The 57,671-nt window shown below is 65.0% G+C and carries 47 protein-coding genes (2 of these 47 running past the window's edge); 19 read left to right on the top strand and 28 right to left on the bottom strand.

The genetic code is table 11. The features are described from left to right. Window positions 1–686, top strand: the 3' portion of a protein-coding gene (gene phaZ, locus K2Y56_RS04770) for a polyhydroxyalkanoate depolymerase (RefSeq protein WP_292505648.1). 601 nt of this gene lie to the left of the window's left edge; the window shows 686 of its 1,287 coding nt (coding positions 602–1,287); its start codon lies off the left edge, out of view; the stop codon is at window positions 684–686. Window positions 687–722: 36 nt separating this feature from the next. Here the strand turns inward: phaZ and K2Y56_RS04765 are convergent, their stop codons facing one another. Both K2Y56_RS04765 and ycaC read right to left on the bottom strand, forming a co-directional pair. Next, window positions 723–1,553, bottom strand: coding sequence for an alpha/beta hydrolase (locus K2Y56_RS04765; RefSeq protein WP_292505646.1), 831 nt, complete (start codon window positions 1,551–1,553; stop codon window positions 723–725). Between the two features lie 80 nt (window positions 1,554–1,633). Continuing rightward, the gene (ycaC, locus tag K2Y56_RS04760) at window positions 1,634–2,281 is read right to left on the bottom strand and encodes an isochorismate family cysteine hydrolase YcaC (RefSeq protein WP_292505644.1); all 648 of its coding nucleotides are present in this window, start codon (window positions 2,279–2,281) and stop codon (window positions 1,634–1,636) included. A 243-nt stretch (window positions 2,282–2,524) separates the two neighbouring features. Here ycaC and K2Y56_RS04755 point away from each other — a divergent pair, with 243 nt between their 5' ends. The 5 genes from K2Y56_RS04755 to K2Y56_RS04735 all read left to right on the top strand — a co-directional run bounded on the left by K2Y56_RS04755 (window position 2,525) and on the right by K2Y56_RS04735 (window position 8,522). Continuing rightward, window positions 2,525–3,940, top strand: a complete 1,416-nt coding sequence (locus K2Y56_RS04755; protein WP_292505641.1) for a HAMP domain-containing sensor histidine kinase — start codon at window positions 2,525–2,527, stop codon at window positions 3,938–3,940. Between the two features lie 408 nt (window positions 3,941–4,348). Next, on the top strand, window positions 4,349–5,347 hold the full coding sequence (locus K2Y56_RS04750) for a GNAT family N-acetyltransferase (RefSeq protein ID WP_292505639.1): 999 nt from the start codon (window positions 4,349–4,351) through the stop codon (window positions 5,345–5,347). Window positions 5,348–5,842: 495 nt separating this feature from the next. After that, window positions 5,843–7,102 (top strand): pilus assembly protein TadG-related protein, encoded by a 1,260-nt coding sequence (locus K2Y56_RS04745; protein WP_292505637.1) that lies wholly within the window; start codon window positions 5,843–5,845, stop codon window positions 7,100–7,102. Between the two features lie 188 nt (window positions 7,103–7,290). Next, window positions 7,291–7,878 (top strand): TadE/TadG family type IV pilus assembly protein, encoded by a 588-nt coding sequence (locus K2Y56_RS04740; RefSeq protein ID WP_292505635.1) that lies wholly within the window; start codon window positions 7,291–7,293, stop codon window positions 7,876–7,878. Next, window positions 7,875–8,522 carry a TadE/TadG family type IV pilus assembly protein gene (locus K2Y56_RS04735; RefSeq protein ID WP_292505633.1) on the top strand — a complete coding sequence of 216 codons (648 nt, stop codon included), beginning with the start codon at window positions 7,875–7,877 and terminating at the stop codon, window positions 8,520–8,522. Before K2Y56_RS04740 ends, K2Y56_RS04735 begins: the two co-directional genes overlap by 4 nt. Window positions 8,523–8,625: 103 nt before the next feature. On the opposite strand, the gene K2Y56_RS04730 is transcribed toward K2Y56_RS04735, so the two are convergent. The 4 genes from K2Y56_RS04730 to K2Y56_RS04715 are packed head-to-tail and all read right to left on the bottom strand — an operon-like array spanning window position 8,626 to window position 13,231. Then, a complete protein-coding gene (locus tag K2Y56_RS04730; RefSeq protein ID WP_292505631.1) occupies window positions 8,626–8,964 on the bottom strand; it encodes a DUF3325 domain-containing protein in 339 nt (112 codons plus the stop codon). Further along, entirely contained in the window at window positions 8,961–10,547 is a 1,587-nt protein-coding gene (locus K2Y56_RS04725) for a PepSY-associated TM helix domain-containing protein (RefSeq protein WP_292505629.1), read from the bottom strand. Before K2Y56_RS04725 ends, K2Y56_RS04730 begins: the two co-directional genes overlap by 4 nt. Next, a complete protein-coding gene (locus K2Y56_RS04720; protein ID WP_292505627.1) occupies window positions 10,544–10,864 on the bottom strand; it encodes an iron transporter in 321 nt (106 codons plus the stop codon). Before K2Y56_RS04720 ends, K2Y56_RS04725 begins: the two co-directional genes overlap by 4 nt. A gap of 9 nt (window positions 10,865–10,873) precedes the next feature. Next, a complete protein-coding gene (locus K2Y56_RS04715) occupies window positions 10,874–13,231 on the bottom strand; it encodes a TonB-dependent siderophore receptor (protein WP_292505625.1) in 2,358 nt (785 codons plus the stop codon). A 972-nt stretch (window positions 13,232–14,203) separates the two neighbouring features. Between K2Y56_RS04715 and K2Y56_RS04710 the strand changes: the two genes are divergently transcribed. Further along, the gene (locus K2Y56_RS04710; protein ID WP_292505623.1) at window positions 14,204–15,121 is read left to right on the top strand and encodes a class I SAM-dependent methyltransferase; all 918 of its coding nucleotides are present in this window, start codon (window positions 14,204–14,206) and stop codon (window positions 15,119–15,121) included. Window positions 15,122–15,348: 227 nt separating this feature from the next. Here the strand turns inward: K2Y56_RS04710 and K2Y56_RS04705 are convergent, their stop codons facing one another. Both K2Y56_RS04705 and K2Y56_RS04700 read right to left on the bottom strand, forming a co-directional pair. After that, entirely contained in the window at window positions 15,349–16,272 is a 924-nt protein-coding gene (locus K2Y56_RS04705) for a BLUF domain-containing protein (protein ID WP_292505621.1), read from the bottom strand. Window positions 16,273–16,295: 23 nt separating this feature from the next. Further along, on the bottom strand, window positions 16,296–17,996 hold the full coding sequence (locus K2Y56_RS04700; protein ID WP_292505707.1) for an EAL domain-containing protein: 1,701 nt from the start codon (window positions 17,994–17,996) through the stop codon (window positions 16,296–16,298). A gap of 1,242 nt (window positions 17,997–19,238) precedes the next feature. Between K2Y56_RS04700 and K2Y56_RS04695 the strand changes: the two genes are divergently transcribed. Beyond that, on the top strand, window positions 19,239–22,571 hold the full coding sequence (locus tag K2Y56_RS04695; protein WP_292505620.1) for a PAS domain S-box protein: 3,333 nt from the start codon (window positions 19,239–19,241) through the stop codon (window positions 22,569–22,571). Between the two features lie 293 nt (window positions 22,572–22,864). On the opposite strand, the gene K2Y56_RS04690 is transcribed toward K2Y56_RS04695, so the two are convergent. Then, a complete protein-coding gene (locus K2Y56_RS04690; RefSeq protein WP_292505618.1) occupies window positions 22,865–23,053 on the bottom strand; it encodes a hypothetical protein in 189 nt (62 codons plus the stop codon). 245 nt (window positions 23,054–23,298) lie between these two features. Between K2Y56_RS04690 and K2Y56_RS04685 the strand changes: the two genes are divergently transcribed. The 7 genes from K2Y56_RS04685 (at window position 23,299) to K2Y56_RS04655 (ending at window position 31,601) form a co-directional block, all read left to right on the top strand. Further along, window positions 23,299–23,508, top strand: a complete 210-nt coding sequence (locus tag K2Y56_RS04685) for a hypothetical protein (protein ID WP_292505617.1) — start codon at window positions 23,299–23,301, stop codon at window positions 23,506–23,508. Between the two features lies 1 nt (window position 23,509). Next, window positions 23,510–23,776: a hypothetical protein gene (locus tag K2Y56_RS04680; protein WP_292505615.1), complete on the top strand. Its 267-nt coding sequence runs from the start codon at window positions 23,510–23,512 to the stop codon at window positions 23,774–23,776. A gap of 168 nt (window positions 23,777–23,944) precedes the next feature. Continuing rightward, on the top strand, window positions 23,945–24,442 hold the full coding sequence (locus K2Y56_RS04675; RefSeq protein WP_292505612.1) for a MarR family transcriptional regulator: 498 nt from the start codon (window positions 23,945–23,947) through the stop codon (window positions 24,440–24,442). Next, the gene (locus K2Y56_RS04670) at window positions 24,439–26,121 is read left to right on the top strand and encodes an FAD-dependent monooxygenase (protein WP_292505610.1); all 1,683 of its coding nucleotides are present in this window, start codon (window positions 24,439–24,441) and stop codon (window positions 26,119–26,121) included. The genes K2Y56_RS04675 and K2Y56_RS04670 overlap by 4 nt, the downstream gene beginning before the upstream one ends. 27 nt (window positions 26,122–26,148) lie before the next feature. Further along, complete coding sequence (locus K2Y56_RS04665) at window positions 26,149–28,320, top strand: carboxypeptidase regulatory-like domain-containing protein (protein WP_292505608.1); 2,172 nt, start codon at window positions 26,149–26,151, stop codon at window positions 28,318–28,320. Window positions 28,321–28,611: 291 nt separating this feature from the next. Beyond that, window positions 28,612–29,184: a hypothetical protein gene (locus K2Y56_RS04660; protein ID WP_292505606.1), complete on the top strand. Its 573-nt coding sequence runs from the start codon at window positions 28,612–28,614 to the stop codon at window positions 29,182–29,184. Between the two features lie 26 nt (window positions 29,185–29,210). Beyond that, entirely contained in the window at window positions 29,211–31,601 is a 2,391-nt protein-coding gene (locus K2Y56_RS04655) for a DUF3772 domain-containing protein (protein ID WP_292505604.1), read from the top strand. 232 nt (window positions 31,602–31,833) lie between these two features. Here K2Y56_RS04655 and K2Y56_RS04650 read toward each other — a convergent pair whose 3' ends face one another. Continuing rightward, window positions 31,834–33,429 (bottom strand): GGDEF and EAL domain-containing protein, encoded by a 1,596-nt coding sequence (locus tag K2Y56_RS04650; RefSeq protein WP_292505603.1) that lies wholly within the window; start codon window positions 33,427–33,429, stop codon window positions 31,834–31,836. A gap of 105 nt (window positions 33,430–33,534) precedes the next feature. Between K2Y56_RS04650 and K2Y56_RS04645 the strand changes: the two genes are divergently transcribed. Both K2Y56_RS04645 and K2Y56_RS04640 read left to right on the top strand, forming a co-directional pair. After that, on the top strand, window positions 33,535–33,876 hold the full coding sequence (locus tag K2Y56_RS04645) for a hypothetical protein (protein ID WP_292505601.1): 342 nt from the start codon (window positions 33,535–33,537) through the stop codon (window positions 33,874–33,876). 424 nt (window positions 33,877–34,300) lie between these two features. Then, window positions 34,301–35,041, top strand: a complete 741-nt coding sequence (locus K2Y56_RS04640) for a SprT family zinc-dependent metalloprotease (RefSeq protein ID WP_292505598.1) — start codon at window positions 34,301–34,303, stop codon at window positions 35,039–35,041. A gap of 84 nt (window positions 35,042–35,125) precedes the next feature. Here the strand turns inward: K2Y56_RS04640 and K2Y56_RS04635 are convergent, their stop codons facing one another. From K2Y56_RS04635 to K2Y56_RS04605, 7 genes are all read right to left on the bottom strand, one after another. After that, complete coding sequence (locus tag K2Y56_RS04635) at window positions 35,126–36,259, bottom strand: SAM-dependent methyltransferase (RefSeq protein WP_292505597.1); 1,134 nt, start codon at window positions 36,257–36,259, stop codon at window positions 35,126–35,128. Continuing rightward, complete coding sequence (lgt, locus tag K2Y56_RS04630) at window positions 36,256–37,140, bottom strand: prolipoprotein diacylglyceryl transferase (RefSeq protein WP_292505596.1); 885 nt, start codon at window positions 37,138–37,140, stop codon at window positions 36,256–36,258. The genes K2Y56_RS04635 and lgt overlap by 4 nt, the downstream gene beginning before the upstream one ends. A gap of 72 nt (window positions 37,141–37,212) precedes the next feature. Continuing rightward, window positions 37,213–39,363: a methyl-accepting chemotaxis protein gene (locus K2Y56_RS04625; RefSeq protein WP_292505594.1), complete on the bottom strand. Its 2,151-nt coding sequence runs from the start codon at window positions 39,361–39,363 to the stop codon at window positions 37,213–37,215. Window positions 39,364–39,588: 225 nt separating this feature from the next. Beyond that, window positions 39,589–41,145, bottom strand: coding sequence for a threonine ammonia-lyase, biosynthetic (gene ilvA / locus K2Y56_RS04620; protein WP_292505705.1), 1,557 nt, complete (start codon window positions 41,143–41,145; stop codon window positions 39,589–39,591). A gap of 61 nt (window positions 41,146–41,206) precedes the next feature. Then, on the bottom strand, window positions 41,207–41,560 hold the full coding sequence (locus tag K2Y56_RS04615; protein ID WP_292505593.1) for a diacylglycerol kinase: 354 nt from the start codon (window positions 41,558–41,560) through the stop codon (window positions 41,207–41,209). Window positions 41,561–41,566: 6 nt separating this feature from the next. Continuing rightward, a complete protein-coding gene (locus tag K2Y56_RS04610) occupies window positions 41,567–42,631 on the bottom strand; it encodes an AbrB family transcriptional regulator (RefSeq protein WP_292505592.1) in 1,065 nt (354 codons plus the stop codon). Window positions 42,632–42,682: 51 nt separating this feature from the next. Then, complete coding sequence (locus K2Y56_RS04605; RefSeq protein WP_292505590.1) at window positions 42,683–43,657, bottom strand: LysR substrate-binding domain-containing protein; 975 nt, start codon at window positions 43,655–43,657, stop codon at window positions 42,683–42,685. 123 nt (window positions 43,658–43,780) lie between these two features. On the opposite strand from K2Y56_RS04605, the gene K2Y56_RS04600 reads away from it, so the two are divergent. Both K2Y56_RS04600 and K2Y56_RS04595 read left to right on the top strand, forming a co-directional pair. Then, window positions 43,781–45,370 carry a catalase gene (locus K2Y56_RS04600; RefSeq protein WP_292505589.1) on the top strand — a complete coding sequence of 530 codons (1,590 nt, stop codon included), beginning with the start codon at window positions 43,781–43,783 and terminating at the stop codon, window positions 45,368–45,370. 180 nt (window positions 45,371–45,550) lie between these two features. Beyond that, on the top strand, window positions 45,551–46,825 hold the full coding sequence (locus tag K2Y56_RS04595) for an FAD-binding oxidoreductase (RefSeq protein ID WP_292505587.1): 1,275 nt from the start codon (window positions 45,551–45,553) through the stop codon (window positions 46,823–46,825). Here the strand turns inward: K2Y56_RS04595 and K2Y56_RS04590 are convergent. The 11 genes from K2Y56_RS04590 to K2Y56_RS04540 form a co-directional block, all read right to left on the bottom strand. Beyond that, a complete protein-coding gene (locus K2Y56_RS04590) occupies window positions 46,805–48,049 on the bottom strand; it encodes an MFS transporter (RefSeq protein ID WP_292505585.1) in 1,245 nt (414 codons plus the stop codon). The genes K2Y56_RS04595 and K2Y56_RS04590 overlap by 21 nt on opposite strands. Continuing rightward, window positions 48,046–49,695, bottom strand: coding sequence for an apolipoprotein N-acyltransferase (gene lnt, locus K2Y56_RS04585; protein WP_292505704.1), 1,650 nt, complete (start codon window positions 49,693–49,695; stop codon window positions 48,046–48,048). The genes K2Y56_RS04590 and lnt overlap by 4 nt, the downstream gene beginning before the upstream one ends. Before the next feature lie 67 nt (window positions 49,696–49,762). Continuing rightward, window positions 49,763–50,890 (bottom strand): hemolysin family protein, encoded by a 1,128-nt coding sequence (locus tag K2Y56_RS04580; protein WP_292505583.1) that lies wholly within the window; start codon window positions 50,888–50,890, stop codon window positions 49,763–49,765. Between the two features lie 45 nt (window positions 50,891–50,935). Continuing rightward, window positions 50,936–51,433, bottom strand: coding sequence for an rRNA maturation RNase YbeY (ybeY, locus tag K2Y56_RS04575; protein WP_292505582.1), 498 nt, complete (start codon window positions 51,431–51,433; stop codon window positions 50,936–50,938). Window positions 51,434–51,440: 7 nt separating this feature from the next. Then, window positions 51,441–52,430: an alpha/beta fold hydrolase gene (locus K2Y56_RS04570; RefSeq protein ID WP_292505580.1), complete on the bottom strand. Its 990-nt coding sequence runs from the start codon at window positions 52,428–52,430 to the stop codon at window positions 51,441–51,443. A gap of 7 nt (window positions 52,431–52,437) precedes the next feature. Further along, window positions 52,438–53,520 (bottom strand): PhoH family protein, encoded by a 1,083-nt coding sequence (locus K2Y56_RS04565; RefSeq protein WP_292505578.1) that lies wholly within the window; start codon window positions 53,518–53,520, stop codon window positions 52,438–52,440. Next, a complete protein-coding gene (miaB, locus tag K2Y56_RS04560; protein ID WP_292505577.1) occupies window positions 53,517–54,857 on the bottom strand; it encodes a tRNA (N6-isopentenyl adenosine(37)-C2)-methylthiotransferase MiaB in 1,341 nt (446 codons plus the stop codon). The genes K2Y56_RS04565 and miaB overlap by 4 nt, the downstream gene beginning before the upstream one ends. A gap of 116 nt (window positions 54,858–54,973) precedes the next feature. Then, a complete protein-coding gene (locus K2Y56_RS04555) occupies window positions 54,974–55,843 on the bottom strand; it encodes a lysophospholipid acyltransferase family protein (protein ID WP_292505574.1) in 870 nt (289 codons plus the stop codon). Window positions 55,844–55,862: 19 nt separating this feature from the next. Next, on the bottom strand, window positions 55,863–56,384 hold the full coding sequence (locus K2Y56_RS04550) for a GNAT family N-acetyltransferase (protein WP_292505572.1): 522 nt from the start codon (window positions 56,382–56,384) through the stop codon (window positions 55,863–55,865). Beyond that, window positions 56,381–57,058: a tRNA (adenosine(37)-N6)-threonylcarbamoyltransferase complex dimerization subunit type 1 TsaB gene (tsaB, locus tag K2Y56_RS04545; protein ID WP_292505701.1), complete on the bottom strand. Its 678-nt coding sequence runs from the start codon at window positions 57,056–57,058 to the stop codon at window positions 56,381–56,383. Before tsaB ends, K2Y56_RS04550 begins: the two co-directional genes overlap by 4 nt. Window positions 57,059–57,215: 157 nt before the next feature. After that, window positions 57,216–57,671 carry the 3' portion of a NifU family protein gene (locus K2Y56_RS04540; protein ID WP_292505569.1) on the bottom strand. The gene runs 111 nt beyond the window's last position, so 456 of the gene's 567 nt are visible here — the last part of the coding sequence; the start codon falls outside the window, past its right edge; the stop codon is at window positions 57,216–57,218.

Genomic DNA, 57,671 nt, shown 5'->3' with positions numbered 1-57,671 from the left:
AGCCCGCCCCCGGCGTGCCGGTCTCGATGACCCTGATGGGCGGCCCGATCGACACACGCCGCTCGCCCACCGCCGTCAACTGCCTCGCCCAGGAGCGAGGCACCAAGTGGTTCGAGGCGAACTGCATCACGGTGGTGCCGGTCGGCTATCCGGGTGCTTGGCGCAGCGTCTATCCTGGCTTCTTTCAGCTCTCCGGCTTCATGGCGATGAATCTCGACCGCCACGTCGACGCCCATGCCGAGATGTTCGACCACCTGGTCACTGGCGACGGCGATTCCGCCGAGAAGCACCGCGATTTCTACGATGAATACCTCGCGGTGATGGACCTCACCGCCGAGTATTATCTGCAGACGGTAAAGACCGTTTTCGTCGACCATGCCCTGCCCAAGGGCGAGATGCGCCACCGGGGCGAGCCCGTGGACCTCAAGGCCATCCGCACCTGTGCGATTCTCGCCATCGAGGGCGAGAACGACGACATCTCCGGCGTCGGCCAGACAAAGGCGGCCCTCGATCTGACCCCGAACCTGCCCGAGAGCCGCAAGGCCTACCACCTGCAGGACAGCGTCGGCCATTACGGCGTCTTCAACGGCTCCCGCTACCGCACGATCATCGCGCCCCGAATCGCGAGCTTCGTGCGGGAGATGCAGGCAGAGACGGAAGTGGCCGAGTTCCGGCAGGTTGGGTGAAGCAGGCCGGAGGAGTCCCAGCCTGCTCCGGCTTTCTCAGCCTCGGATGAAAGCGAGGAGGTCCGGGTTTATCACGTCCGGATGCGTCGTGCACATGCCGTGCGGTAGGCCCTCATAGGTCTTCAGCGTGCCGTGCTTGAGGAGCGGATGGGCGAGGAGGGCTGAATCCGCGATCGGAACGATCTGGTCGTCGGTGCCGTGCATTACCAGCACCGGCACGTCGATCGCCTTCAGGTCCTCGGTGAAGTCGGTTTCCGAGAACGCCTTGATGCATTCGTAGTGGGCGTTGGCGGCACCCATCATTCCCTGGCGCCACCAATTGTCGATCGCACCCTGCGAGACCTCTGCGCCCTCGCGGTTGAAGCCGAAGAACGGTCCCGACGGGATGTCACGGTAGAACTGCGCCCGGTTGGCAACGAGTGCCACGCGGAAACCGTCGAAGACCTCGATCGGCAGGCCGCCGGGATTCTTGTCCGATTTGACCATCACGGGCGGCACCGCGCCGATCAGCACCGCCTTTGCTACACGGCCGGTCTCGGCGCGGGCCACGTAGCGGGCGACCTCGCCCCCGCCCGTGGAATGGCCGATATGGATCGCATTCTTGAGGTCGAGGGCCTTTGCCAAAGCGATCACGTCGGCCGCGTAGGTATCCATTTCGTGCCCGATAGCGGTCTGGGACGAGCGGCCGTGGCCGCGTCGGTCATGGGCGATCACGCGAAAGCCTTCGCCGAGGAAGAAGAGCATCTGGTTGTCCCAGTCGTCGCCGCTCAGCGGCCAGCCATGGTGGAACACGATCGGCTGCGCGTCGCGCGGGCCCCAATCCTTGTAGAAAATCTCGGCGCCGTCTGCGGTGGTGATGCTTGGCATGGTGGAGCTCCATTCGGCAGAGAGGCGCGACCCGCCGGTCGCGCCGTCGTGTATGCGCTGCGTTCTAAGGGGGCTTCGTCTCAGGCAGCCTTGCCGGCGGCCTGATTCGGCCCCCTGAATGCATCGTAGCTGGTCATGAGATTGCGGTAGTCAGGAATGTGGTCGGCGAGCAGGGTCGCCAATCCCTCGACATCGCGGCGCCAATCGCGGTGCAACTCGCAGGCGACGCCGAACCAGTTGATCAACTGGACGCCGGCCGAGGACATCCGAACCCAGGCGGCATCGCGAACGCCCTCGTTGAAGGTGCCGGAGGCGTCGGTCACGGCGAAGACCTCGTAGCCTTCCGCGATCGCCGACAAGGCGACGAAGGCGACGCAGACCTCTGTGACCACTCCGGCGATGATGATCTGCTTGCGGCCCGTCGCCTTGATGGCGGCGACGAATTCAGGGTTGTCCCAGGCGTTGATCTGGCCGGGACGCGCGATGTAGGGCGCGTCCGGAAATTTCGCCTTCAGCTCCGGCATCAGGGGACCGTTGGGGCCCTCCTCGAAGCTCGTGGTCAGGATGGTCGGCAGCTTGAAGTAGGCAGCGAGGTCGGCCACCGCGAGCACGTTGTTCTTGAACTGGTCCGGCTGATAGTCCCTCACCAGGGACAGGAGCCCGGCCTGGTGATCCACCAGAAGGACCACGGCCTGATCGATGTCGAGGCGGTTATAGGGCTTGCTCATCGTCGTCTCCATCAGTTCGGCGCGCTGCGCTGCCGATGGATTGATTATGCAATTTGCTTATCTGCTGGATATGGAAACGATGGAAACTCATTGTTTCCATTTTATAGCTTAGGCGCTGAAGGCCGTCGCCGTCACCGAACGCGCGTCCGACAAAGCAGAACGCGCATTATCCGCACAAAAACGGTGGAAGCGGAGGCGTTTCGGGCTTGGGCACCGAGAATTCCAGCGTGTAGTGGGGAGGGCATGCACAAGCTGCTGCTCAAGCTCGGTCTCCGCTTCGACGATCCGCAGGTCGAGAAGCAGTTCGTTCGACAATTCACGCTCGACGATCCCGGTCGTACCCAGGCGGCGATGGTGCTCGGCGCCTTCGTCTACTGTTCCTTCTCGGCCATGGACTGGATCCTCAGCCCGGATGCCTGGGCCGCTGCCACCTCGATCAGGCTCGCCGTCGCAATCTTGGTCCTGCTGCCGGCGACTCTCCTGCTCACCCGGCCGTTCGCCCGCCCCTGGGCGGAACAGATCTACCTCGTCTACTGCATTGTGCCGGGCTGCATGCTCAGCGTGATCTACGTCTTTCTCAGGCCGAGCTTCGATCATGGCGCTGCGGGCATGATCATCGTGATCCTCTTCGTGGCGACGCTGCTGCCCCTTCGGATGATCTCGTTCGCGATCTTCGCCATTTCGACCTGGACGTGCTTCGCCGTCTTCGAGACCTTCGCGACGCACGAGAATTCCGGCTTGGCTCTCGTGAACAATGCTGAGATCGGGGCGGCCTATGCGCTCACGCTCTACGGCGTCGGCGCCCGGGAATTCCGCGCAAGGCGCCAGTTCCGAACCACGCAGGAGCTGCAGGTCGAGAAAGAGCGCTCGGAGGCAACGCTCGCCGAGTTGCGCGCGGCGCAGGCGCATCTGGTCCAGGCCGAAAAGCTCGCCGCCCTGGGCGAACTCGTCGCGGGCGTCGCGCACGAGATCAATACGCCCATCGGTCTCGCGCTCACGACCTCGACGGCGTTCGACCACCACCTCGCACTGCTCCGCGGCAGCGTCGCCTCGGGACGAGTCAGTCGCTCGCAACTGGCGGACTGCGTCGACCGGCTCAGCGAGGGTACGACGCTGATCTTCTCCAACCTGACACGCGCCGCCGATCTCATTCACAACTTCAAGCAGGTCGCGGTCGATCAGGCCGCGGGGGACCGGCGCAGCTTCGATGTCCGCGAGTGGCTCGTCGAATTGCTGAGTACCCTCGGCCCGCTCCTCCGACGCAAAGGCCACGAAGTCCGCCTCGCCTGCGCTGATGGGATCGTCCTCGATTCCTATCCGGGCGCCCTCGCGCAGGTCGTCAGCAACCTCGCGCTGAATGCCGTGATCCATGCCTTTCCCGAGGGACGCGCGGGTACGATCGACATCGATGTGGTCCGGCTCGACGAGGCGCGGATCAGGATCGTGTTTCGCGACGACGGCCGGGGCATTCCGAACGAGAATGTCGCGCGGATCTTCGATCCATTCTTCACGACGAGGCGCGATGCTGGCAGTACCGGCCTAGGCCTGCACATCGTCTACAATCTCGTCACCTCGACCTTGCGCGGACGGATCGACCTCGAGAGCAGCGAAGATATCGGAACCAAAGTCACGATCGAACTTCCCGCCGCCCTTCCATAGCGTTGGCCGTCGATGGGCGGGCCGGAGGTCGTCTCAGACTGCTTCGGAAGTCGGCTGCGTCATCTTTCTTCGTATCGGCGAAGACTGACGATCGCCCCGACTAGCGAGCAGGCTATGACATCGACGATATGGTGCGAGGCGCGCGCGCGGAACACGGGTTCGCCATACCGGCGCATTCCTGACGCAGTGCGTCCCTCACCATGGCTAAGTTGCCACCGACGCCCGGCGCCCGAGGGCGTCTATCCCACCGCGAAGCTCAAACCGCCAACGCGAGGACGGCTAAGTGTGTGGGGAAATCTCAAGTCTCGCCCGCGGTCGACGATCCGGTGATCAAATATTTAATGCGAACGTTTCAAGTTGCTGCCGCAGGCGAGACGATCGCCGAGCGTCCCTGGGATAAGGAGCGACATGGCGTCTAGGGTTGAAGTCGAGGAGGTTGCGGACTCTTCGGACTGGGATCGGCGAGTCTGGGCTTGCCCGGGGGCCAACATCTACTGCGGAAGTGCCTGGGGTGCTTACAAGACTCGGCGTGGCCTGAAGGTGCGGCGCGGGGTCGTCACGGCCGACGGCGAGGTACTCGCCTTCGTCCAATGGCAGGAGCACCGCAAGGGACCGGCCCGTTTCGTCTACGTCCAGGGCGGCCCGCTGCTGACGGAGACCGGTGCACGTCGTGCCGAGGCGGCGTTCGCCGCGTTCATCGCGCATCTCGATCTCGGCCGGTTCGACCTTCTGGGCATCAACTACGAGCGCTTCGAGACCCGGGATGCAACGCTTGCGCTCCTCATGCACGGCTTCGCGCCGATCGTTCAGGCGCGCGACCACACCCTCGAACTCGACCTGACTCCGGACCTCGCGGTGATCCAGACGGAAATGGAGCAGCGTTGGCGCAAGGCTCTGCGCAAGGCTGAGGGGAACACCGCGTTGACGACGCACTTCCTCGAGGACCGCGACGAGCGCCTGTCGGCCTTCGACGATTTCACGGCGATGTACGCGGCCCTTCGCGCGCGCAAAGGTTTCGCGAGCTCCCTGAGGACGGATGCCTTCCGCGAGATCGCGGCCGACGACGAGCACCTCTTGTTCCTCGATGTGAGCGAGAACGGAAAGCGCGTTCTCGTGCGCATCGCCCACCTGTCGGCCGAGCGTTGCACGGATTTCTACACGGCCTCGAACGACCGCGCCCGCGCCACCGGTGCCGCCACCCTCGCGGTCTGGCGCATCGTCGAGCGGGCGAAGGCGGAAGGATGCCGGATCTTCGACTTGGGCGGGATCGACCCGGCCGCGAACCGTGCCGTCTTCGAATTCAAGCGCGGTCTCTCCCGCAACGTCGTCCAGAACGATCCGCTCTGGCTCTACGGCAAGTCGCCGACGGCCCGGAAACTGGGCACTCTGCTGTTCTCGCTGCGCTGACGGTTGCGTCCTCGTCGTGATGGAGGCGGATGCAGCGATCTTCCTCGCCGGTCTTGAAGGCACACGGGCCGCTCTCGTCCAGTAGCCGCCATCAGCAGCGCCGATGCCGTGATGTCGCCGATCATTTCGCTGGACCCCCGATCCGGCCACGACGATGGATTGCCGAGGCGAGAAACGAGCGGCCGGCTTCCCTGGGCTGCTTCTGGTCGTCGATTGATGAGCGAATTTTGCGAGCGGCTTAAGGACGAGACGAGGCAAGAGTTTCGGGATTTCGATTATACTATAATATTTTACCGTAAAATCTGCATATCTATAATATAATGCGGAATAATTTCTGTGGACATAGTCAAATATCGAAATCTTGTAAGGATTTTTCCCCATGCGTGGCTTAAAGGAAGATTCATAAAACCTTAGCAGCTTTGCGGGCCTGATCGGATTCTACGTTTCGTCTCCGACATTCTTTCGAGCAACCGACGCCCCTCGCAGATGCAGCTCATGTCTCGGTTTCGCGCCTTTGCGGACTCCCATTCGGGAGGCGCGCTCCTCATTTTCGCCTTTGCCATGCCCGCGCTTCTCGGCGTCGTGGGTGCCGCCGTGGATTATGGGACGTGGGTGAAGGAGCGGTCTCACCTCCAGTCGGCAGCCGATGCGGCGGCGATGGCGGCAGCGCGCGAACTTTCGGTCAGCGCCTTCGAGCAGACCCGAATGCAGGCTGTCGCCGAAGCCTGGGCAAGGAAGACCTTTGCCGCCGACAAGATCCCACAGGGCCTGACCGTCGCGGTCGCATCGCAGAACAACGGATCCGCCGTCGAGGTCAGGCTGCAGCATGATCGCAAGCAATACCTCTCGGGTGTCCTCGCGGTCGTGCCGGGACACCTTGCGGCCCGGTCGGTGGCGACCCTGCGGGGCATGCGCAAGCTCTGCGTCGTCGCCCTCGACCCCGCCAGCAGCCAGACGATCTACCTGAAGTCCAATTCGTGGCTGACGGCCAAGGAGTGCGATGTCCACTCCAATTCCGCGAGCGGCAGCGGCATCGCCTCGGATAGCGGCATCCAGGTCACGGCAGCACGCGTCTGCTCGGGTGGAGGCTTTTCGGGCAGTGGTTCGTTCTTCGGAAGCCGGCTCAGCGATTGCGTGAAGGTCGATGATCCGATCGCGGACCGCGTGCCGCCTTCGATCGGCTCCTGCACGGCGACGAGGGCATCGATCATCGACAAGGGCAGCGCCGGGGGGCGCCACCTTCTGTTCCCAGGCACCTATTGCGGCGGTCTATTCATCGGCGGCAATTCCTACGTCTCCTTCTCGCCCGGCGAATACGTGATCAAGGACGGACCGTTCACGATCGATTCCAATGCCGATGTTCGCGGGGACGGCGTCGGCTTCTATCTCACGGGCAACGGCAGCATCTTCGAGTTCCTCAGCAATGCGCGCGTCAACCTCGATGCGCCGCGCAGCGGTCCGCTGGCCGGACTTCTCGTCTTCGAGGACCGCGCCGCGCCACTTCTGCGGGATCATTCGATCAAGACGAACTATGCCTCGAACATGACCGGGACGGTCTATCTGCCACGTGGCAGGTTCGTCGTGGACGCGACCAACGAGGTCGCCCAGCAATCGGCCTTCACCGTTATCGTGACCAGGCAATTGCTGCTCACCGCCAATCCCAAGCTTACCTTGAACACGAATTACGGCTCTACGACCGTGCCTGTGCCGGAGGGTCTCGGGCAGACAGATGGCGATGTTTATCTCATGCGTTAATACGTAGTGGTTTCTAACAACATGCCTTAGTCATGTCTTGCGTGAGATCTGCCATAACGTTTGCATAACGTCCCCGTGCTAACGAACAGTCTGAGCTCGCTGTCAGGATATGCTTCCAATCCTAGATGCGACGCGTGGCGTGAGCGATGGCATTCGACCTCTGCAACCGAACGGCGCGCTGGAGCCCGATGAGAGACCTGCGCGCCCGGACGCGTAGGATCCTGATCGACGACAACGGAGCAAGTGCCGTCGAGTTTGGCCTGGTCGCCCTTCCGCTGTTTGCCCTCATCCTCGTCGTCTTCGAAATCGCGCTGATGTTCTGGATGGGGCAGGTTCTCGACAATGCCGTCGAGATCGGGGCGCGCAGGATTTCCACCAACACGCTGCCCCCGGTCTCCGCGTCCGACCCCTCGCGGGACGCTCAGCGCTCGCCGGCCGACGCCTTGCGTCAGGAAATCTGTTCCCAGATCGGAGGTCTCTTCCGCTGCGACCTTGTCAGGGTCAATCTGCGCAGCTTCAGCAGCCTGGGTGGAGCGTCGCTCTCTCAACCGATCGATCCGCGCACCGGCGAATGGGCCAGCGGTTTCGGGAACACCTTCGAGTGCCCGCGCAGTGGAGCCGTCGTCGTTCTCCAGGCCGCCTTTGAATTCATCGGCTTCTCAGGTCTGAGCCTCGGGCACTCGGAGCACGCCAACGGCAACCGGGTCATCCAATCGGCCTTCACCTTCCGGATGGAGAATGGTCAAGGCTCTTCGGCGACCTGCCCCACGCCATGACGCGGGCGGTTCAAGATCCGTCCCGGCGCGCCGGCAGCATCGCCCGGCGCTTCCTCACGCTGCCGTCTCGGTTCGTCGCCGCACGGTCGGGAGTTGCCGGGGTCGAATTCGCATTGATCGCCCCGTTGCTCGTCTTCCTGTTCATCGGATGCGTGGAGATCTCGCATTTCGCCAACAACGTGCGGAAGGTCGGCTATCTGGCTCGCGCCGTGGGCGAGGTCGTGAGCCAAGCGGAAACCATCGACGCGAGGGAGGCTCAGGAGGTCTTCCAGGCTGCGGCGCTGATCATGCCTCCCTTCGACGGCTCTACGGCGAGGATCAGGCTCAGCACGATCGGGACTGCCGTCGAGGATGGTCCGATCCAGGCGAAGGTCTGTTCCGCCGTCGCGACCGCCAATACGCAGGCGCGTCAGGTCGGCGAGGACCTCACCGTTCTTTTTCCGGTTGAGGAGAAAGGAAGCCGCTTCCTCTACGTCGAGGTCGAGATGCCCTACAAGATCCTGTTCCTTGGACAGATCCTCGACAGGGAAACGGGCGGCGACACCTTCCAGGTTCGAAACGCCTTGAAATGGCCAGTCCGCAAGGGCGTTCGCAAGAAGAGCCGCTATCCGGAGGTGGTGCTTCCGATCGGCGGGCCTTGTTGAGATCACGGTTCCAGGCTCACCGGTCCATCTCCCGAAACCACGAGCGGATGACGTCAGGAACTCGCCGCCTTCCTGAAGTAACCGCAAGCTCCAGGGCTTTGTCCTAGATCGAGATCGCCGCCGCGAGAGCGACCGGCAGAACCAGCGCTGCCGTGGGGAGGATCAGCCCCGGCCTGTAGGACAGGATGCCGACGACGAGCAGCGCCGCCGCCGTGAGCCCGCCGATCCATTGCACGGGGCCGAAGGCCCAGCCCTCGAAATGGACCGCCGAGGCGAAGGACAGGCCGATGGCGATCCAGCCGGCCGACCGCAGGAGGAGCGCGCGCCTCGGGTCCGGGCGCGCCTCGAAAATCGCCGAGTGATGCCGGTTCATGCCGAGGCACAGGGCCGCGAGCCCGACATAGCTCAGGCCGATAGTGAGGAGCAGGACGATGGGGGTCATGCCTCGTTGAGGACCTTCTGCGTGCGGAAGGCCTGTGCCGGCTGGCGTGATGCCGCCGCCAATGCCGGTGAATCCTGGCGGGATCTCCTCTCCCGCTGCGGCGGCGCATAGGTCGAAACTTTGCGGGCGGCATAGGCGAAGAGGGCCGCGAGGACGAGCAGCGCCGTGTCGAAGCCGAGGAACCGCGCCTCGCCGATCGTCAGGGCATCCGCCGTCGCTGCGGCGACGAACAGGGCTGCCACGGCGATTGCTCCCTCGGTCCAGGCGCGGCGATGCGGGCGGAGGAGGGCGGCCAGAGCCATGATGATCCAGGCGCCGAAGAAGGCCCTGATCTCCCAGCCGGAGCGATCCGCGATGCCGACGGGCAGGAGGCGGTTGGCGAGGAGGTAGACCGCGACCGCCGCCGGCAACCCCACCACGGTCCCGACATTCAGGGCCTGGACCAGGCGCAGACCGAAGAAGGCGGGCTCGCCCGCCTTCGGCATCCGCGAGACCGACCAGAGGACGAGGCCGGTCGCCACCATGGCGCATCCCATCAGCCCGCACAGGAAGAACAGGACGCGCAGGGCCGGCCCGGCGAAATGGGCCTCGTGCAGGCCGACCATCGTGGTGAATGTCTTGGCCGCCGGCTTGAGGCCTCCCTGGCGGACTTCCACCACGGCGCCGGTGACGCCGTCGAAGGCGACCTGAGGATGCTCGTGCGAGAGGCCGTGCGGCTCCTCGAACACCGCCACCACCGTGGCGGCGGCATCCTTCGGGTTGAGGATCGAGAGCCGCTCCAGCGGTTCGGGCACCGTCGCGATCGCCTCGCGCACCATTGGGCCGATCGGCGCGAGGGTGCCGGGGCGCCCCGCGGGCGGACGCGGCGCGGTAATCTGGCCGCTCTCGGCGAAGAAGGCCTGGTTGTCGCCTTTGTAGGCCGTGGTCACACCCCAGGGCATGTACATCAGCGCCAGGGTGACGACGCCCGTATAGGTGATCATGAGGTGGAACGGCAGTCCGAGGACTCCGGTGACGTTATGGGCGTCGAGCCAGCCGCGCTGGGCCGACTTGTCCCGCCGGAAGGTGAAGAAATCCGCGAAGATGCGCCGGTGGATGACGATCCCCGAGACCAGTGCCACCAGCATGATCATCGCGCAGATGCCGACGATCCAGCGCCCCCAGATCGGCGGCATGTGCAACTCGAAATGGAAGCGGTAGAGGAAATCCCCGCCCTTTGTCTCGCGCAATCCGGAGACTTCGCCGGTCCGCGGGTCGAGGGCCGCCTGGCTCGGGGGCGTGCCCGGCTTGGTACGCCAGAACAGGTCGAGGACCGGGTTGTCGGCACTCGGCAGGGTGATGAACCAGGTTCGCGCGTTCCCGGCATGTTTCTGCAGGTGAGCGACGCCGAATTCGGCCGCCCTGGCGAGGTCCTCGGGCGAGAACGCCGCCTCCTGGCGCAACTCCGGACGCATCCAGAGGGAGATGTCGGAGCGGTAATAGCTCGCCGTGCCGGTGACGAAGACGGCGAACAGCACCCAGCCGACCACGAGGCCGGACCAGGTGTGCAACCATGCCATGGATTGGCGAAAGCCGTTCTTCATGCCGGGCTCCCCGTTTGGATCATCTTCATCACAAGCCAGAGCGTTCCGCCGAGGATCCCAGCGAGAACCGCCATCGAGATGGCGGCCCGGCCCAGCGACCGCGCCGCGAAGACGTAGACCGCGGCTCCGACCATGAGAGCGAAGCTCAGGAGCGTCGCGCTCGTCACCGCCTCGGCCCTCGACAGCGGCAGGACCAGCGACAGCAGCGCCGTCGAGAGCGCCGCGAGGCCATATCCGCCCCCGGCGGCGAGGACGACTCGCCCGGCCACCGCGAGGCGCGTGGTCCACTCCGCCCGTCTGCTCGAAACCGCGTTCATGCCCGCGCCCTACCAGCGATACCGCAGGGTTGCATAGACCGTACGCGGCAGCCCGTAATAGCAGCTGGTATAGCCGTTGCAGCCGCTCACGTAGGTCTCGTCGAGAAGATTGTTGGCGTTCACCTGAAGCTGGAAACCCTGGAACGCCGGGTTGAGGTACTTCAGGTCGTAGGAGGCGACCGCGTCGACGAGGACGCTCGACGGTACCTTGAACGTGTTGGCCGTATCGCCCCAAGACGGGCCGAGATAGCGCACGCCGCCGCCGAATTCGAGCCCGAGCAGCGGACCATCGAGGAAGCGGTAGGTCGCCAGCATCGAGGCGGTTGAATCCGGCACCAGCACCGGTCTGCGGCCCTGCAACGGAACCGTCTGGCCGGGCGTCAGATCGTTGGCGGTTCTGCTGTCGTCACGGACGTTGCGGATGTCGATGAGCGAGAAGCCTCCGATCAGGGTCAACCCTTCGGTGAGGTTCGCCCGCGCCTCGAACTCGACGCCCTGGACGCCGACCTGGCCGGTCTGCAGGACGAAGCCGGCGGGACGGCCGGACGTCGTGTCCGGGGTCGTCCGGTTCGACTGGCGGATGTCGAAAACCGCCGCGGTAAGCAGGATATCCGTGCCGGGCGGCTGGTACTTGATGCCGGCCTCGTACTGGTCGCTCAGCTGCGGATCGGGCACGCGCCCGACGGTGCCGAAGGCGGTGTCGAACACCCTGCCGGCGACGATCGGCTCGAAGGCCTGACTGTAGGACACGTAAGGCGCAATGCCGGAATCGAAGAGGTAGAGCAGGCTCGCGCGGTAGGTCATGGCGTCGGACGGCGCATCCTGGAACGTCAGGGTGCTCGGTCGTCCGGCCGGGAAAGATCGTGTCGGGCCGGTCTGGCGTGCCGTATCGTAGCGCCCGCCCAGGGTCAGGACCAGGCGGTCGACCTTCATCTGGTCCTGGAAGTAGACGCCGGTCTGCTGCGCGTCGACGCGCGAGGTCGTGTTGAAGGCTGGGAACGGGATATTCATCGCGTAGTTCGGCGCGAGCACGTTCAGATCCGGCGCGTCCGGGAACGGCGTCCCGCTCGTCCGCGTGCTGAAGGTGCGGTGGTCGACACCGAATAGAGCCGTGTGGGCGATGGGCCCGGTGTCGAAGTTCGCCACGACGTTGTTGTCCATCGTGTAGGCTTCGGCCGCGACGTTCGTGCCGATGACTGCGCGCGGAAGCAGCGGGCCGCTGGCGAAGGGGCCGTTGCGGGGATTGAACGCGCTGTAGACGCTGCGATAGTCGCCCTGCGTTCGCAGGTAGCGCCCGGCCGAATGGAAACGCAGGTGATCGTTGAAGCGATGATCGAACAGGTATTCGATCGAGGCCTGGGTCCGGTCAGACCGCTCGACGTTTCGGTCGCCGTCGTAGAAGTTGACCGGCAGGCGACCGATCAGGCCATTGCCGAAGTTGCGCGGGAATACCGTGCCCACGGCTGGGAAGCCGCCGTAGAAGCCGGAGAACGGATCGCGCTGGTAGTTTCCGATGATCGTGAGCTGGGTGTCGGTGGACGGCCGCCACGTCAGGCTGGGATTGATGAAGGCGCGCTCGACCCGTGTTGTGTCCACCGGTCCGTCGCCGTTCCAGCCTGACGCGACGATCCGGTAGGCGAACTGGTCGGCCAGCCAAGGAACCTTGGATTCGATCGGTCCACCGACGTCGACGCCGCCGCGGATCTCGTTGAATCCGCCGCCCTGGACGAAGACCTCGCCGTGCCGCACGAATTGCGGAACCTTGGAGACGAGGTTGACGATGCCGCCAGGCCCCGACTGCCCGTAGAGCACGGAGGCCGGGCCCTTGATCACGTCGACCCGCTCCAGCCGATAGGGGTCGATCGTGGCGTTGGCGTCGCGACCGCCGATGAGCGCCATGCCGTCGAGGAAGATCGGCGCCGAGAAGCCGCGGATGAGGAACTGCTCCAGGCGGGTCGAGCCGGCGCCGCCGCGCTGCTCCGTGGTGACGCTCGGGGTGTAGCGCAGGGCCTGGTTGATGGTGAGCGCGTTCTGGTCCTCGATCTGCTTGCGGCCGATCACCGAGATCGATTGCGCCGTCTCCACGATCGGCGTGTCGGTCTTGGTGCCGACGGTGCTGCGGCTGGCGACGTAGCCGCGCACCGAACCGAGCGCCCCGCCCGGCCCGTAGAGCGCGCCGCCGAGGGTGCGCCCCTCGCCACTGATGCTCAGCTCCGGCAGCTCGACACCCTCGACCGGGGCGGATTGGGCGAAGACCGCGTCGGAATGACAAAGCGTACAGGTCGTCGAGAGCAGGAGGGCCGATACGATGCGAAGGCGGCCTGCCCCGGCGATCTGCCCCCCGGAAGACTGGTCTTGGCGGTCCATGTCCCTGATCCTCAACGCAACACGACACCGCAGAGCGAACGAAACGTCTCAATGATGCGGGCCGTAATTCACGTTCTTGCGAGGTTTATCTGATGGATCAAGGTATATCTTGTAGAAGTATTCCAGATCAAAAGTAGACTGCACCTATCAGAAGTTGAGTGCATGCTTAAACTGGAATTATTTAAATCTAAAGGAAGCCGATGGAGGCCGACAAAGCGGAACTATAACGGCAATCTAAGTACCTTCCGAAGCGCTGCAGCCGCACAAAATCCGTCAACAGTTCCTGGTTGCTCGGATGCAACAGCCACTAATCAACCTATCGGCACGCTCTCGCACGGATATCGCCGATGGCGCCTTTGAACTGAACGGCCCCTGGCTCGACGCCTGCGCAGCACCTCCTCCGACGACCGAAGCGCCTCAGCGTTCGCTGCCAATGGACGCCTCATGCTTCGCCCGGTCGCCCCCGAACCCTTCGCCTGGCGGATCAGCTGCATTCGCGGCCCCCGGGGTGATTCCGAGGCGCCGCCCGCATCGACCGTGCCGGATCTCCAGGCGGCCGATGCGAGCATCCCAGCCACACGTCTCGAATGCTCTGCATGATACATGAGCTCTTCTTGATAAAGCCGGCTAAGATAGGCCCGGCGTTAACCTTAACAAAAAATGAACTGTGCATTTTGAACTAAAAGATGTCGGTTGTTTTAGTGAAATGATAACTTCTACGGTGTGGCGAGACGCTTGTGCATCGGCGCAGGCATCGGGTCTCTGGATCACTTGAGGAGTAGCCAGGTGAGTTCTACGCTGTCGGTGCAGGGCAGACTTCGTAAAGAAAAATCGGCGCGACGTTTCAAGGGATCCCTCAGAGGGCAACAAACTCCCTTCGAAATCGGTCGGGTCCTTGCGGCAAAAACGATAGCTTTGCCGCAACCTGCTCAAGAGCTGAGCCTAGACCAGCAGAATATCCAGTCTCGTGTCGTGGCTCGTCTCGATCGGGCTGCCTCCGCGGCGGAGATGCACGATCGCAACGGGTTTATCCTCGGCATCAACGAGACCTTGCGATCGCTCAAGAGCGACGTGAGCGACGGCGATTGGCAGGATGTCGTCCTGCCCACCGCCAGGGTGCATCCTCTCGCCGGTCACGTGACGGAATGTCCGCTGACACGCCACTCGCTGACACGTCCGCGGGGCTATCCTGGCGATGCGGGCCTCCTCGATCTCATCTACCGCCATGCCGACGCCCAACCCGTCGTGGCGGCGTCGAGCGACACCGGACGGGATGTCTACGGGTTCACCAACGACACCTCGGTCTGCGAGGCGGTCAGGCAGCGTAGGAAGCTCCTGGCAGAGCGGATCGATCGCATCGCTGCGGCACGGCCGGGCGCCGAAATGCTCGCCGTCGCCTGCGGGCATCTTCGAGAGGCGGAGATCAGCGTGGCTATGCGGGGAGGGCGGATCGGCCGCTTCATTGCAACCGACCAGGATCTCGACAGCCTCCGCGTCGTCGAGGGCTATCGCGAGCATGTCTCGCCCGCGATCGAGGCGCGGAAGCTGAGCGTACGCGATTTCATTTCCGGGCGGCACGACCTCGGGACGTTCGACTTCGTCTATGCGGCGGGGCTCTACGACTATCTCGACGATCGCATCGCCATGCGGTTGACGAGAAGGCTGTTCAGCCTGCTCAAGCCGGGCGGAACGCTGCTGGTAGCGAACTTCCTCACGGGCTGCATGGAAGTGCCCTACATGGAGGTCTTCATGGATTGGCACTTGCTCTATCGGACCGAAGCGGAAATTAAAGCCTTCGCCAGCGAAATCTCCGACGTGGATCTTGCCGATGTCACCTATTACCAGGATGCCCGGAACTGCATCGGCTACATGGAACTTCAGCGTATCTGATCGAGGATTACCTTGCCGTCTTCGTCCAAGGATGGCCGCGGTTGTGTCGCTGCGGCCAGACTTCGCTGCCGGTACCCTTCAGTCTGTGGCAAATCGAGTCGAAGGACCTGGCCGGCGGTCCTGACGTCGATTGGCGGCTACGGAAGCATGGGTCGAATGCAGGCTTCCCGGTTTTCCCGATCGAAATCGGGCGCCTCTCGTCCAGGATGCATTCGCTCAGCGTGGCGCTAGGCGACCGCCCGTATCGATGTCTCCCCGCGACTCGGGTCGTTTTTCGTCGAGCCGGATCCCATGTCCTGCTCGGGTCGGTCCGCGACCCCGTCGGCTTCCTGGCTTAACGCCGCCGCGAGCAGCTTCGCTCGTTTCGCCCACAGGTCCCGCTCCTGCTGCAGCGCTTCGGCCTGCTCCTGGCTCAAGGCGAGGGCGATGCGCGCATCATCGAGATCGTTTCGCAATTCGGTCGTGAGCTGTCGTTCGCTGGCGAGAGCTGCCCTGAGAACTGCGAGTGTCGCAGCCGTCCTGTCTCCGGACACGGCCTTCCGCGTCTGTGACGACCGTCGCGCAGATGCCTGGGCGGATGGCCGAGGATCCGGGCGTTCCCGATCCTGATTGGTCGATCCGAGCTGCGGCAACTCGGCCCGAAGTCGATCCACGTCGAGTGCTGCGCGAGGCGGTGCCGAAATCTCCAGGGTGGCCGGCGGACCGCTCGCGGCCGGGACGACGCCCTCCTCCTCCAACACGAGCTCATGCAGCATGGTGAAGACCGCATCGCCGTTGAGGCGCGACAGATCGAACCCGCTCTCGACAGCGATGCCATCCCAGAGCGCCCTTCCGGCGGCGGACCGACCCACGAAGCCCATGGACCAGTTCGAGAAGCCGCGATCTTCGGCGGGGCCACACTGCAGCACCGTCACGTCACCATGGCGTACATCGCGCTGGATGCGCTCGAACGTGGACTCGATGGCACGCTGCGGCCCCTCAAGGACCTGAGCGAAAGCTCCTGCGTTGAACAGCAGGGCGCCGGTGACGTCGACCTTGGCGTTGTTGCGGCGAGAGGTCTCGAGGATCTGGGCGACAACCTGCGCGATCTCGGCGTCAGATCCCTGCATCAGGTTCTTGCTGGCATAGACCAAGCGATACAAATCACCCACGACTCCAACTCCTCTTCGTACGATCAGATTGCGGTTTGGTCGCCGGCGAAGAGCGCGTGGATCTCGGATGCCGGCACGGGCTTGCTGATGAGATAGCCTTGAACGTCGGTGCAGCCTTCGTCCCGGATGCGCTGCATCTGTGCCGGGGTCTCGACCCCTTCGGCGATCGTCGTCATGCCGAGGCTTTTGCCCAAACCGGCGATCGCCCGGATGATCGCGTCGCCCTCCGGCTTGCCATCGAGATCCTTCACGAAGGAGCGGTCGATCTTGATCTTGTCGAAGGGGAACGAGCGGAGATAGCTGAGCGAGGAATAGCCGGTGCCGAAATCGTCCATCGACACCCGCACGCCGAGCTCGCGGAGGCGGTGAAGCGTCTGAAGCGTCTTCGCATTCTCCTGCAGGAGGACGCCCTCCGTGATCTCGACCTCCAGGCGATTGGCTGGGAGCCCGGACGTCGAGAGCGCCGACATCACCATTTCGACGAGGCGCTCGCTCTTGAACTGAGCCGGCGAGACGTTCACGGCCACCGAGTACGTTCCCGGCCAACTTACCGCGTCGCGACAGGCCTGACGCATGACCCACTCGCCGATCGGCACGATCAGCCCAATCTCCTCGGCCAGAGGAATGAAGTCGAGCGGCGAGACAATGCCGCGCTGCGGGTGCTGCCAGCGGAGCAGCGCCTCGCAGCCCGTCAGGCGATTGTTCTCGAGGTTCAGTTGAGGCTGGTAGTGCAGCCGAAATTCACGCCTCGCGAGAGCCTGGCGCATATCGAGTTCGAGCTGCCGCCGCGCCTGCATCCGGGCGTCCATCTCGGGCTCGAAGAACCTAAACGTACCGCGGCCATCGAGCTTGGCCCGATAGAGCGCGAGATCGGCGTTCTTCAGGAGCTTGTCGGCATCGGTGCCATCGTTCGGCGCGAAAGCCACGCCCACGCTCGCGCCGATGGTGAGGAGATGGCCGTCGACCATGTAGGTCCTGCCGACGAGATCGACGATGCGACGCACGAGGGCCTGCGTGTCGCCAGGGTCGCGAATAGCGGATTGGAGGACGACGAACTCGTCGCCGCCGATCCGCGCCACGGTATCGGTGGGCCGCACCGTGGAGCGCAGCCGATCCGCGACTTTCTCCAGCAAGGCATCGCCGACGGGATGGCCTAGGGTGTCGTTGACGGGCTTGAACCGATCGAGGTCGATCAGCAGGACGGCACACCCCTCGCCCTCGCGCTGCATCCGGGAGAGGGCCTCGTTGAGGCGCTCGCGCAGGAGGAGGCGGTTAGGCAGGCCAGTGAGGGGATCCTGGCGAGCCATGTTCGCCGCATCGGCCTCGGCGGCGCGGCGTGCGCTGACGTCTTCGATCGTGACGGCCCAACCGCCTCCCATAACGGGATGCAGGTGAACCTCCAGCAGGCGCTCCTGTAGGGTGAACTCGATCATGCTCGGGGTGCTTTGTCTCGACGCCCGCCGAAGGTGATCGAACACCCCTTTCCATGCCGAGCCGACGCCCACTCGAAGAGACCGAAGGACCTGCCGAATCGAGATGCCCTTTTGGATCGGCGTGTCGGCAGGATCCCGTGGACCGAAAACCCTGCCGCTGCTGAGAAGCACGTATCCGCGCTGATCGATCAACAAAAGTCCGGATCGGACAGAGTTTAAATATGGTAGTAAGACTGAAAATGACGAGGAAACCTCTTCATGGACGGTTTCGAATGGTGCGGTTTCAGTTATTGGTCGGGGTTTAATCTGTAAACGCGGAGGCATGAAATGACATCCGACCATTCACTCGATCTGGAGCGTATCGAGTTTCCATGTTTGAACTCCACGATAGTTTCTTAGCAACTAAAACTTTCTTAATTGAACGATATTTTCACAGGTTAAAACACGATGGCACTTAAAAAATGTGCATTTCTGTCACAGAATAATGGTAAATTTGCGCTATTTTACTTCACAACAAATTAAATCGAAATCAATGAAAAAGGAAGTCGCTTTCAGTACTGAATTAAATACTTTATAATTGCATTGAATTAATAACTTATGCCTTCATATTTTTAAAGTGGAATTGAATGACGTGACGTCTCGATACGGACTTCAAACGATGTATTTCGCGGCCTCACCTAGATGGACAGCATTCGACGATTTGCTGGAAGGTATTGGCTGGGATCGAACAATCGCTTCATGTCAGGCTTCGATAAGATGGCTCGAACGAGCCATTTCGCTCGAGCCGTCGTCTCACTGGTGGAAGAGAGCCAAGCTGCGCCACTCACGATGTGCAGAGCGGCTCGATCGGAACCCCTTCGTCTTCGGCGGCTTTAAGATCGATCGGTGGCGCATCGGCGTCGGCGAGCGTCCGCCGAGGTCGCGGCCATCGATTCACAGGCTCTCACCGAAGCGCGATCCGTGAATGCCACAGAATCGGCTTCCGGATTTTCGTGGGTGTTTTTTGTCGGCGGCCGTCTCGGCTGCCTATGAATACAAGCCGACAGACTGGGTCATGGCAGCGGTCGCAGCGCCCTCGCTCCAACGGAACGATGAACCCTCGCGCGGACGGTTGGCCGGTCGGTTCAGAATAGTCGGGCACAAATATAGATGAAAATCAATTCAATAACTGTAAGTTTGAATGCTTCCGATAGATGATTGCGAACATTCGTGAAAGTGCAGTGGTGAATTGGCAGTTATGCTTTGACAACCGTTGCTCTCCATGACAGCGGTTCCGGTTGCCCGGTGATCCAGCCCGACACGTCTCGTTCACCGCGGAAGTTTACGCTCGTTCCTGTGGGCCGTTTGCCCTGATGAACGATTGGGATGGCAGAGATGCCGTTGGTGCGGGCTTGAATCGACTGGCCCGACAGTTCGAATGTGAAAGGGAGACACGTGGCGTTCCGGGTATCAGTGGACACGATGGAGACGTCCGCTGAAGCTGGAGCGGCGGAAGGCCTGAATTTTCTGGAGAGAGGTGGCAGAACCGGTGCGATGATCCGCGCCCACGATTGGGCGGCGACACCCCTCGGAAGAGCGGAAACCTGGCCGCAATCATTGCGCTCGGTCTTGTCGATCTGCCTGAACTCCAGCTTTCCGACGGCCATCTACTGGGGCCCCGAGTTACGCCTCCTCTACAACGATGCATGGGCTCCGATCCTGGCAGAACGCCACCCCTGGGCGCTCGGCCGGCCGGGCGCCGCGGTTTGGTCCGACATCTGGCCGGTCGTCGGTCCGCAATTCGAGGGCGTGATCGAGCGGGGCGAAGGGCTCGCGGTCTTCGACCAATGGCTGCCCATGATGCGTGGCGGCGTACGCCAGGACACCTACTGGGACTACAGTTTCACACCGATCCGAGGCGAGGATGGCTCGGTGGTCGGCGTGTTCAATCAGGGGCACGAGACCACCGGCCGTGTCTTGAGGGAGCGTCAGGGGAGATTTCTTCTCGACGTGAGCGATCGACTGCGAAGCATCTCAGATCCCCGTGCCGTCATCGCGGCGGCACAGGAGGCGCTCGGACTGCACCTCGACGCCAACCGCGTGGGCTACGGCGAGGTCGAGGAATCGGCTCGTTACTTCACCACGGATCGAAACTGGACGGACGGGTCCGTGCCGTCTCGCGAAGGCACCCACGATCTTGCGGGTTTCGGCCCGGATGTCCTGGCCGCGCTTCGCTCGGGGACTCCACTCGTCATACAGGATGCGGCGAACGATCCTCGGACCAACTCGCCCGAGAGCCTGGCGGCCTTCGACGCCATCGATACCCGCGCCGTCATCACGGCATCGCTCGTCAAGGACGGGCATATGCGGGCGGCCCTCTACGTCCATGCACGAGAGAGCCGCCCCTGGACGACCTACGATGCCGAACTGGTGACCGAGGTCGCGGAACGCACCTGGGGGGCGGTCGAGCGTGCGCGGGCGGAAACCGAGGCGAAGGCCTCGGAAGAACGGTTGCACGAGAGCGAGGAACGGCTTCGGCTGGCCGCCCAAGCAGCACAGATCGGGACCTGGGACCTGGACCTCGTCACCGGAACCGGGAACTGGGACGAGGCCGCCATTCGGATCAGCGGTCTTGGCGACGAGACCGGCAGCTACGATGCGTCGACATGGTTGCGCATCGTTCATCCGAGTGACCGCGAGGAAGCGGATTCCGCATTTCGGGCCTCCCTCGAAAAGGATGGGCCGGCTTACATCATCGAGTTTCGAGGTGCCGAGCCGGCGGCCGATGGTGGAACACGCTGGCTGACCTCGCACGGTGCCGTCTTGACCGATCCGGTCACGGGCGAAGCCGCCCGTGCGGTCGGAATCCTTCGCGACACCACGGCACGGCATCGCCAGGAAGAGCGCCTGCGGGAGAGTGAGGCGCGTCTGCGGACGATCACCAACGTGGTGCCCGCCTTCGTCTGGTTCGCCACGTCCGACGGGCAGCTTCACTATTTGAACGACCGATGGTTCGAGTACACGGGGCAGGCAGTCGAGGAAGCTCTCCCCGATGGATGGTCGGCCGCGCTGCATCCGGATGACGCGGAGCGCACCGCGGCGGTCTGGGCGGAGGCCCGCGCGCGCGGCACCACCTATGAGGTGGAGGTGCGCTATCGCCGGTACGACGGCGCCTACCGGTGGTATGTGTCCCGCGCCGAGCCTTTTCGAGATGCCCCCGGGTCGACGACGACGTGGTTCGGCACGTCGACCGACATTCACGACCGAAAACTCGCCGAGGCCCGGCTACGAGAGCTCAATGAAACGCTTGAGCAGCGGGTCGCCGAACGGACGTCCGACCTGACCGAGAGCCAGAGGCGCTTCCGGGGCATCTTCGACTCGGCGCTGCAGTTCATGGCGCTTCTGACGCCCGCGGGAACCGTCGTCGAAGTGAACGAGACGGCCCTGAAATGGAGTCAGATCGAGCCGTCCGACATCATCGGAACGCCTTTCTGGCTCGCTGCTCCGATGAGGGGAAATCCTCAGCTTCAGGAGGCCATCCGAGCCGGCATCAGACGCGCGGCCGGCGGCGAGATCGTGCGTGAGGAGCACGAGATGCGCGGCGCCGGCGAGGTGCGCGCGATCGTGGATTTCTCGCTCAAGCCCGTTCTTGGCGAGCGCGGCGTCGCGGCCTGGCTCGTCGCCGAGGGACGCGACATCACCGAACTGAAACGGGCTCAGGACGCCCTGCGGCAGGCCCAGAAGCTGGAGGCGGTCGGTCAACTCACCGGCGGCGTGGCTCATGACTTCAACAACCTGCTGACCATCATCCGCTCCTCGACGGATCTGCTCAGAAAGCCCGACCTCTCCGAGGAGAGGCGGCGGCGCTACGTGGAGGCGATTTCCGACACGGTGGATCGTGCCTCGAGGCTCACGGGTCAGCTCCTCGCATTCGCGCGCCGTCAGGCGCTCAAGCCAGAGGTGTTCGATGTCGCCGAGCGGCTGCGTACGGTGACCGAGATGCTTCGCACGATCGTCGGCGCGAGGATCCAGATCGAGACCGAGATCGTGTGCGGAGCCTGCTTCGTGGAAGCCGACGCGAGCCAGTTCGAGACTGCGCTCGTCAACATGGTCGTGAATGCGCGGGACGCCATGAACGGTGAAGGCAAACTGACAGTCATGGTCGAACCGATACCGGAGATCCCCGCGATACGGGGGCATGCGGGTGGACGCGGCCAGTTCGTAGCCGTCTCGATCGAAGATACGGGCTACGGTATCCCCGCCGACAACCTTGCTCTCATCTTCGAACCGTTCTTCACAACCAAGGAGCTCGGCAAGGGCACGGGGCTTGGACTCTCCCAGGTCTTCGGGTTCGCCAAGCAGTCGGGCGGTGATGTCGCGGTCGAGAGCCGGGTCGGGCAGGGCACGGTCTTCACCCTTTACCTGCCGCAGACCGACGCCGCCGGCGAGGCGAACGGCCCTCTCCTACCAGTGGCGGTCGAGCCGACGGAGAACGGGCGTGGGCGTCGCGTGCTGGTGGTCGAAGACAATGTCGAGATCGGAAAATTCTCGACACAGATCCTGCAGGACCTGGGCTACGAGACGGTCTGGGCTGCGAATGCGAACGAAGCCCTCAGAATTCTCGCCGAGGCGAACGCCTTCGATGCCGTCTTTTCGGACGTTATGATGCCGGGAAGGAGCGGCATCGAACTCGGACAGGAGATCCGGTCCCTCTATCCAGATCTGCCGGTGGTACTGACCTCCGGTTACAGTCACGTCCTTGCCGAGGAAGGTCGGCACGGCTTCGAACTGCTGCAGAAGCCCTACGCCGCCGAGGAACTCTCGCGTGTCCTCATTCGCGTCATTCGAGGACGTCGGAAGGCGACGTCAGGCGATTCGCCCAGTTGAGGCTCTTCTCGCCGGCCCACTCGCGACACATCACGAGAACCATCGAGCATTAAACATCGGCGACCGCGACCCTACCGCCTCAGTGACACGGTCCGAAGAGGATCGAGGCCAATAGGAACCGGAGGTTTGTCAAGGATGCCTCGCCGCGGCGCGGCAGCGTTCGGCACTCATCGGAAGCCGGTCGGTCGCTTCCCCCGCCCGATGCTTTCCGCTGCCCAGACGATGGCCGGACAAGACGGACCCGGAGGCCGAGCGACCGCCCGATAGCGCAGGGAGCCGGCGCCGTACCCGGTTCAGCCGGATCGGCTCTGTCCTTCGGCCTGGTCTGATTGTCCTGTCTTCGCCCCGCCATTCGGATCCGTCGCGTCCTCGCCGGCTGCGTCGGGATCGGTGCGGCCCTGCGGCGTCAGCCGCGGCGCGGCGATGTCCGCCTCATCCGCCTGGGATGTGGGCTCTCCAGCCTTGCCGTCTGGGTTCGACATGGCCGTCTCCACGGATGCGAAGCCTGGACAACGTGCATCGGCAGCCTGGGTTCTCTCGCAGGAGTCTCGAGGCGCGAAGCTCGGAGACGATCGGCACTCCCCGGTCGACATCCGTTCGAGCGTCACGCTCCCACCGTCAACGATTCGTTGGATATTCTCCCCGTTACCCACAGGCCTCGATCGGGCAGTTTGACCTCAAGGCGCAAAGCGTATGTTCTGTATTCGTTCTCATTCGAGGTTAGTCGATGTCAGCAGCCGAGGTCGCCGCCTTCACCGCTTTGACCGATGAGGACGTGGCGGTCGTCGCCTATGTCGAGGCCGCCGAAGGCGACATCGAGACGGCCCTGCGCTTTGCGGTGGAGGATCTGCTGATGGCCGAGCGACGTATCGCCCTGGCGGCCAAGCTGGTCTCGCTCGGCTATGTCAGGGGACGCCTTCCAGATAGCCGGACCTGACATGGAGCGGCTGTGCGATCTGCGTTCGCGCCGGCTCGTCATCGCCTGCTCCGTCTGCCAGCGGCGCGGCGCCTACGACATGGACCGGCTGCGCAGGCGCTTCGGAGAGCATGCGGATATCATGACCGTCTATCTGACGCTGACCCAGACCTGTCGCTGGCAACGGGAGGTGGGCAGCCGGACCCCGAACGTCTACGGGATCGGCTGCCGCGCGAAGTTCGAGCTTCACGCCAATACCGGCAGGCGCTCGCTGCCGTCGAGGACGTGAGACCTGCAATCTCAACAGCCTGAAGACGCGTTCAGCCACGCTCCGCGAGGCTGAACGCGTCGGTGCTCGCGAAGATCGCACCGGCAGCGGGCCCCGCAGGTCGACGGAACCATCTCGCGTCTCGCCTCATTATGACAGCATATTGTCATTCAGACGTGATGCTGACACATGAGCGAGAGTGACGGGTCGGCCAGCGTCAGAGATCTGGTCCTGACGGTCTTCGAGACGAACGGTCGACTGGTGGAGGCAGGCAATGCGCTCGTGCGTCCTGCAGGCCTGACCACCGCATGGTGGCAGGTGCTGGGAGCGCTGGGCTACTCGCCGACGCCGCTGCCGGTGGCGCACATCGCGCGCAACATGGGACTGACCCGTCAGGCGGTGCAGCGGGTCGTCGACCTGCTCGCCGAGCGAAACCTCGTCAGCCTTCAGCCCAACCCGCATCACCAGCGCGCCAAGTTGGTCGTGCTGACCCAAGCAGGGCGGATTGCCCTGAGCGGCGCCGAGAAGGCGGTCGCCCCCCTCGACCAGTCGATCCTCGACCGGATCGGCGCCGAGCGGCTGGCGACCGCGGTCGCGGTGCTGCGAGAGATGAACGACGTCATCGGGCACACCTTCGCGCCGGCGACGAATGTCGGCTCCCCAACGCTACCAGAGGACACGGTATGAACACGGCATCGGATCGACATGGTTTCGACGCGGACGTCTTCATCATCGGAGGTGGCCCGATCGGCCTTACGACCGCGAGCGCACTCGCCCATCACGGCGTCGACTTCCGCCTGTTCGAGGAGCGGCGAGAACCCAAACCCTATTCGCGTGCCAACAACCTCTGGGCGCGGCCGCAGGAGTTGCTCGCCAGCATCGGCATCCGCGATGCCATTGCCGAGAAATCCTACCGGATCACAGAGGTGAACACCCTGCTCAACGGACGGCCGGTCGCTCCCGTCAAGATCGCCGAGGTCCCGAGCCCGTATGGCCCGGTCCTGTACAGCGGCCAGGACGTCATCGAGACGACGTTGACCGACCAGGTCGAGGCGAAGGGCGGCAGAGTCGAGCGCGGGCGCAAGGTGATCGCCTTCGAGCAGGACGCGGATGGTGTCACCGTGACCCTCGCAACGGTGAGCGACAACGATGGCGAAGGCCCGACGGAACGCCTGCGATGTCGCTACCTGATCGGCGCCGATGGTGCCTCGGGATTCGTGCGCAGGGAACTCGGGCTCGACTTCCAGCCCGCGAAGCTGCCGGACTGCATAAACCGTCAGGTCGACGCCAAGCTAAGCTGGCGGCGCTCGATGGAGTTCGACCATCTCTGGTTCTTCTATTATCCACGCGGATTCTGTGGCGTGCTGCCTGTATGGGGCGGATATCATCGCCTGTTCTTCCTGTCGGACGATACGGGGATCCCGGAGCGCGATCCGACGCTCGAGGAGATTCAGGCCATTGCCCGCGAAGTCACCGAGGACGGGACGCTGACGCTAACCGATCCGATTTGGCTGACGCACAGCCGGTTCCAGCACGGCGTGTCTCCGCATTATGCAAAGGGACGTGTGTTCCTTGTCGGCGACGCCGGGCATTTGACGCTGCCGGCGGGCGGACAGGGAATGAATGCGGGCCTGCACGATGCCGTCGGTCTTGCGTGGAGGCTGGCGATGGTTCTGGACGGCAGGGCCGAGCCAATCATGCTCGACTCCTACGACGCGGAGCGGGGCAGCGAGCACCGTCGGCTGGACGAGCAGCAGCTGCACGGTTTCAAGAACAGCGTCTATCGCGGCTCGATCAAGGACGCGGCCATGGATATCGCTGCGCGGTTCCTGCCGGATATCGGCGCGCTGATTCAGGGTACCGCCGATCTTCAGCAACTGACCGTCTCGTATCCGGGCAGTCCGCTCAACGATGATCGTCTCGGCGGCCTGCACGATCTGGTGCAGCGCGATGCGCCGAAGGCCGGTGAACGGGCGCCCGATGCGGCTGTCATCGCATCGGACGGCACGTCGACGACACTGTTCGCGCATCTGTACAACCCCGACGGCGTGAGTTGGGGCTGGTCCTTGCTGGCGTTCGACGGTCGGCAAGCGGACCTCGTCTCGCAGCTCGGTCATGCCATCGCCGAGGTCAAGAATTGGACGTTCGTACGGCCGAGGCTCGTCCTCAGCGCCTCGCTTGCCGGATCGGTTGACGCGATGATGCTGTCCGACCTCGATGGCATCGCGCATGCCGCTTATGGGTTGGAAGGCGCAGCCCTGATCCTCGTGCGGCCGGACGGCCATATCGCGTTCCGAGGACCCATAGACAGGCCGGAGCTCCTTGGCGCCTATTGCCTCAAGGTGTTCGGCGCGGCTGGACAGTGATCTCTCGAGACGCAGAAGGAAGACCGCATGTTGATCGGGACGGCGATGCGCATTCGCGTGGCGACCATTGCGGTCGCCCTTGAGCTGGCCCTCTCGCCGACCCAGGTTGCCGCTCAACCGAACGCGGTTCCGACCGTAGGCGTTGATTCTGACGACATCGGTGGCTTCGTCAGGAGCCCGAACGGTCCAGAGGCAGGCGTTTGGGTCATCGCGGAGACGACGGACCTTCCGACGAAATACGCCAAGATCGTCGTGACGGACGATGCCGGCCGCTACCTCCTTCCGGACCTCCCTCAAGCCACCTACAGCATCTGGGCGAGGGGCTACGGTCTCGTCGACTCGCCGAAAGGGCAGAGCGCGCCGGGGCGCACGCTGGACCTGACCGCGGTCGTTGCCCCGGACGCCAGGACGGCGGCGCAGTATTATCCTGCCCTCTACTGGTATTCGATGCTGCGCATCCCCGCCGCGGACCAGTTCGGGGGCAAGAGCGACATCCCTGCGACGCTCACGCAGGTCGATTGGCTGAAGCAGGTCAAGAATATCGGCTGCATCGGCTGCCATCAGCTGGGTCAGGCATCCACGCGCACGATACCGGGCGTGTTCCTGGACGGCAGGACCCACGAGGAGGCCTGGATTCGGCGCGTCCAGTCGGGCCAGTCGGGCGAGCAGATGACGAACCAGCTCGCGGGCGTCTTCGGCGGGGCGCCCTTCAGATACTACGCCGAATGGACCGAACGGATCGCGAAGGGCGAGACACCACCGGTGCGGCCGGAACGCCCCGAAGGGCTTGAGCGCAACATCGTGGTCACCTCCTGGGAATGGCACACGGACAAGCAGTATCTCCACGACCTGATCGCGTCGGACCGGCGTCAGCCGACGGTGAACGCCTACGGTCCGCTCTTCGGCGCTCCGGAATACTCCACCGACCTGATGCCCATCCTCGATCCGAAGACACACCGGGTGACCGTCTACAAGCTTCCGGTGCGGGATCAGGACACAAAGGAGGCTTTGGGGCCCGGGCATGCCGCCGGCGCCGTGGTGCTGCAACCCTCGGCCTACTGGGGCGACGAGAAGCTCTGGAACAGCCGCGCGAACAATCACAATTCCATGTTCGACCATAAGGGTCGGCTCTGGCTCGCCGCGGGCCTGCGCGGCACCGCCAACCCGATTTTCTGCAGGGCGGGATCCGGCCACCCCTCCGCCAGGGTCTTCCCCCTGGAACGGTCGAGCCGGCAGGTGACGATGCTCGACCCGAAGGCGATGGCATACACCTTCGTCGATACGTGTTTCGGCACCCACCATCTGCAGTTCGGCTACGATGCCGACCACACGCTCTGGCCCAGCGGCACCGGCCAAGTGGCGGGTTGGATCAACACGAAGGTCTTCGAGGAGACCGGCGATGCGGCGAAGGCGCAAGGCTGGTCGCCGTTCGTCCTCGACACGAACGGTAACGGCCGACGCGACGAGCACGTGGAGCCGAACGAGGCGGTCGATCCGGCCAGGGACAAGCGGATCGTCGCTGGCTCCGGTCCCTATGCCGTCATGCCGAGCCCGGTGGACGGCTCGATCTGGTACACCGCCGGGGTCTTCGGCGGCACGCCCGCCTTGCTTCGCTTCGCCCCGGGCGCCGACCCGACCAGGACGGGGCTCACCGAAATCTACAATGTCCCCGAACCCGGCTTCGGCATCCGGGGTGGGGACATCGACAAGGATGGCGTCGTCTGGGCTTCGCTGTCCAGTGGCCATCTCGGAAGTTTCGACCGGCGCAAATGCAAAGGTCCGCTCCAAGGGCCGGCCGCGACGGGAGATCACTGCCCGGAAGGCTGGTCGTTCCACCGATATCCCGGTCCGGGTTTCGAAGGCATCGGCGAGAACAGCGCGGAGTCGAGTTACTACACCTGGGTCGATCAGCACGACACGTTTGGGCTCGGCGAGAACGTCCCGATGTCGACGGCCAACCTCATGGATGGCCTGGTGGCTTTGAAGAACGGCCAGATGATTTCGCTGCGCGTACCATACCCGTTGGGCTTCTATGCAAAAGGGTTCGACGGCCGCATCGACGATCCGAATGCCGGCTGGAAGGGACGCGGCTTGTGGACCACCAGCGGGGATAGGACGCCTTGGCTGATGGAGGGCGGCAAGGGCAGCAGACCGCGCGCGGTTCACTTCCAGATCAGACCCGATCCTCTGGCGAGGTGAGATCATGTGTGGGGTCGTGCGTTGAAATGACGGCTGAGAAGGCGAGTCTTCGTTGATGGGTCGGGATCTGTTGAGCAACGTCGGGGGATTACCCTGCGGCTACTTGCGAACGTCCCGAAAGCAATCTGCCGACATGCCGCGGTGTGATCGCAGCGGGCGAAATCTGGTCTCGGAAGGCAGTGTAAATTTGTCTGTGTAGCGTCCAGGCGGCGATTGCGGCAGATCGCAGAACCTGCTTTGGCACTGCCTTGAAAGCGAAAGCTTCGGGCCGAGCGAGCAGGCGCATCTTGGATGAAGCACCTTGTCTGTGTTTTCGTATTTCTTGCCATGGTCGGGGCGGCCCGAGCGCAACAGGCGACCAGAACTGGAACGGCGGCCCTTTACTGCCTCACGACGCCCGGCTTCTTGGTGGTCGCCCGTAACCTTCCCGACGAGGTCGGCGTCGAATTCCATGGCCGGGCTCTAGCGGGTCGTACCGAGGCGACGCCCTGCGAGTTCGCCCCGAAGGCTGGTGACCTTCGGCTCGGCGGTCCCGAGAAGCCCTACACGATCGAGGGCATGGACGGCCGCTACCTGGCGGTCACGGAGCTCATCGGTCTTGCCGGCACCCTGCACGTCTACGACCTTTCGTCCGGCAAGGCCGTCGTGAGCGAGCCGCTCACGGAAGCGAACGTGACGAAGACCGTGGGCGGCCGGGTCACTTTCACGATCCGATCCGGAACCGGTACGGCGAAGACGTGCCAGCGCCTCGCCGAGTTCACGAAGCAGGGCGGCTCCGGCGAAATCGGGGTGCCGGCGAGCGTCGACCTCAGGACCGGGACTCTGAGCCGAAGCACCCGGACCGTCTGCACCTACGCGCAATGATGGCCCGCGACGCCGCTCGCGGGGCCATGACGTCACGGCGCGCCCATGGACTGAAACTGGCCAAGTTGCTTCTGGCCAAGTTGCTTCTGGCCAAGTCGCTTCTGGCCAAGTCGCTTCTGGCCAAGTTGCTCTTGGCCACGATGCTCATGGCTGCGATCGCCGGAGCGGCGGCACAGAACGACGCACGCGCCGATCTTCGCCGTGCCTTGACCGAGATCACGACGGAGGTCCCGCTCAGGCAATCCGACTTCAAGGGGCTCTCCGCTCTCCGCGACCGTACCGAGACCCTGATGGCGGAAAGCCGCGAGCTGCGGTCCGAAAGCGCGGCCGAGCTGGAGCGCGCGCGGACCGCGCGGCTCGAAGCCGGGAAGGTCGAAGGTGCAGTCGAACGAGACGCCGCCATCCGTGCGGCCGATGCGGTCCTCGGATCCGTCGAGGCGCAGCTGCGCGAGGACGGCAAAGTCGCCGCCGAGATCGAGGACGCCTGGAACAGGATCACCGAGTCCCGCCGCGCACTCTTTTCCAAGCGTCTGTTCGCCTACAGCCTGAGCCCTCTCTCGCCGGCCTTCTGGAGCGAACTCCTCGATCGAGCCCTGCCGCAGCTCGGCGACAAGCTTGCCGATCTCGGTGCCGTCATCTCGGCGGACGAAGTCTTCGGCGATTGGGAGACGAATGTCGTTGTCGTCCTGTTCCTCCTGTCGACCGGCCTCGCGATCTTCTGGATCTCGAAACGGCTGAGCCGGGTCATGCTCGCCCGTTGGCACCGGTTCGCCGTCCGCGCCGATGTCGCCCCGCGGAGACGTGCTGCGGTCCATGCGCTGATCGACATGACGCTCACGGTGTTTTCGATCCCGCTGATCATCGTGCTCCTGATCGTCCTGAACGAAAGCGTCGATTTCACCCCCGGCAGCGCGGATTCGATCGCCTTCAGGGTGCTGGGCGCCATCGCCGGCTATCTGATCGGATCGGGGGTGCTGCGAGCCATGGTAGCCCCTGATGACCCTGCCCACCGGCTCCTCGCCGTCAGCGATCGGACTGCCTCGATCGTCGCCCGCACGGGGCGTGCGTCGATCCTGTTTTACGCGGCCGACCTCATCTTCAACGAATTCGCCATCGCGGCTCACTTTCGGGTCGTGATCAGTGAAGCCTCGACGATGGTCACGGTCACGGCCTGCTGCACGTTGCTGGCGCTGGCGCTCATCCGCTTGAGTCACGTCGAAGCTTCTGCCGACACGGAGGCGATGCCCGCCGCAACGTCCGCCATCTACTTCTCGGTGCTGACGCCGCTCGTGTGGGCGGTGGTCGTCGCCTCCCTGGCATCCGTGCTCGTCGGCTTCACCGCGCTCGGTGGTTTCCTGGTCGGCCGCCTGATCGTGACGGGTCTGCTGCTTGCCCTCGGTTGGGTGATGCTGATCTGCATCGATGCGCTGTCCATCACGCGAGACGACATCAGGCGCAGCCCCCGACTGGCGCGGCTGAGCCGAACCCTGGCGCTTCAACCGGATGCGCTGGCTCTCGGCTCCGTCATCCTGTCGGGCTTGCTGAACGTCGTCGTCGTGGCCGCGATGGTGTTCGTCGTCGTCGGTCCCTGGAACCTCGCCTACGGCGAGTTCAATCCCTTCCGGGATGCCTTCCTCGGCTACAGCCTCGCCGATGTGCGAAATCTGATCGGGTCGGCGGGTCTCGCCGCCATCACCGCAATTGCCGGCGTGGCATTGACGCGGGTCGGGACCGGATGGCTCGATCGCCAGGTCCTGCCGCAGACCCGCCTCGATGCCGGCGCGCGCTATTCGGTCATCACGGTGGTCACCTATGGTGGCCTTCTGGTCACGTTGCTCCTGGCTCTCAGCCAGCTCGGCTTGAACCCACAGAGCCTCACGGTGGTGGCGGGGGCGCTCTCCGTCGGCATCGGGTTCGGTCTTCAGAGCATCGTCTCGAACTTCGTCTCGGGACTTATCGTGCTCGCCGAACGCCCGATCCGCGTCGGCGACATCGTCTCGGTCAAGGGCGAGGAGGGCCGGGTCAAGAAGATCAGCGTACGTTCGACCTTGATCGCGACGGGCGATCGGACGGACCTCATCGTTCCGAACACGGACCTCATCACCTCCATCGTGCGAAACAAGACGCTGACCGACGTGTCGCAGCGCCTCCGCCTGTCCATGGCCTTCGAAAAGGACACCGACCTGGGGCTCGTGCGCGACATCCTGATCGCGGTCTCCGGCCGTCATCCTAACGTGGCGGCGGAACCCGGTCCGGTCCTGCTCCTCACGAAGCTCGGCGAAAGTCTGGAGGTCGAAGCGCGCGTGTTCCTCCTCGACGTCGCGCTCGGCGATGCGACCCGCAGCGAGCTGAACCTCGTCCTCCTCGAGTTCTTCCGCCGCTCCGGCATCAGGCTCGGTGCGGGCTCGGGTGCCTGAGATCGCACGGCTCGACGGGACGCGCCGCGCTTGCCTCAACCACGACGTTGATAAGCGAGATGCCGGCAGGAGCCGGAGGCTTGGCCGATCGGCAATGCGGATTGCCGTCATGGCTCGGCCTCGCCAAGAGGTCGCAGAACGGTGGCCTTGGACGCCGCGTGACACGTTCTGACCACCCGATGTCGCCGGGCGATGCGGACAATCGGAGGCATTGTCCGGGCTCGGCTGCCGGCTATCGGGCGGTACCGGACCGCTTCGCCGCTTCGGCCGACTCCATGACCGTCACCTGCTTGAAGGCAGCGAGCGGCATCGGTTTTCCGAGGTGGAAACCCTGGACGAGGTCGACCGCCTGCTCCGCGAGGAAATCGAGCTGCTCCTCGTCCTCGATGCCCTCGACGACGATCGCGTGCCCGGCATTCTTGAGCAGGCCGACCATGTCCCGGAACATCGCCGCACCCTTCGGGGCATGGCTTGCCTGAAGAAAGGATCGATCGATCTTTACGACGTCGAAGTCGATCTTCCTCAGGCAGGAGAGGCCGGCAAAACCGGTGCCGAAATCGTCGAGCCAAACTTGGACGCCGAGTTGCTTCAGTTCTCGGATGCAGCTCTCGATCTCGGGTTGGTTGTCGATTTCGAGGCCCTCGGTCACTTCAAGGGCGAGCCGGTGAGGCAGGATACCGGTCTCGCCCAGGATCGCGGCGACGCTGAGCGCGAAACCCGGCGCCTTCAGCTGCACGGCCGACATGTTGACGCTGACGACGGGAACGAGGTCGTTGCCGATGAGATCGCGGCAGGCGGTTGCGATTGCCCACCGGCCGAGCTCCATGATGGCGCCCGTCCGCTCGGCGACCGGAATGAAGGCCGCCGGTGAGATCGGTTTTCCCTTGGTGTTGGTCAGGCGCATGAGCGCCTCCGCCGCAACGATCCGCCCCGATTCGACCTCCCGGATCGGCTGATAGGCGAGCGAGATCCTGCCCTCCACCACGGCGCTCCGCAGCAGATCCGCGATGGTCCCGTCCTCGTCGACCTTCCGCGGTTCGTTTCGATCGAAGACGCGCACGCGGTTGCGGCCGCTCGCTTTCGCACCGTAGAGCGCGCGATCTGCCTCCGTGACCAGCCGTTCGACCTTGTCGCCGCCGACATCGCCGCTGAAGGCTGCGCCGACGCTGACGGTGACGAAGCCGATATGGTCGGGGCGTTGTTCGTGAACGAAGCGCAGGCTTTCCACGGCGTGCCGGACCTCCTCGGCGACGAGGCCGGCCTCATCCCTGCTCTCGCACCGGATCAGCACGATGAACTCCTCCCCGCCGAAGCGGCCGAGGGCGCAGGAATGCCGCGCGGTGGCGCGGGCCATCGCACCGGCGACGGCGACGAGGCACCGGTCGCCTTCCTGGTGGCCGTAATGATCGTTGAAGCGCTTGAAGTAATCGATGTCGATCAAGACGACGGCAAAGCCCTGACGCGACGATTGCCAGCCCTCCCACAGGGCCCGCAATTCGTCATCGGTGGCGCGGCGGTTCGCCAGTCCGGTGAGGGCATCGGTCGTGGAAAGCCGCAGAAGGGCTGCCCCGCGTTCGATAGCCTCCTTCTGCTGGATCTCAGCGTGAAGCGAATTGAGAAAGACCCGATACCGCTCCTCGTTGAGCTTCCAATTGACGAACAGCGTCAAAGCATAGCTAGAGACATAGAGGACGCTGATCGCAACAATGAATTCGAGGTTGACATTAAAAATCGTGAACAGCGATATGAGAAGGGTGGCAACGATCAATCCCGACGATAAGGCTGCCAGCTTGAATTTAAAGTTAAAATATAAGTTCGTTATCATCATGAATATTGTCCCATATGTCAAATAATATGAGACGCTTAGACTGTTTTGACTATAGCTTGAGAGCCAAATCCAAGCTGCATATCCAGAAAATACACCTATTGCGCATTGCTTATCGATGACGCTGAGATCGAAATTACGCTGCAGCTGGAAGTCGATAATCAGAACGTAAGCGATGCTGATGAAGAACCGCATGACGACGGAATAGAAATAGATGTCCTTGATCAGGATGACATCCGTGATCGAGAAGAGGATATAAAGCGCACCGGCCAGCCAGATCGTGACGCGAGCTTCCTTGCGCTGCGCCGCATCGTAACGCCGGTTATAGAGACGGCTGAGCGTCAGGCTGCGCTTCTCGTGCCAGCGCTTGCCCAGCTCGGTATCGATCAGCTCTGCAATCTGGGGCTGCATGAAATGGTCCGCGTACCGAGCTACCTAAGTCCTACCTGATTGCTAAAGGATGAAGCCGCGGCGCCAATCACAGGATATTCATCGATCAACCTTGGGCATGGGAGTCGCATAGGCTAATTTCTTGTCAGTTGCGTACGTCATGACTCTCCGCTCCTCACCATTCCTTTCGAGGCGACGACATGGAAAGCGGTGCCTATCGCTGATCTGAAACCTGACCGCGTCATTGGCAGGGTTGGCCAGGGTGGTCTGGTCTTGAGCGCGATGCCGAGCCATGCACTCGACGCTTCGTTTCAGGGCCTGCCTGCCCGTAGAGCCTGAGGAACTCTGCGAGTCCTCGCGCTCAGGGTGAGCGCCGAGAACCGGATCGCGCATGACCTCACGTCTCGGAAAGGGTGCATCGGCAGACATGGCAGTCGCCTGCCACCCCATGGAACCCCGGCCCTCGTCCCGCTAAGCTCCTCCCATGAGACTCGCCCTTCGCCGCAGGCCGGTTCCGGAGCCTGATCATATCGAGGTTCAGCACGGGGAAGCCCGGCTGCGGATCGCGTTGCGGCGGCGGGCGGAGGCGCGGCGGTTGACCCTGCGGGTCAGCAGCGCCACCGGCGAAGTCGTGATGACGCTACCGGCGCGAACCTCGCTGTCCACCGCGGAGCGCTTCGCGGCGAGCCATGGCGGTTGGATCGCGATGCGGCTCGCCAAGGTGCCCGAGCGCATCGCCTTCGAGCCGGGCGCTGTCGTCCCCTTTCGCGGCGTGCCACACCGGATCGTCCACCGCGGCTCGTGCAGCGGTGCCACCCGGGTCGAGATTTACGAGGGGGAGCCGGCGATCCTCGTTTGCTGCGACGCGCCGCACGTGGCCCGGCGGGTCCGCGATCTCCTGGAGCGCGAGGTCCGCGCCGACCTCAGGGCCGCGATCGCTTCCTACACCGCCCGCCTCGGCCAGAGTCCGCGCCGGCTCACCGTGCGCGACACCCGCAGCCGGTGGGGCTCCTGCACCGCCGCAGGCGACCTCAATTTCTCCTGGCGACTGATCCTTGCGCCGCCGCTGGTGCTCGATTACCTCGTCGCACACGAGATGGCGCATCTGCGCGAAATGAACCATTCCGACCGGTTCTGGAGCTTGCTCAACGGCCTCTGTCCGCATGTGGACGAGGCCGAGCGCTGGCTGAAGCGGCATGGCAGCGGACTGCATCGCTACGGCTGATGCGACTCTTCGAAGAGCACATGAGATTTTCCACTGCCGCATGCTCTTCGCGAAGCGCGCACGAGTGGGCAAGATTTTGACGGTTCAGGGCTTTTCAGGATCTTGCCGACTCCTGGTCGGGATGTCCGCATTTGCTCTTTGCGGAGGATCCCCGGTCTCGAAACCGGGCAGGTCGCGAAGCCCAGGATGGCCGAACGCCATGGCCTTGAACAGGCTCCCCATGCCGCGCCGGCCCGTCTCCGTCAGCCGCGCGAACGCCGCCGCCACCGCCCCCGCTTGAGCCTTGTTCCCCCCCCGCACCAGCCGTTCCGCCCGTTCGGCGAGGCCGAGGCGAAGAAGGAAATCGCGTTGTTCCACAGGGCCTTGCACCCGCGCCCCGGCGCTCTCCGCCGCCTTCGCCAGGGCGGCGAAATCGACGTGGCTGGTCAGGTCCGCCTCGCCCGGACGCGCCAGGGGATCGACGAAGCGGTGCCCCTCCACCGCCTGCAGCGTGTCGCCGAAGCCTGGATGGCGGTGGCCGTAATCGATGGCGAGGCAGACCCCGCCCTGAAGCGCCAGCCGGCCCGCCAGCCGACGCGTCAGATCGAGGGCAACTCCCGGTAAAGTCAGCAGAATTCCCACTGGCGCCTCCGCCGCGATCGTCCGATCGGGCTCTGCCGAAAGGCCGAAAACCAGCGCCTTCACCTCCGGATCGAGCCCGACCAGGCGCTCGCACCAGCCTCGCTCGGTCCGCTGGAACTGGCGGATCGGCAGCGCGTCGAAGAACTCGTTCGCGATCACGATCGCCGGCCCCTCGGGCAGGCAGGCGACTTCCTCGTGCCAGGTCGGATGATAGGCCTCAAGTCTTTGCGCTTGAAGGGCTTTCAGCACCGGGCTCGTCTCGACGAGGTGAAGCTCGAAGCTCAGACCCGGCATCACCCGCGAGATCGCCCGCAGGGCGTCGGCCATCAGTGTGCCGCGCCCCGGACCGAGCTCGACCAGGATCAGGCGCCCGGGCGTCATCGCTGCGGCGACCGAGGCGATCCATAGCCCGACGAGCTCGCCGAACATCTGGCTTATCTCCGGCGCGGTGGTGAAATCGCCAGTGACTCCAAAGGGATCGCGGTTTCGATAATAGCCGTGGATCGGGTGCCCCAGGCAGAGCGCCATGTAGCGGTCGAGCCCGATCGGCCCGTTCGCCAGGATCTCGTCACGCAGCTCGGAGAAGAGCGGCGTCACCGCGAAGCCGCATCCGCCGGAATCGCTTCGCCGCGCACCCGGGTCACGCCCCGCAGCGCCAGCACGATGGCGCCGATCCCGATCAGCGCCATCGGCACGCAGAGCAGCATCCCCATCGTGATGCCTCCGCCGAGGAACTCGAATTGCGATCCGAAAAGGTAGCCAAGTTGCTTGTCCGGCTCGCGAAAAAACTCGCAGAACGTCCGGGCGATCGCGTAGCCCAGGACGAAGATTCCGCCCTGCAGCCCGGGCCATCGAAAGCCGAAGCGGCGCACACTGAGTGCCATCGCCACGAAGAGGATCGCACCTTCGGTCGCCGCCTCGTAGAGCTGGCTCGGATGGCGCGGCAGCGGCCCGCCAAAGGGAAAGACTACGGCATAGGCGAAGTCAGGCGCGACCCGGCCCCACAATTCTCCGTTCACGAAATTGGCGATCCGGCCGAAGAACAACCCGATCGGCACGACCACAGCGGCGATGTCGAGGAGCGCGAAAGCGGGGATCTTCCGAAACCTGGCGAAGAGCACCATCGCCAAGACGGCGCCGAGGAAACCACCGTGGAACGACATCCCGCCGTTGCGGATGGCAAAAATCTCAACTGGATCAGAAAGATAGAGCGGTAGATTGTAGAACAGTACGTAGCCGATCCGCCCGCCGAGCACGACGCCGAGGGCCACCCAGACGATGAGGTCGTCGATATCATTCAGGCTTGGCCGCTTCTCGCCGCCCCAAAGGCCGGGCGTTGCGACGAGGCGGCGGGCATAGAACCAGCCGCCGAGGAGCCCGGCGATGTAGGCGAGGGCGTACCACTTTATGGTAATCGGGCCGATCGCCAGGGCGACCGGATCGATGGCCGGGAAGGGCATGGCGAGCAGCGGCGGCATCTAGCGGGGCCTCCCGAGGGGAGGGCGCATTGGACGGCGCGAGCCCGCGCCGTCAACCCTCGGCTCCCGGTCTCACGCTGCCCGGACGGTCGACAGGAACTGGCCGACCTCGGCGCGGAGCCGGTCCGACTGGCGGGAGAGATCGTCCGAGGCCTGCATCACCTGCGCCGTGGAGGCGCCGGCTTCGGCCGCGGAGCGCGCTACCTCCGCCATGTCCGAGGTCATGCCCGCCGTGCCGGCGGATGCCTGGCCCATGTTGCGTACGATCTCCTGGGTGGTCAGGCTCTGCTCTTCCACCGCCGCAGCGATGCTGGCGGTGACCATGCTCATGCTCTCGATCCGGGTCACGATGCCCTGGATCGCGCCGGCCGCACCACCGGTCGCCGCCTGGATCGCGTCGACTTGCTGGCTGATCTCGCCCGTGGCCCGGGTGGTCTGCTCAGCCAGGCTCTTCACCTCGGCGGCGACGACCGCGAAGCCGCGGCCCGCTTCGCCGGCACGCGCTGCCTCGATCGTCGCGTTGAGTGCGAGGAGGTTGGTCTGGGACGCGATCTGCGACACCATTCCGACGACATCCCCGATCCGGGTCGCAGCATTGGAGAGCTCCCGCATCGTCTCGGCAGTCCGGCTGGCCTCGTCGACGGTGGTCCGAGACATCTGCGCGGCTTGTTCGACCTGTCGGCCGATCTCCTGAACGGTAGCGCCGAGTTCCTCGGCCGCGGCGGCCACCGCATTGACGTTGCCTGCGGTCTCATGCGCGAGGCCGGCCACCGAGTTGGAGCGCTGCGCCGTGTCGTCCACGGCAGCGTTCATGGTGCCGGATGCCGCCTGGAGTCCGGCGGAGGCCTGAGAGACGCTGTCGACGATATGCCCCACGGATTGCTCGAACCGGCCCGCGAGGTCGTTGAGGAGGACGCGGCGCTCCATCTCCTGGCGCATCCGCTCCGCCTCGGTGGTCTTGAGCTGCAAGGCGGCGTCTTCAAGCGAGATGTCGCGTATCGTCACAACGGCGCGCGCGATGTCCCCGATCTCGTCGGCCCGGCGACTACCCGCCACCTCGGCGAGGGTCTGACGGCGCGCCAGGGCCTCAAGGGCTCGCTTCAAGGCGTTGAGCGGACCAACGATCGCCCGGGCGAAGAACAGGCCCGCCAACGCGGTGAGCAGGAGGATCGGAAATGCGAACATGAAGAGGGTGCGGGTCAGGCTGGAGACTGCATGCAGCGCCTCCTCCTCGGCCTGTTCCGCGACGAGGTTCCAGTGCGCACCGAGCAGCGACACCTTGGAGGCCGCCGCGATGCGGGTCGCACCGTCGGCTTCATAGGTGGTCGGCTTGGTGGCTGAGACCGCCGCCATGGACATGCCGATCTTGGCGACAGGCTGGCCTACGAGATTGCCGCCCGCCAAAGGCGGCTCGCTGCGCAGAAGCCCATCCTCGCCGATCGCCAGGATCTGCCCGGTCTTACCGAGCCCAGTCCGATCGGACAGCGCGTCATGAAACAGGGCCGGACTCAGTCGCATGACGATGAAGCCGATACGCGAGGCGTCCTGGCCGGTACCCATGGCGACATTAGCGCGTCGGAGTACGGCACGGCCGATGAAGGCTGACGGCGCGGGATCGGCGGGGTATGCTGCGAAGTCTTCGAATAGAGACGCGTTCGGGTCGCCCGCTTTCAAGCGTTCGACGAGCTTGGCGAGGCCCGTGGCTTTGTACTCGGCCTCGGTCAGCGAACGGGCGAAATCCGGTCCCTTGGTGGTGGTGTAGACGATGCGGCCGGCCTCATCCACGAACACGAGGTCTGCATAGCCCGGTCGCTCGATCAGCTTGCGGGCGGCTTCCTGCACCTTGGCATGGCGGCGACCGTACATCGTGCCGCCGCCCTCGGCCGCGATACGCTCTGCGAGCGTCGCGCCGCTTGTGAACGACTTGACGAGTTCGGCATACCCGGCCTTGCCGGGATCGAGCGCCTCGACGAGGTCGGCAAAATTTCCCGCTACCTGAGGATTTGCGGATATCGTGGCCAGGTCGCCAAGCGCGCGATTGCCGATGAGCTCGATAGTGGTCTTCTTGGCTGTCGCCGCGAATTCCAGCTTCTCGTTTGCCGCTTCGACGAGACCCTCGCGCGCCGAGTACCAGCCCACCGTACCCATCGTGGCGGCACTCAGGAGTGCAAGGCCCACGGTGATGAAGGGAAGCCGTACATTAAGGCTTGATAACAACGACATCCGGCCGGCCTTGACTGATTTGAGCTCCGCCAAACCTAATTTTTCGCTCTTAACAATTTCTCTTCCAAGTCGGAAAAGCATTGTATTCAGTTGGCCTAAGCCGCTTCTGTCGCGGCCTGCTACGTATGGCCGCTTAGTCATGCGTAAGTGATCGTACCTCTAGGTATGCGGCAACGGAATCAATACAACCAGTACGTGATGCATTGAGGTGCTATGACTTGCGCCTCATCCATAAACGGAGTCGGCAGCGTCGAGAAACATGCGGTAGGCCGGGTTGTCGGTTTCATCCGTGCAGGGATAGTCGAGATCCGCCAGCACGGCGTCGAAACGCCTCCGCTCGAGCTCCGGCACGTCGATACCGGCAAGCACCCGGCCGTAATCCGCGCCGTGGTTGCGGTAGTGGAACAGCGTGATGTCGAAACCGTCGCCCAGGCGATCGAGGAATTTCATCAAGGCACCTGGCCGCTCAGGGAACTGGAACCTGTAGATCCGCTCGTCGGCAAGGCCCGGCGCGCGGCCGCCGACCATGTAGCGGATGTGGACCTTGGCCATCTCGTTGTCGCTCATGTCTGCGACCGGGTAGCCAGCCTCCTTGAGCGACGAGAGGAGCGCGTGTTTCTCAGGCGCACCCCCGGAGAGGTTGATGCCGACGAAGATCCGGGCATCCGCCGTCGCGGCCTTGCGGTAATTAAATTCGGTGATCGCTCGCGAGCCGAGCGTTTGGATGAACGCCCGATAGGCGCCCGGCTTCTCGGGGATGGTCACCCCGAGCAGGATCTCGCGCTGCTCGCCGATCTCGGCGCGCTCGGCAATATGCCGGAGGCGGTCGAAATTAAGGTTGGCGCCGCTGGAGATCGCCACCAGCGTTCCGGTGGAATCCGGATTAAGCTCGGCATAGAGCTTGGCTCCTGCCACTGCCAGCGCCCCCGAGGGTTCAGACACCGCTCGGGTATCGTCGAACACGTCCTTCACCGCCGCGCACATCGCATCAGTGTCGACGGTGATGACGCCGTCGAGGTTCTCCCTGCAGAGACGGAAAGTCTCCGCGCCGGCCTGGCGCACGGCGACACCGTCGGCGAAGAGGCCGACGGTGGGCAGCATCACAAGTTCGCCCGCATCAAGGGCCGCCTTCATGCACGCCGCATCGTCCGGCTCGACGCCGATCACTTTCGTTTCGGGCCTCAGATACTTCACGAAGGTCGAAATTCCCGCCGCGAGCCCGCCACCGCCCACCGGAACGAAGATCGCCTCGATCGGTCCGGAGTGGTGGGTGAGGATCTCCATGCCGATCGTTCCCTGGCCGGCGATCACGTCGGGATCGTCGAAGGGATGCAGGAAGGTCAGTCCTTCTGCAGCCTCGCGCTCGCGGGCATGGCCCAGCGCCTCGTCGAAGGCGTCGCCGTGAAGCACGACCTCGGCACCCCTCGCCCGGCAGGCATCGACCTTGATCGCCGGAGTCGTGCGCGGCATCACGATGACGGCCCGGACGCCGAGCTTCTGAGCCGCCAGCGCCACGCCCTGCGCGTGGTTGCCGGCCGAGGCGCATATCACGCCGCGGGCAAGTACTTCGCGGTCGAGCCCCGACATCTTGTTGTAGGCGCCGCGCAGCTTGAACGAGAACACCGGCTGCAGGTCTTCGCGCTTGAGCAGCACAGGTCGCCCGAGGCGCTTCGACAGGCGCGGCATCGGATCGAGCGGGCTCTCGATCGCCACGTCGTAGACACGGGCGGTGAGGATCTTGCGGATGTAATCGGTCAAGGCGCGAAGGGTCCGGCGAAGGATTGAGCTTGCTTCGACATAGGCGCCATCCCGGCAAGAAGCGAGACGGGCGGCTTATCGCAGGTCAGTTCGAGAGGTACCGCGCCGCCAGCGCTCCGAACCAAATCAGGGCAACGATCGCCTGGGCGAAGAATGCGCCGGCCGAAGCGAGATCCTTTACCGTGCCGACCGCCGGGTGGTGATCCGGATGGAGATGGTCGCAAAGCTTCTCGATTGCCGTATTGAGGAACTCGGCCGAGAGCATCAAGAGAAGGCTCGTGACAAGGGCGATTCGCATCCACGCGGTCTCGCCGAGAACGAGCGACAGGGGCAGGCCGACGGTGAGAAGCACGAGTTCGAGCCGCACTGCCCGCTCGGTCCGCGCACCGTGCAGGAGGCCTCGCCAGGAGTTCAGGAAACCGAGCCAGAGAGCCTGCATTGCCGGTCAAACCCTTGTAGCGCCGCGCCCGATCCAGCGCGCCAGGATCGGGCCGGTCAGCAACACCACGAACAATCGAAGCGTCTGGACCGCCAGGACGAAGGAGATGTCGACCTTCGATCCGACCGCGATGATCGCCACCGAGTCGAGTCCACCTGGACTTGTGGCGAGAAAGGCGGTGAGAAAGTCGATGGGCAGCACATAGGTGATGCCGAAGGCCCAGCCGCCGCAGAGCGCGATCAGCCCCAGCGTCGCGATGATAATGCCGGGGAGCGCAGACACCGCTTCGCTCACCGTCTTCTTCGTGAAGCGCAGGCCCACGTAGAAACCGATGGTCGCATAGGCCGCATCGAGGAGCGGCGCCGGCAGGTCCATGCTGGCAATGCCGGTGGCGTGCAGGGCGGCGCCGAAAATCATCGGCCCGATGAGTGCGCCGCCCGGCAGCCTCAGGACGAGGGCCGCGGCGCAGCCGACGGCAGCAATGGCAAGGGTCGAGAGAACGCCCTGCACTGAGGGGCTTTGCTCGGCGAGGCTCGACGGCGTTACCGGAGCCGAGACATCGGTCAGCAATCGCGCCACCACCGAGGCCGAGACCACGACGAGGGCGACGCGAACGTATTGCATGAGGGCGACGAGGCGCGGATCGGAACCGTGATCCTCCGACATCGCCACCATTGCGGCGGCGCCTCCCGGAGAGGACCCCCATGCGGCTGTGGCGCCTGGAAGGACCCGCAGGCGGGTCAGCACCCACCCGACGATGGCACCCGCGACCACCGTGACCAGAACCACCGCCAGGATGAGAAAGCCGTCACTCGTCAGCGTGCCGACGATGTCAGCGGTGACCGATTTCGCCACGAGACAGCCGATGAGGGCCTGGGCCACCAGGAAGCCGGCGCGCGGAATGCGCAGGTGTGCGCCTCCGACACCAAAGCAGATCGCGACCAGCATCGGACCGAGCAGCAGCGCAGCCGGAAAATGCGCAAGCGTGAGGCCGTACGAGAGTGCGGCGGAGGCGGCGAAGAGGCCCGCCCAGGTGGCGAGGCCGGAGTTGAGGAAGGAGGCCTGAGGCACCGGGCGCGATCACGATCAGGATGAGCGGCCGAGGTCCCGCTTCGCGCGGCGCTACACTGGTTCGGCTATGCTGTCACGACGGCCGGCTTTCAATCGCGCGGCGCTATCGTCGCGGCAGGCGGAGGTGCTCTCTGGGGCGTGGGTCCGGAAGAAGGCGGCCAGGTGCGAGAGGCCGGCGGCGCGCGGATCGCTCGATCTCCATGCCAGCGCGATGGTGCGGCCGGGGCCGTCGACGTCGAAGCTGCGGGTCACCGTGAGTCCGCTCGGATCAGGCCCCGACGGGACGGCCATGGCAGGCAAAAGGGTATAGCCGGCGCCTGCCGCCACCATGGATCTAAGCGTCTCGAGGCTGGTGGCGTGGCGGCCCGCGGCATTGCCCGCGCCGCAGGCCGCCACGGTCTGGTCGCGCAGGCAGTTTCCTTCGTCCAGGAGGAGAAGGTCGGGGCCGGCTACGTCGGTGGCGCGGAGTGCGCCGCCGCCGGCGAGAAGGTGGTCGGCCGGGCAGGTGAGCAGAAAGGGTTCGATGAAGAGCGGCGAGACCGTCAGTCCGGAGGCCGGAAGCGGCAGTGAGACGAGGGCGGCATCGATGCGCCCGTCGCGAAGACCCTCCAGGATCTCCGCCGTCCGGGCCTCGGTCAGAGCCAGTGACAGCAGCGGGAACTCCTGGCGCAGACTACGGAGAATAAGGGGGAAGAAATACGGTCCAAGCGTCTGGATCGCCGCCAGAACGAGCCGGCCGGTGAGGGGCGCGCCGCGGCCTTCGCTGGCCAGGACCAGAAGGCGCTGCGCCTCGGCCAGTACGGTGCGGGCTTGCCTGACGATCGCTTGACCCGCCGGCGTCGTCATGACCCGGCGATTGCCCCGCTCGAAAAGGGTTAGGCCGAGGCCCTCCTCCAATTTGCGGACCTGGACGCTCAAGGTCGGCTGGCTGACATTGCAGCGCTCGGCTGCCCTGCCGAAATGATGCTCCTCGGCAAGGGCCACGACATATTCGAGATCACGGAGTGAAAGGCCGGCCAAGTTCATAGGTTTTATCTATCACATTCTTTGCAACGATGCATTGGATTTAACCGACAAATGGGGCCATAACGCTCGCCAGAACGGTTCCAGGCTTGGTTCCGTAACATTCCGTTCAGGAGAGTGTGCCGCATGAGCGATCAACGTCCGATCTTGACCACACGCCAAGGCCATCCGGTCCGCGACAACCAGAGCACCCGCACTGTGGGCGAGCGCGGTCCTGCGACCCTCGAGAATTACCAACTGATCGAGAAGATCACGCATTTCGACCGCGAGCGGATCCCGGAGCGCGTTGTGCATGCTCGCGGCGCCGGCGCCCATGGCTACTTCGAAGCCTACGGCAAGATCGGAGACGAGCCCGCCTCCAAGTATACCCGCGCCCGCGTTCTTACCGAGGCCGGTGTGAAGACCCCGACCTTCGTGCGCTTTTCCACGGTGGCCGGCGCCAAGGAGAGCCCTGAGACCGAGCGCGACCCTCGCGGCTTCGCGATCAAGTTCAAGACCGTCGACGGCAACTGGGACCTTGTTGGCAACAACCTGAAGGTCTTCTTCATCCGCGACGCGATCAAGTTCCCCGACATGATCCATGCCTTCAAGCCCGACCCGGTGACGAACCGGCAAGAGGCGTGGCGCTTCTTCGACTTCGTGGCCCAGCACCCCGAATCGATCCACATGGTCACTCACCTGAAGTCGCCTTGGGGCATCCCGGCCAATTACCGGGAGATGGAGGGCTCGGGCGTCAACACCTACAAGCTCGTCAACGACAAGGGCGAGGCGGTTCTCTGCAAGTTCCACTTCGAGCCCAAGCTCGGCGTGCGCAACCTGACCTCGGCGCAGGCCTCCGAGATCCAGGCCAAGGATGTCGGCCACGCGACGCGCGACCTCTATGACAACATCTCGGCCGGCAACTTCCCCGAGTGGGAATTCTGCGTCCAGATCATGCCCGACGGCCCGAACGATCACCTCTCGTTCGATCCGCTCGACGACACCAAGCTGTGGCCGGTCGAGGACTTCCCGCTCCTGCCGGTGGGCCGCCTGGTGCTCGACCGCGTGCCCGACAACTTCTTCGCGGAAGTCGAGCAGTCGGCCTTCGGCACGGGCGTGCTCGTCGACGGCATCGACTTCTCCGACGACAAGATGCTCCAGGGCCGGACGCTGTCCTACTCGGACACGCAGCGCTATCGCGTCGGCGCCAACTACCTGCAGCTTCCGATCAACGCGCCGCAGCCCGGCGTGAGGGTCTACTCGAACCAGCGCGACGGCCAGATGACCTATTCGGTCGATGGCACGGGCCCGAACCGGCACATCAACTACGAGCCGAGCACCCTGGCTCAGGGTCTGCGCGAGGCCGACAAGCCCGCCCACGAGTACCATCAGCCGGTGGAGGGCAAGCTCGGCCGCTACCAGACCTCGCGGACCGAGGACGATTACACTCAGGCCGGCGTACGCTACCGTTCGTTCCAGGATTGGGAGCGCGACGAACTCATCAGCAACCTTGTTGGCGACATGAAGCAGTGCCCCGAGCCGATCCAGCTTCGGATGGTCTGGCATTTTCTCCACGCGGACGAGGATTACGGCCGCCGCGTCGCCGAGGGTGCCGGTATCGATCTCGAGAAGGCTCGTGCCCTGCCGCCGCTTCCGGGCCGCGCCGCCCCGCACAAGCGTCTCGGCGCGGAGACCTATAGCGACGGCAGCCAAGCTCACCGGGTCGCTGCCGAGTAAGCATTGAGGCTCCGAAAGAAGTTTAGCCCCGCACGGCCGATGAGGCCGTGCGGGTTTTTTGTTGGCGGATCGCTACAAACCCTGGAGGCGGTCGGACTGGCGAATTTCTGTTGAAGCCCATAGAGGGGCGTTGGACGGATACAGGTGAGTCATCTCAGGACAATGAGGGAGCGACGGAATATGCCGAACGCTCAGGTCGCCGACATCGTCGTCATCGGCGGGGGGATGGTCGGCCTTGCCTCCGCCATCGCGTTGAAGGATCGGGGGCTCGACGTCGTCCTCTGCGATCCAGGAGAATCGAGGGCCCGAACGTCATTCGGCAATGCCGGCGTGATCAGTCGCGGCTCGATCTTTCCGATGTCGAGCCCCGGCCTGTGGCCCAAGCTCCCGACTTATCTTCGGAATGCCGACCGGGGCTTGCGCCTGCGCCATGCCCATCTTGCCCGCGTTCTGCCCTGGACCCTCCATTTCCTGGCCGCGGCCCGGACTTCCGCATGGCGACGCGCCGCAAAGTCGCTCCTGCCCCTGACCAGCGCCGCCTACGGTGAGCACGAGCAGCTCGCCGCTCGCGCTGGCACCAAGGGCCTTCTCCACCGCACTGGCTGGATCAAGCTCTACCGGGACGAGGCCGCCTTTGCCGGCGCCAATCTGGAGAGGGCGATCCTCGCCGAGCACGGAATCGCCATGGAGATCATCGATGGCGCAGATGTGCAGGCACTCGAACCCGCCCTGATTCGGCGCTACGCCCGGGCGGTGCTGCTCCCGGAGACCGGCTCGCTGCAGGATCCCGGTGCCCTGATCGAGGCGTGCGAGGGGCTGTACTCAGCCCTCGGCGGCCGCTTCGTCCAGGCGGTGACGACGAGGCTGGTTCCCGACCACGAGGGCTGGACGGTTCACCATGCCGGAGGTCAAGTTCACGCGCGTCAGGTCGTGCTCGCTGCCGGTGCCGCCTCGGCCGAGATCGCGAAGACGCTCGGCTATCGCTTCGCCTTCGCGGTCGAGCGTGGCTACCATCGCCATTATGCGCTTCACCCTAACAGCCCGCCGTTGACCCGTCCGATCCTCGATACGGGGGCGGGTTCGATCCTTGCGCCGATGGGCGAGGGCCGGATCAGGGTGCTGTCGGGTGTCGAACTGAACGCCCGGCACGCGCCTCCGGACCATCTTCAGATCGAGGCCGCGGCGCAGGAGGCGGCCGGCACGCTTCGCCTGGGCGGCCCCCTCGACAATCAGCCCTGGCTCGGGTCGCGTCCTTCCACGCCGGACGGCATGCCGGTGATCGGCAGGGCGCCGAGGCACCAAGGGCTGATCTTCGCCTTCGGGCACGGCCATATCGGGATGTCGACTGGACCGATCACCGGCCGGATCGTCGCCGATATCGCGACGGACCGGCCCCCATCGGTGCCGATTGCCGCATTCGCCCCGGATCGTCTCCTAAGTTGGCCGCGACTGTGACGGCCTGGGACCATGGATCGACGCCGTCCGAGGTTGGCCGACAAGTCTCGCCCGGCCGGCTCCGAGACCGCAGAGCACGCTCCCCGCGGCGATCGCGACAAACAACGCGGTAGGCCAGAGCCAGCCGTCGCTCGCATCATGCGCGAGACCGAAACCAAGGGGGCCGAGCGAGGCGAAGGTGTAGCCTACGCCCTGAGACATGATCGAGAGGCCTGCGGCGGTCTGCGCATCGCGGGCGCGCAGGACGATGATGGTAAGGCCCAACCCGAAGACCCCGCCGAGGCCGATACCGAGCAAGATCCCGAGAACTGGGAAGAGCGCCGACGGTCCAAGGACCATGGCAGCGAAGACGCCGGCACAGAGGCTTACGAGCCCGACCACGAAGGCCCGCTGGTCATGGAAGCGACTCGCCAGGGTCGGGACGAGAAGAGCGCTCGGCGCTTGGCCGAGGCTCATGATCGAGGTGATGAAGCCGGCTTCGACAGGGCTCAGGCCTCGGTCCTGGAGTACCACTGGAAGCCAACCGAAGATGATGTAGGCGAGGGAGGACTGCATGCCCATGAAGCCTGTCACTTGCCATGCCAGCGGATCGCGCCAAAGCGGCGCGCTGGTCAAGCCTGCAGCTTCGACGCCACGGCTGCGGAACGACAGGGGCGCCCAGGCCAGAGCCGCGATGGCGGCCGGGACGAACCAGATCGCGAGGGCCGCAGGCCACCCGCCGAGGCCGTGTGAGAGCGGCACCGTGATCCCGGCCCCCGAGGCCGCACCAAGGCAGAGCACCATGGTGTAGAGGCCCGTCATCAGACCGGCCTGTCCGGGGAAGTCGCGCTTGACGAGGCCTGGCAGCAGCACACCTGAAAGCCCGATGCCGATTGCGGCCACGCACGCTCCGAGGAAGAGCATCGGCAGTTCTTCCGTGCCTGCCAGGCCGCCAAGACCGCGCAGGCCCGAGCCGACGGCGACGACCAGGGTCGCGACGAGAATGCCACGATCCGGTCCCAGGCGGCGGATCACCCACAAGCCCAGGCCGCAGGCCAGACCGAGGCAGAAGACCGGCAGCGTGGTGAGCAGCGCGGCGCCGGATGCCGTCAGGCCGGTCTCGGACCGGATCTCGTTGAGCAGCGGACCGATCGTGGTGAGGGCGGGGCGCATGTTGAAGGCGACCAGCATCATCCCGAGCCCGATCAGCACGGGATGGATCGTCTTGCCGGCAGACGAGGTCACGCGGTTCGGCGCCTCGCGAGGACGGCAATCGCAAGACTCGCCGCCAGCAGGACCGCGAAGGGAATGTCGCCGAGGGATACGTAGAGCGTGCGTCCCGGCAGGCGCACCGGCAAGGCCGCGTCGAGGATGCCTTCGACGCCGAGCGGCAGGCTGGCGGTGATGCGGCCATGGGCATCCATGACGGCCGAGATCCCGGTATTGGCGTCGCGCACCAGCGGCAGGCCTTCCTCCACCGCGCGAAGGCGCGCTTGGGCGAGGTGCTGGCGCGGACCCGGCGTATCGCCGAACCAGGCATCGTTGGTGAGGTTGAGGATCAGGCCAGGCACGGTTGGCGCTTCGCCGGTGCCTGGCTGCGGCACGATCTCGCCAGGAAAGATCGCCTCGTAGCAGATCGTCGCCGCTATCGGCGGAAGGCCGGGCACGCTCAGGGTGCGCTGGGCGCCCCGCAAGCCCGGCGTAAATCCGCCGGGAATCGATACGAATTGGCGTAGACCCACGGCGCGCAGTGCCGCCTCGAGCGGGTCCGGAAGGTATTCGCCGAACGGGACGAGGTGAACCTTGTCGTAGACATCGCCGAGGGTCGGACCGGCCGACAGGGTGACGATCGAGTTGAAGAAGCGTGGCTTCTCGCCGGGCAATGGCTCTTGGGCCCGCGCCGCCCCGGTGATCAGATGCTTGCCTGGCGGTAGGGCAGCGGCGATGCGGGCGAGCGCCTTCGGGTCACGCTGGATCAGGAACGGGAAAGCGGATTCGGGCCAGATCACATGGGTGACGTCGGCGAGGCCGTTCCGGTCCGGTGCCGAGGCGCGGTCGCTCAGTTCGATGTAGCGGTCGAGGATGTCCTCGCGGTTCTCGGGACGGAACTTGGCATCTTGGTTCAGGTTCGGCTGCATCAGGCGCAGGCGTACCCCCGGCACAGTCGGGCTCGGGCCAGTGGGAAGCCGGGCGGCACCAAATCCCGCGAGTGCAAGAAGAGCGAGGCCGGCGAGGATGCTTGGTCCGTAGCGGCCGCGGCCGCCTTCGCCTGTGGCGAGGGTCGACGGCGCCGCGGCGATGAGGATGGTCAGAAGTGTGAGCCCATAGAGCCCGATCACGGACGCGCCCTGCATCAGCCAGAGATTCTGGCCGAGCGCCATGCCGAGGGTGTTCCATGGAAAGCCCGTGAACAAATGACCGCGCAGCCATTCGCAGGCGGCAAGCCCGAAGCCGAGGGCGAACAGGCGTCTTGCTCCGCGAGACCAGACCAGGCGAGCCACCGCGAAGCCGATTCCGTAGAACAGCCCGAGTACTGCCGGCAGACCGATGACGCCTAGCGGCAGAGCCCAGGCGAATTCCTCAGCCTCGACGAGGAAGGCCGCGCCGAGCCACCACAGGCCTGCGGTGAGATATCCGAATCCCCAGGCCCAGCCGATCACGAAGCAGGCGAGGACTGTGCGCCAGCCGCCGCGCCGCCCTGTCGCAGCTCCGTCGATCAGCCAGACCGCAAGGCTGAGAGAGACGACAAGGGCGGGCAGCAGCCCGAAGGGCGGCATCGCCAAGGCACCGAAGGCTCCGCCCGCGAAGGCGAGCAGGAGTCGAAGCCAGCCGGAGGTCAGCATGACCCATTGCGAGAGATGCGCGAGCGGCCCTTCGGCCGGCCGGCTCATCCCACGATGAGACGCGGCCGCGTCGACGCTGCCGCTCATCGGCGCCAAAGAATCATCGAGGGTGCCGTCACGATACCGGCAAGTCCGGGGCTGGATTTGGATTCGGCGGTGGAAGCGCCAACGGCACGACGGTGCTGATACGGGCCTGTCCGTGCTGAAGCCGCAGCCGCTTGATCCGGCGCGGATCGGCGTCGAGCACCTCGAATTCAAGTCCTCCCGGACCGGAAATGACCTCGCCACGCGACGGAACCCGGCCCGCCAACGTTACGATGAGACCACCGATCGTATCGATCTCCTCAGCCATCTCGCCGACTGCGGCGACAAGGTCGACGCCGGTTGCCGTCGAGACCTCCGCGAGGCCCGCGCGGGCATCGGCGACGAAGACGTCCGCATCGCCTTCGACCCGCTGGATCAACTTGCCCTCGGCGACGTCGTGCTCGTCCTCGATGTCGCCCACCACCATCTCGATGAGATCCTCGATCGAGATCAAGCCATCGGTGCCGCCATACTCGTCGATGACGAGCGCCATATGGGTGCGCGTCGCCTGCATCCTCACGAGAAGGTCGATCGCCGGCATCGAGGGCGGCACGAACAGCACCGGCCGCTGGATGCGGGTGGAGGCCAGGGTCGTCGAGAGGTCGACATTGCCGAGGTTGAGGCTGCGCAGCGCCCGGACCCCGCGTCTCGCCCGCGGGGCCGCGGGCGGCGCATCGCCATTGGCGGCGGGTGCAGTAGGTGCACGACGGGGGCTCGCCTCCGCCCTTGCGACGATGTGGTCGACGAAGTCGCGGATGTGGACCATGCCGCGAGGGTCGTCGAGGGTCTCGCCGTAGACCGGCAGGCGCGAATGGCCGGCGGTGCGGAACAGCTTCAGGAGGTCGTCGAGGCTCGTGTCGATCGACACCGCGATGATGTCAGCCCTCGGGATCATCACGTCGTCGACCCGCACCTTGTGCAGGCCGAGTACGTTCTTGATCATCGCGCGTTCGAGGGGCGAGAAGGCGTTCTCGCCAGGATCAGAGACCGCAAGGGCGTCCTCGATATGCTCGCGCAACGAATCGCGCGGGCGCAGATGGAGGACGTTGAGCAGGCGGTCATACCAGGGCTCGCGGGCCGGAGCCTCGCGATTCTGACTCTCGCCGTCATGGGCGTTGAACGCGGCCTGGGCCGCGCCGCGACTTCGATCGTTCGTCATATCTCTCGTGTCTGTGATAGTGTGGGCGTCGATCCGGCGCGTCGCTCAATCCGCGTAGGGATCGGGAATGCCGAGGCTGCGCAGGGCGACGACCTCGAGGGCTTCCATAGCCTCGGCCTCGGCTTCGCCGGTCTCGTGGTCCTGGCCGAGAAGGTGAAGGGTGCCATGGACGAGGAGGTGAGCGAGGTGGTGGCTGAGCGGCTTCGACTGCTCCTCACTTTCGCGCAGCATCGTCTCATACGCAAGGACGACATCGCCGAGGGGCCGTGCGGCGCCCGCATGGGCCGGCTGCGGGGGAGCCGGGAAGGACAGGACGTTGGTGGGTTTGTCCTTGCCCCGCCAGCGCTTGTTGAGGTTTTGCACGGTGGTGTCGTCGGTGAGCAGGATGCTGATCTCCAACGGATCGGCCGGAGCCTTCGCGGCGGCGAGAGCGGCCTCGACCGCGCGAAGGACGAAGGCGTCGAGATCCGGCGTTGCATCCGCCCACCTCACGTCTTCGACAGCGATGTCGATCTCGTTGCCGGAAACATGTGATTCGGGCACGGTCACCTCAACGTCCTCGCTGCGCCATGACGAAGGCTGCGATCGTCTCGACGATCCCGGCCGCCAGCGGCAGGCTTGGATCTCCATAGGCCGTGACATTGGCCGCCCGGTCGGATGAGGTGACCGTCTTCAGCACGTGATTCGCATCGGGAACGAGCAGGAGCTCGGAACGCGGCGCCGCCTCGTGCAGGTGCCGGGCGTCCGCAACGGAGACCTGAAGGTCCCGCTCACCCTGTACGATCAGCGTTGGACCCGTCCATGCGGCCAGAAGCTTGGATGGGTCCAGCGCGAACGTATCGATCAAGAACTCCTGCACTTCCGGCCGGAACAGAGGTGCCAGCGCTGGATGCAGCGCTCCACTATCGACTCGCCGTCCCGCCTCCAGAGCCGCGATAGCCTCGAAGGCCTGTGGCAGGAGCGGTGCATTGGCTGGATTGGCGGTGAGCTGATCGCGGAGAACCTGGCCCAGGGGCCGCCCTGGGGCTGCGACGAGAACCAGGCCGCAGATTCCATCACTTTTTCGGGTCGTTGAGAGCGCAACGAGACCACCCTCGCTGTGACCCAGGAGCCAGACGCAGGCAGCACCCGTCTTCTCGCGCAGCAGGGCGGCCCAGTTCTGAATATCGCCAACGTAGTCTGAGACCGTTACGGCATTCGGGTTGGCAACGGCCGCCACGCTCCCGAACATGCCGCGCTTGTCGATGCGCAGGGTCCCTACGCCTTTCGCCGCTAGTCCTTCCGCCAACAGACGATAGGTGGATGCTGGGACGCCCAGCAAATTGTTGCCGTCCCTGTCGGTCGGCCCCGAGCCCGGGATGATCAGCGCGGCGGCGGAGACCACTTCCGGTTTCGTCAGCGTGCCTCGCAAGACGCCCGAGGGACCAGGCACCTCGACCGCCTCCTCGGCTGCAGCGATTGGACGGGCATTGCAGATCGTCATGACGACCCCGAGCACGATCGACGTGCCGGCATTGGCCAATCGTCTAGCGGACAACATCCGGCGATCACGCCAATGGCCGCCGCCGCGGATTGGGATTGCGGTCCGCGTCCTCGGCCCCGTGCGCCGCGGATTCGTAGGCGGTGACGATCCGGCGGACGAGATCGTGCCGGACCACGTCGACGTCGCGGAAGCGGATGCGGCCGATGCCCTCGACGCCGTCGAGGACGTTCACCGCCTCGACGAGGCCGGATTTCTGGCCCGGCGGCAGGTCGACCTGGCTCGGGTCGCCCGTGATGATCATCCGCGAGTTCTCGCCCAATCGGGTCAGGAACATCTTCATCTGCATCGAGGTGGTATTCTGCGCCTCGTCGAGGAGGACGACCGCATTGGTGAGCGTGCGCCCGCGCATGAAGGCGAGCGGCGCGATCTCGATGATGCCGGTCTGCAAGCCGCGGTCGACGTGGCGAGCCTCCATGAAGTCGTAGAGGGCGTCGTAGATGGGCCGGAGGTACGGATCGACCTTATCGCGCATGTCGCCGGGCAGGAAGCCGAGGCGCTCGCCGGCCTCCACCGCGGGGCGCGACAGGATCAGACGCTCGGCATGGCCCTGTTCCAGCAGCGAGACCGCGTGGCCGACGGCGAGCCAGGTTTTTCCGGTGCCGGCCGGGCCTTCGGCGAAGACGAGCTCGTGCGCCCGCAGGGCCTTGATATAGGCGTCTTGCGCCGCGTTGCGGGCACGCACTGCACCGCGCTTGCGGGTCGCGATCTGGTCGAAGACCGGCCTGTCCGGCTCGGCGCTGATCTCGGCGGCTGGAAAGAGCATGCCCTGCTGCGTCGTCTCCTTGATCGCCCCGTCGACGTCGCCAAGGGTCAGGGCGTGGCCGCTCGCCTTGACCCTCGCATAGAGCCGCTCGAACACCCGGCGCGCCTTCTCGGCCGCGTCTGGCGGTCCCTTGAGCACGAGGTGGTTGCCGAGGGCCGTGGCGACCACCTCGAGGCGTCGCTCGATATGGGCGACGTTCTGATCGTACTGCCCGAAGACAAGGCTCGCGAGGCGGTTGTCGTCGAAGGTCAGCGACACCTCCACGCTCTCCACGATCTCCCCAGTCCGGGCCGCCGGGCCGCGCCCGCGCAAGGTCGGGCTCACGCCGCCACCGCCGCGTCGGCGGCGATCTCGCCGAACAGGGTGTTGGAGCCCGTCCGCACGATCCGCACCCGCACCAGCGTGCCGATGAGCGAGGGCGGCCCATCGATCTGCACGGTGAGGAGATGCGGCGTCTTGCCGACGACCTGGCCCGAGTCGCGACCTGTCTTCTCCACCAGTACCTCGACAACGGACCCGACGAAGTCGGCATTGTAGGCAAAACGCTGTGCATCGAGGAGGCCCTGTAACGCCGCCAAGCGCTCGGATTTGACGGCCTCCGGCACCGCATCGTCGCGCTCGGCCGCGGGAGTACCCGGGCGCGGGCTGTACTTGAAGGTATAGGCGCTGGCGAAGCCGATCTTTGCGACGAAGCGCATCGTGTCGTCGAAATCCGCGTCGGTCTCGCCCGGGAAGCCGACGATGAAGTCCGACGACAGGGCGATGTCGGGACGGGCCTCACGCACCCGAGCGATAAGCCGTCTATAAGTCTCGCCGTCGTGCTTGCGATTCATTGCCTTGAGGACGCGGTCGGAGCCCGACTGTACCGGCAAATGCAGGTAGGGCATCAGCGCCGTGATCTCGGCATGCGCCCTGATCAGATCCTCGTCCATGTCGTTGGGATGGCTCGTGGTGTAGCGCAAACGCAGGAGGCCTGGGATCGTCGCGAGCTCGCGCATCAGTGCGGGGAGTGTCGCGATCAGCCCATCAGGTCCCGCACCGTGATAGGCATTCACGTTCTGGCCGATCAGCGTGATCTCGCGGGTGCCGCCCCGGACCAGAGCCTCTGCCTCGGCACGGATCGCCGCCACAGAACGCGAGACCTCGGCGCCGCGGGTGTAGGGCACCACGCAGAAGGCGCAGAACTTGTCGCAGCCCTCCTGCACCGTGAGGAAGCTCGAGACCGCGCCGGTGCGGCGGGCGGGCAGGTGATCGAACTTGTCCTCGGCCGGAAAGGCGGTGTCGACGACGCGCTTCGTATGCGACGAGGCGAGGAGCGCTGGCAGGTTGTGGTAGCTCTGTGGCCCGACGACCACGTCGACTGTCGGCGCCCGGGCGAGTATCTCGGCGCCCTCGGCCTGGGCGACGCAGCCCGCCACGACGATCCGGGTGTCGTGCCCCGCCTGTTGCCGCGCGGCCTTCAGCACGCGCAGCCGCCCGAGCTCCGAATATACTTTGTCGGCGGCCTTCTCGCGGATGTGGCAGGTGTTGAGGACGACGACGTCCGCCTCCTCCACACGGTCGGTGGCGGCGTAGCCCTCGGCGCCGAGGACGTCTGCCATGCGGGCCGCATCATAGGCATTCATCTGACAGCCGTAGGATTTGACGAAGGCTTTCTTCAACACTGACCGTCCCGAACCATGGATCGCGCGCATCGATTGGGTGCCGGCCTAGCACAATCGCGCGCGCACGTCGCGCAGGCCTCGCGTGACCGATCGTTCCGCCCGGCGGCGTTCCGTCAGATCGCCGGAAGCCCCGGCGCGTCCAGATCTAGCTCCGGAGCCTGCTCGCGACGGCCGTTTAGGGCCGCCAGCCGGCCGTCGCGAGACCGCCGTAGGGCAGCTCGAACGGAAGCCTCCGCCAGGGCCGTGGCGCGCTTGCGATCGGTGCCGGGCTCGAACGGAATCGGCTCGCCCCAGACGACCTGCACGTCGATGGGCCCGCTGGCGAGGAAGACCGAGAGGTGAGGCGCCAGCTCCATATCGCCGTACCAGGCGATCTCCGGGCGCTCGCTGCGCGTCACCGGCATGCCGTTGCGGCGCGGATAAGCGATGGCGAGGGGCTGCAGCCTGAGGCGCGTATGATCGTTGCCGTCGGAATCGATGACCCCGCGAGCCGCGCCGACCAGCGACGAGCGGAACGGCAGCAGACGCAACCCGTCGCCCGTCGTGCCCTCCGCGAACAGGACGATGAGGTCGCCGGCCGCCAAGCGTTCGGCAAGGGCGGCGTTGACGTCAGCGGTGGCGCCGCGGCGCGTCCGATCGATGAAGATCGTGCGCTGCAGCTTGGCCAGCAACCCGACGACGGGCCATCCTGAGATCTCGGATTTCGCCACGAAGGAGAGCGGCCGGAGGCTGCCCAAGACGAGGATGTCGAGCCACGAGACGTGGTTGGCGAGCACAAGCGCAGGCTCGCCGGTATCCGGCGGCGTCCCGCTCTGGCTGACCCGCACCCCGAACAGGATCAGGAAGACCTTGTGGAACCAGGTTGGCAGATGCGCCGCCACTCGCCCCCGCCCGTAGCGCAGGCTCAGCCATTGCGGCCCGATCAGGACGATGAAGACGAAGGCGCAGACAAGCAGCCTCAGGACGGTACCGATGCGGGTCATCCGGTGACCGCGAAGACTGTCATGACATCATCGCTCGCATGGTCAGCGCGGTGGCCCGGCTGCCGTCCTTTCGCGCGTAATAGCCGGTACGCTCGCCGACCTGCGCGAAGCCGTGCCGGGCATAGAGCTTGAGGGCAGGCATATTGCCCTCGTCGACCTCGAGATGGACGCTGCGCACACCGGCTTGCGCAAGGTGCGCGAGATGCTCGCGCAGCAGCCGATGGCTGAGGCCGCCGCCGCGCATGGCGGGCGCCAGGACCAGCGTCAGGATCTCGGCCTCGTCGGCGACACGACGGGACAGGACGAAACCCTGGATCGCGCCGTTGCGCCACAGGGCATGCGCTTCGGTCGAGCGTTCGCACAGCATGCGCTCGAATTCATGTGGGTCCCAGGGCCTTGCGAAAGCCGTCGCGTGCAGGCGCGAGAGTGCCGCGGCCTGGCCGGAATCGCGCAGAGGAGCGACGTAGGGCTCGGCGCCCCAGGCATCCCACCAGGCCGTCCAGAGATCGAGTGGCCAGAACGGTGACAGCATTCGGCTCATCGACGGGCGATCCTGGCATGGTCCTGCGGTGTCGCGTCGGCGCCGCGTAGGTAGAGGGGACGGGGCAGGGCTTGGTCCGGATCGGCGAGAAGGCCGAGGGAAGCCACCCAGGCGATCTCGGGCGGCCCGGTGCCGGCGATCTCGCGGTCGAAGCCTCGTTCCGCCATTACCGCGCCGAGAAGCGGTGCCCCGGAGCCGACGAGGGTGGCGCGAGCGCCGATCATCGCCGCGGCCTCGTCGAGGCGGACGAGGCTCGGCGGCACGACGATGCCGTCCGCCAGACTCATGGCCTGAAGGTAGACCGAGCCGTGTCGGGCATCGATGGCGGCGGCGATGAGCCCGTCTCCGTTAAGCGCCAGCAGGGGAGCGAGCAAGGCCGAGAGGGTTGTGACTCCGACGACGGGAATGCCGGTGGCGAGCCCGATCGCACGCGCCGCCGACAGGCCGACACGAAGGCCGGTATAGCTGCCCGGACCGACTGTCACCGCGACCCTGTCGAGGCTCGAAAAGCCTCCATCGACCCGTGCGACCACGCGCTCCAAGAGGGGCAGCAGCGCTTCCGCGTGACCGCGGGCGAGGAGCGTCGACTCCTCGGCGAGCAGCAGGTCGGACTCGTCGGTAGCGATACAGGCGGAACAGGAATCCAGCGCCGTATCGATGGCTAGAATACGCACCATCACTCCCGATCGGGCTAAGACCCGCCAACCGGCGGGAGCCGATCGGCGGTAACGCCGCGATGCTACGCCATTATCGCCGACCCGTCAGCGAAGGGCCGGACCTTGAGGGCCATTCGCCTGTTACTGTTGCACAGGTGCCTCGCGACAGCGGCTTCTAGATCGCGCGGACCTCGCGCACCTCCGGCAGGAAGTGACGGAAAAGGTTCTGCACGCCGTTGCGAAGTGTCGCGGTGGAGGAAGGGCAGCCCGAGCAGGCACCCTTCATCTCGAGGTAGACAATACCCTCCTTGAAGCCACGGAAGGTAATGTCGCCGCCATCGCCCGCCACCGCCGGCCGCACCCGCGTCTCCAAGAGGTCCTTGATGGTCACGACGGTGTCGTGGTCGGCCTCGTCGTAGAACTCTTCTGCATCGTCGTCGGCGGTCGAAGAACCCTCGGCCATCACCGGAGCGCCGGACTGAAAATGCTCCATGATCGCGCCGAGGATGGCCGGCTTGACCTGTGGCCACGCGTCGTCGCCCTCGGCCTTGGTCACCGAGATGAAGTCATGGCCGAAATAGACCCCGGCGACCCCGGCGACGTCGAAGAGGCGCTGCGCCAGCGGCGAGCG

The organism is Methylobacterium sp., from assembly GCF_019745455.1.
GTDB lineage: Bacteria > Pseudomonadota > Alphaproteobacteria > Rhizobiales > Beijerinckiaceae > Methylobacterium.
The sequence above is the reverse complement of the archived record's forward strand: the minus strand, read 5'-3'. Positions and strand labels throughout refer to the sequence as shown.

Bases quoted from the DNA above. Each gene is read 5' to 3' on its own strand.
- K2Y56_RS04550 (WP_292505572.1), bottom strand. From the start codon at position 56,384: ATGAGCCGAATGCTGTCACCGTTCTGGCCACTCGATCTCTGGACGGCC.
- K2Y56_RS04660 (WP_292505606.1), top strand. From the start codon at position 28,612: ATGAAGCACCTTGTCTGTGTTTTCGTATTTCTTGCCATGGTCGGGGCG.
- K2Y56_RS04745 (WP_292505637.1), top strand. From the start codon at position 5,843: ATGTCTCGGTTTCGCGCCTTTGCGGACTCCCATTCGGGAGGCGCGCTC.
- K2Y56_RS04675 (WP_292505612.1), top strand. From the start codon at position 23,945: ATGAGCGAGAGTGACGGGTCGGCCAGCGTCAGAGATCTGGTCCTGACG.
- K2Y56_RS04580 (WP_292505583.1), bottom strand. From the start codon at position 50,890: ATGACGAACGATCGAAGTCGCGGCGCGGCCCAGGCCGCGTTCAACGCC.
- K2Y56_RS04735 (WP_292505633.1), top strand. From the start codon at position 7,875: ATGACGCGGGCGGTTCAAGATCCGTCCCGGCGCGCCGGCAGCATCGCC.
- K2Y56_RS04755 (WP_292505641.1), top strand. From the start codon at position 2,525: ATGCACAAGCTGCTGCTCAAGCTCGGTCTCCGCTTCGACGATCCGCAG.
- K2Y56_RS04615 (WP_292505593.1), bottom strand. From the start codon at position 41,560: ATGCAGGCTCTCTGGCTCGGTTTCCTGAACTCCTGGCGAGGCCTCCTG.
- K2Y56_RS04655 (WP_292505604.1), top strand. From the start codon at position 29,211: ATGACGTCACGGCGCGCCCATGGACTGAAACTGGCCAAGTTGCTTCTG.
- K2Y56_RS04570 (WP_292505580.1), bottom strand. From the start codon at position 52,430: ATGTTGTCCGCTAGACGATTGGCCAATGCCGGCACGTCGATCGTGCTC.
- K2Y56_RS04695 (WP_292505620.1), top strand. From the start codon at position 19,239: ATGATCCGCGCCCACGATTGGGCGGCGACACCCCTCGGAAGAGCGGAA.
- K2Y56_RS04595 (WP_292505587.1), top strand. From the start codon at position 45,551: ATGCCGAACGCTCAGGTCGCCGACATCGTCGTCATCGGCGGGGGGATG.
- K2Y56_RS04665 (WP_292505608.1), top strand. From the start codon at position 26,149: ATGTTGATCGGGACGGCGATGCGCATTCGCGTGGCGACCATTGCGGTC.
- K2Y56_RS04715 (WP_292505625.1), bottom strand. From the start codon at position 13,231: ATGGACCGCCAAGACCAGTCTTCCGGGGGGCAGATCGCCGGGGCAGGC.
- K2Y56_RS04690 (WP_292505618.1), bottom strand. From the start codon at position 23,053: ATGTCGAACCCAGACGGCAAGGCTGGAGAGCCCACATCCCAGGCGGAT.
- K2Y56_RS04685 (WP_292505617.1), top strand. From the start codon at position 23,299: ATGTCAGCAGCCGAGGTCGCCGCCTTCACCGCTTTGACCGATGAGGAC.
- K2Y56_RS04680 (WP_292505615.1), top strand. From the start codon at position 23,510: ATGGAGCGGCTGTGCGATCTGCGTTCGCGCCGGCTCGTCATCGCCTGC.
- ycaC (WP_292505644.1), bottom strand. From the start codon at position 2,281: ATGAGCAAGCCCTATAACCGCCTCGACATCGATCAGGCCGTGGTCCTT.
- K2Y56_RS04555 (WP_292505574.1), bottom strand. From the start codon at position 55,843: ATGACCCGCATCGGTACCGTCCTGAGGCTGCTTGTCTGCGCCTTCGTC.
- K2Y56_RS04625 (WP_292505594.1), bottom strand. From the start codon at position 39,363: ATGTCGTTGTTATCAAGCCTTAATGTACGGCTTCCCTTCATCACCGTG.
- K2Y56_RS04720 (WP_292505627.1), bottom strand. From the start codon at position 10,864: ATGAACGCGGTTTCGAGCAGACGGGCGGAGTGGACCACGCGCCTCGCG.
- K2Y56_RS04725 (WP_292505629.1), bottom strand. From the start codon at position 10,547: ATGAAGAACGGCTTTCGCCAATCCATGGCATGGTTGCACACCTGGTCC.
- lgt (WP_292505596.1), bottom strand. From the start codon at position 37,140: ATGCCGCCGCTGCTCGCCATGCCCTTCCCGGCCATCGATCCGGTCGCC.
- K2Y56_RS04750 (WP_292505639.1), top strand. From the start codon at position 4,349: ATGGCGTCTAGGGTTGAAGTCGAGGAGGTTGCGGACTCTTCGGACTGG.
- K2Y56_RS04740 (WP_292505635.1), top strand. From the start codon at position 7,291: ATGAGAGACCTGCGCGCCCGGACGCGTAGGATCCTGATCGACGACAAC.
- K2Y56_RS04605 (WP_292505590.1), bottom strand. From the start codon at position 43,657: ATGAACTTGGCCGGCCTTTCACTCCGTGATCTCGAATATGTCGTGGCC.
- K2Y56_RS04730 (WP_292505631.1), bottom strand. From the start codon at position 8,964: ATGACCCCCATCGTCCTGCTCCTCACTATCGGCCTGAGCTATGTCGGG.
- K2Y56_RS04650 (WP_292505603.1), bottom strand. From the start codon at position 33,429: ATGATGATAACGAACTTATATTTTAACTTTAAATTCAAGCTGGCAGCC.
- K2Y56_RS04640 (WP_292505598.1), top strand. From the start codon at position 34,301: ATGAGACTCGCCCTTCGCCGCAGGCCGGTTCCGGAGCCTGATCATATC.
- K2Y56_RS04600 (WP_292505589.1), top strand. From the start codon at position 43,781: ATGAGCGATCAACGTCCGATCTTGACCACACGCCAAGGCCATCCGGTC.
- lnt (WP_292505704.1), bottom strand. From the start codon at position 49,695: ATGAGCCGGCCGGCCGAAGGGCCGCTCGCGCATCTCTCGCAATGGGTC.
- K2Y56_RS04765 (WP_292505646.1), bottom strand. From the start codon at position 1,553: ATGCCAAGCATCACCACCGCAGACGGCGCCGAGATTTTCTACAAGGAT.
- K2Y56_RS04670 (WP_292505610.1), top strand. From the start codon at position 24,439: ATGAACACGGCATCGGATCGACATGGTTTCGACGCGGACGTCTTCATC.